Raw genomic sequence first — 57,176 nt, 5'->3', positions numbered from 1 at the left:
GGCGGCGGCCGTGCCGCATCGAGCGACGCCCCGGCCCCCGCGCGGCAGTGGCCGCTGCTCGCCGTGCTGGTCCTGGTCGGGCTCGGCCTGCTGGTGACCGCCTTCGACGCGTTCCGGGTCGGGCTGCTGCTGATCGGGGCCGGACTGCTGGGCGGTGCCGTGCTGCGCTGGGTCCTGCCCCGCGTCGGCATGCTCGCCGTCCGCTCCCGTTTCACGGACATCGTCACCTACGGGATCCTGGGCTGCGCGATCGTGCTGCTGGCGCTTGCGGCCCAGCCGAAGCCCTGGGTGGAGATCCCGTTCCTGGACGACGCGCTGCATTTCACGGTCCGCAACAGCTGACGAACGGCTGACGGCGTCCTTACCCCCGTACGGCTACGGTGACGGCGGCCCATCCTCTCCCCCGAGTAAGGACGGACCGCCGTCGGGAACAACACTCCTGCATGGTGAACGGCCTGTTCAACGGCTGTCCGTGCGCTGTGGCACGGAAGTGACCATTCCGCTACGGTGTCCGCGCTCTGCCACAGGGGTGCCCGCGCCCGGCGTGGGAACCGATCCACCCGCCGTCCTCGTCACTCTCCGCGAGGGGCGACGCGAGGATGCCGGGAGGTGTGGGATGGGCGCCTGGCAGCCGCTGCCGGACGATCTGCCGCCGGAAGTACGGCACTTCGTGGAGCAGTTGCGGCTCCTCAAGGACGGGACCGGCCTCAGCCTGGCCGCGCTGGGTGCGCGCACCGCGTACAGCAAGTCCTCCTGGCAGCGCTACCTCAACGCCGGCCAGCCGCCGCCGCGGCATGCGGTCGCCGCCCTGTGCCGGGTCGCGGGCCTGACCGGCGCGGACGCCGAACGGCACACCGTGCGCTGGGAGATGGCGGTCAAGGTCTGGCCCAGACCGGCCGCGGTGCCGGAGACGGGCGCCATGGACGGGGCCGCTCAGCTCCGGGCGAAGACCTGGACCTACGACACCCACGACGCCCGCGAGACCCATGAGGTCTACGAGGAAGTCCCCACCGTGCCCTGGTGGGACCGGCCGGAGGAACGGCCGCGTCCCGGGCCGGGCGGACGCCTCCTGCTGTATGCCGTCGTGCTGCTCGTCGCCCTGGTGCTCACCGCCGTCGTGGGCACTCTTGCCCTGGGGTGACAAACTAGGGATCTGGGGAGAAGTCGCCCAACAGCCGGGCCGGTGCGGGCAATCCGTGCAAGGGGGAAGAGGGGGAGTCGCGATGGCTCGTTGGAAGGCTCTGCCCGATGAACTCGACCCGCAGGTCAAGGAGTTCGCGGGGCAGCTGCGGCGGCTGGTCGACCGCAGCGGTCTGAGCGTCGCCGCGCTCGCCGACCGCACCGGCTACAGCAGGACGTCGTGGGAGCGCTACCTGGGCGGCCGGCTCCTGGCGCCCAAGGGGGCGGTGGTCGCCCTCGCCGAGGTCACCGGCAGCAACCCGGTCCATCTCACCACGATGTGGGAGCTCGCCGAGCGGGCCTGGAGCCGCGCGGAGTTGCGCCACGACAGGACCATGGAGGCCATCCGGATCGCCCAGGCCCGGGCGGTGCTGGGCGAGTCCGGTGCGACGGGGCCCGGAGCGGTGTCCGGCGGGGGCGCGCGAGCCGACGGAGCCCGGAGCACGCCGGGCGCCCGCACGGGCGGCAGCGCCACGGCGGCACCCGGGCTGGCCGCGCCCGGCGTCGCGGGTCCGGCAGGTGTGTCCCCGACGGTGGTGCCGCCGCAGCCGACGGCCTCCGACGCGGACGCGCGGGATGCGCGGGACGCGGCCCCCGTCTCCGACGCCGCCTCCGGTGCCGCGCCGGCCCCGGGATCCGGCCCCCGTCCACCGCAGACCGGTACGCCGAGTCGGTTCGGGGCGCGGGGGCGGCAGCTGACGATGTTCCTCGCGGGCATGGTCGCGGTGCTGGTGGTGATCGGCGCCGTCTTCCACTTCACCGGCGGCGACGACGGGCGCAAGGCCCCGGACGCGAGGAGGTCACCGTCGCCGTCCGTGAGCACAGGCGCCGCCCTGCCGCCCGGAGTGAAGTGCGACGGGGCCGGCTGCACCGGCAAGGACGCCGAGGCCATGGGGTGCAGCGGCGAGCTGGTGACCACGGCCCGCAGCGTCACCGTGGGAACGACCGTCGTCGAGGTGCGCTACAGCAAGACCTGCGGCGCCGCCTGGGGCCGTATCACCCAGGCCGCGCAGGGCGACCAGGTACAGGTGACGGCCGGCACGCGCACGGAGACCGACAAGGTCACCGAACCCGGCGACACGATCGCGTACACACCGATGGTGGCCGTGAAGGACGCCGCCCAGGCGAGGGCGTGCGTGACGCTGGCGTCGGGGCGGACGGGCTGCACGACGTGAACCGGCGGAGAGAAGAAAGGCGGCCGCCCGTCCGGGAGAGGAGAGACTGAGGCGGCCGCCGTGGGGTTGCCGGAAAACCGGACTCCCGTGGGGGGTGAGGTTCGCGTGCCCCGAACGGCGTATCCCATGCGTGCCGCGCGCCACTTCTTCGCGGCATCTTCACCATGCCGTCTGTGGGGTGGGCCACAGGGGGGCGGCAGTCCGGCATGCCGGATGCGCGATAGCCTGACCGTGGATCTCTCTTGACGCCAAGAGATCGATCATCCGTACCCCTGATCGATCATCGCGGCGGGCGTACGGCCACCGACCGGACGCGGGGATCCTGCACCCCGGGGCAGGGACGCCCCGACCGCCAGCTGTCATACGGAGAACGCCATGACCCGCACTCCCGTGAACGTCACCGTCACCGGCGCGGCCGGCCAGATCGGTTACGCCCTGCTCTTCCGCATCGCCTCCGGCCAGCTGCTCGGCGCGGACGTGCCGGTCAGGCTGCGCCTCCTGGAGATCACCCCGGCCCTGAAGGCCGCCGAGGGCACGGCCATGGAGCTGGACGACTGCGCGTTCCCGCTCCTCCAGGGCATCGACATCACGGACGACCCGAACGTCGCGTTCGACGGCACCAACGTCGCCCTTCTCGTCGGCGCCCGCCCGCGCACCAAGGGCATGGAGCGCGGCGACCTCCTCGAGGCCAACGGCGGCATCTTCAAGCCGCAGGGCAAGGCCATCAACGACCACGCCGCGGACGACATCAAGGTCCTGGTCGTCGGCAACCCGGCCAACACCAACGCGCTGATCGCCCAGGCCGCCGCGCCGGACGTACCGGCCGAGCGCTTCACCGCCATGACCCGCCTGGACCACAACCGCGCGCTGACCCAGCTCGCCAAGAAGACGGGCTCGACGGTCGCCGACATCAAGCGCCTGACCATCTGGGGCAACCACTCCGCCACCCAGTACCCGGACATCTTCCACGCCACCGTCGCCGGCAAGAACGCCGCCGAGGTCGTGAACGACGAGAAGTGGCTGGCCGAGGACTTCATCCCGACCGTCGCCAAGCGCGGCGCCGCCATCATCGAGGCCCGCGGCGCCTCGTCGGCCGCCTCCGCCGCCAACGCCGCCATCGACCACGTGTACACCTGGGTCAACGGCACGGCGGACGGCGACTGGACCTCCATGGGCATCCCGTCGGACGGCTCCTACGGCGTCCCGGAGGGCCTGATCTCCTCCTTCCCGGTCACCACCAAGGACGGCAAGTACGAGATCGTCCAGGGCCTGGACATCAACGAGTTCTCCCGCGCCCGCATCGACGCCTCCGTCAAGGAGCTCGAGGAGGAGCGCGAGGCGGTCCGCGGCCTCGGCCTCATCTGAGTCGCTCCGGGCCGATCCGAGTCGAGCGGCCGTCGTCGTAGGGCTCGCTTCGTCACGACCCCGCACGGGCCCCGTTCCGGTTTCGTCCGGAACGGGGCCCGTGGCCGTTTTCGCCGCTACCGTCGAATGGCGCGAATGACGTCGAAATCGGTACGGCGGTACGGCAGTACCCGGCGGGGTGGCTTCGGGGGGTTCACGATGAGCGGTTGGGACGGCCACAGCTCCGGTTCGGGACCGGCGCACGAGCCGAGCGAGGACAGAGGCCAGGCGGCCTGGGGAGGATCGGAGGGACGGTCTCCGGAGCCGCTGTGGGCGTCCGCCGAGACCCGGACGAGCACCCCGCTGCCGCCCCCTTGGAAAACACCGCCGCCCTCGCCGTACGTGCCGCCCGCGGCGGGCCCGTCGCCTTCGCCGTACGTGCCATCCGCGGCGCCTCCGTCGCCTCCGCCGTACGCGGCGCCCGCGCCGGCGCGGGGCCCCGCGGGCGGGGCTCACCGCGGGGGCCGCGTCCTGGCGGCGGTGGCCGCGGCGGCCGTGCTGGGGGCGGGAGCCGGCGCGGGGGTCTGGTACGTCCTGCTGCGGGACGGCTCCACCGGCTCGTCGGCCGGCCCGGCGACCGGCGTCACCGTCACCACCTCGCCCCCGGCGTCCTCCGCGCTCCCCTCTTCGCGGGACTCGGCGGACTCGGGGAACGGTACCCCGGCGACCGATCCCGGCCAGGATGCCCCGGCCTCGCCCCCGGCCGCCCCCGCGACCGCACCCGCCCCCGGCTACCGCCACGCCCAGGACCCCGTCGGCTACACGCTCGACGTCCCCGAGGGCTGGACCCGCAGGCAGAAGCAGGGCGAGAAGGCGCCGGTCGTCTACTACGACTCCCCGTCCGACGGCCGTCAGCTCCAGATCTTCGCGGTCACGGAGGACTCCCCGGCCACCTCCCTGGGCCTGGCCGAGAGCGACCCCGGCTACGGCTTCGCCCGGCAACCCGGCTACGAGGCCCTGGGCCGCGACTCGGGCCCCACCTGGGCCGAGCTGACCTACCGCTACGACGACGCGGACAAGGGCCCCCGCCAGGTCGTCGACCACCGCTTCCAGGCCGCCGACGGCACCCTCTACGCCATCCGCGTCAGCGGCCCCGCCACCCTCCCCACCGCCCGCATTCGCGCCCCGCTCACCGCCGCACTGAACTCCTTCTGCCCACCGGGCGGTTCGTGCGGCTAGGGGGCGTCTCGCCGATCAGGCCGGATCAGCCCGGCATGTTCGAGAGACACCCCCTAGGAGTCCCCGGCGGGGACGGCGACCGGCGGCGTCGCCGCTCTCAGCCGCTCCGGCGAAGACCGGCGGCGATGTCGCCGAGCGCCTGTGCGGCACGCCGCTGGAGTCCCGGCCCGAACGTGATCCGCGTGGCTCCGAGCTCGCCGAGTTCGGTGGGTGAGGGCCCCGTGCCGTCCAGCCGGGCCAGCATGTTCAGCGGGCCCTGGGTCCCCGCCCGCAGCAACGGCAGTACGTCAGCCGGGGCGAGGATCGGGTACACGCAGTCCGCGCCCGCCGCCGTGTACAACGCGGCCCGCTCGACGGCCCGTTCGGGGTCGCCGTCGCCGTGGGCGAAGACGTCGACGCGGGCGTTGACGAAGAGCCGGTCGGCCGCGACCGAGCGGACCTCGGCGAGGAAGTCGGCGTGCTCCTGCGGGTCCTTCAGGGTGCCCCCGCGCGAGTCCTCCAGGTTGCAGCCGACGGCCCCCGCCTCCAGCAGCCGCTCCACCAGCTCCTTCGGGGCGAGCCCGTACCCGTCCTCGATGTCCGCCGACACCGGCACGTCCACCGCCCGTGCGATCCGGGCCACCGCCGCGAACATCTCGTCGGCCGGGGTCTTCCCGTCCTCGTACCCGAGAGAGGCGGCGACCCCGTGGCTGGGCGTCGCGAGCGCCGGGAACCCCGCCTCGGCGAACACGCGGGCACTGGCCGCGTCCCACGGGCCGGGCAGGACCAGGGGATCGCCCGGGGCGCGCCCCTGGTGCAGCGCGCGGAATGCCTCGGCGCCGCTCACCACTTGGCGCTCCCGGCGGGGATCCGGCGGCTGACCATCAGGCGGTTCCAGGTGTTGATGACGCTGATCAGCGCGATCAGATGGGCCAGCCGGGGCTCGTCGAAGTGCTTGGCGGCCTGTTCGTGGACCGCGTCCGGCACGAAGCCGTCGGTGAGGACGGTGACCGCCTCGGTCAGGGCCAGCGCCGCCCGTTCCCGTTCGCTGAAGACGTCTCCGGCCTCTTCCCAGGCGTCCAGGAGGTCGAGCTGCCGCTCGCTCACGCCGTGCTTGCGGGCGAGGCCCAGATGCATGTCGAGGCAGAACGCGCAGTGGTTGAGCTGCGAGGCGCGCACCTGCACCAGCTCGGCCAGGGCGGGCTCGCCCAGGCCCCGCTTCGCGGCGGCGCCCGCCGATTGCAGGGCGCCGCGCACCGAGTCGTCCAGGTGGGTGGTCCGGGCCGTCACTTGTACTGCCCCGGCGTGTAGTGGCCGGGGACGGCACGGGTGCTCACGCCGAACCGGTTCCAGGCGTTGATCACCGCGATCGCGGCGATCAGCTGGGCGAGTTCCTCCTCGTCGAAGTGCTTGGCGGCCTTGTCGTACACCTCGTCCGGCACGAAGCCGTCGGTGAGGACCGTGACCGCGTCGGTCAGCTCCAGGGCCGCGAGCTCCCGCTCGGTGTAGAAGTGCCGGGACTCCTCCCAGGCGCCGAGCTGGATGATCCGCTCCACGCTCTCGCCGGCCGCGAGGGCGTCCTTGCTGTGCATGTCCAGGCAGAGCGCGCAGTGGTTGATCTGCGAGGCGCGGATCTTGACCAGCTCGCGCAGCCGCGGCTCCAGACCCTGCCCGGCGGCCGCGTCCAGCCGGATCATCGCCTTGTAGACCTCGGGGGCGTGCTGGGCCCAGCGCATCCGGGGGCTCTGCTCGGGGGCGTACTCGGCGTTCGTCCCGTTCGTCGTCTCAGGAGTGTTCCGCGTCGTGGTCATGCTTCGACTCTAGGCGCGAAGCAGCCCAGGAGTATGGTCCATTTCCATGGCGAGAACATGGGCCACTCTGGGCGTCGACCTGCATCTGGAACCGGCCGGACCGCGCGTGCGCCGAGGGCTGACCGACGCCCTGCGCGAGGCGGTCCGCTCCGGCCGTCTGGCCCCCGGCACCCGGCTGCCCTCCTCCCGCACCCTCGCCGCCGACCTGGGCATCGCCCGCAACACGGTCGCCGACGCCTACGCCGACCTGGTCGCCGAGGGCTGGCTCACCGCCCGCCAGGGCTCCGGCACCCGGGTCGCCGACCGGGCGGTGGCCGCCCCGCGCGCCGACGCGGCCCAGCCGCCCCGCGCACCCGGCCGCCCCGCCCTCGACCTCCGCCCCGGCACCCCCGACCTCGCCTCCTTCCCGCGCGCGGAGTGGCTCAAGGCAGCCCGCCGCGCCCTGACCGCGGCCCCGAACCACGCCCTCGGCTACGGCGACCCGCGCGGCCGGCCCGAACTGCGCACCGCCCTCGCCGGCTACCTCGCCCGGGTGCGCGGCGTACGCACCGACCCGGAGCACATCCTGGTGTGCTCGGGCTTCTCGCACGGCCTGAGGATCCTCGGCGAGGTGCTGCGGGCGCGCGGCACTGCCACGGTCGCCGTCGACTCGTACGGCCTGGACGTGCACTGGGACCTCCTGACCCGGGCGGGACTGCGCATCCGCCCCCTGCCCCTCGACGAACACGGCACCCTCATCGACGAGTTGCCGGACGTCGGCGCGGTCCTCCTCACCCCCTCCCATCAGTTCCCGATGGGCGTACCCCTGCATCCGGACCGGCGCACGGCCGTGACGGACTGGGCGCGGCGCACCGGCGGCCTGATCCTGGAGGACGACTACGACGGCGAGTTCCGCTACGACCGCCAGCCGGTGGGCGCGCTCCAGGGCCTGGACCCCGACCGGGTGGTCCATCTGGGCACGGCGAGCAAGTCCCTGGCCCCCGGTCTGCGCCTGGCCTGGATGGCGCTGCCGCCGTCCCTGACCGGCGAGGCCGCGGCGGCGAAGGGGTCCTCCGACACCTGCGGGGTGCTCGACCAGCTGACGCTGGCGGAGTTCATCGCCTCCGGCGCCTACGACCGTCACGTACGCTCCGCCCGGCTGCGCTTCCGGAGCCGCCGCGACGCACTGGTCGAGGCGCTCGCCACCCGCGCCCCCGACGTCCGCCCCACCGGTATCGCCGCCGGACTGCACGCCGTGCTGCTGCTGCCGCCCGGCGCCGAGCCGGCCGTGGTCCAGGCGGCGGCCTGGCAGGGGCTCGCCCTCCACGGCCTGTCCCGCTACCGGCACGAGCAGGCCGCCGTCAGCCCCGTGGACGCCCTGGTCGTCGGCTACGGCACCCCGCCGGACCACGCCTGGGCCGCCGCCCTGGACGCGCTGTGCCGGGTCCTGCCCTGAGAAGACGCACACAGGACGGCCCCGCACCACACGGCCTCCGTCGTGCGCGCCGTGCCGCTCAGCCCCGCTCGGCCGCTTCCGCCCCGGCCACTGCCGCCCCGTCCGCCGTCGCCCCGTCCGGTGCCGTCCCGGCCACCGCCGTCCCGTCCGTCGTGGTCGCCGCCGGTGCCTCCCCGAACCGCGCCAGTGCCAGCGCGCCGGCCACCGCCACCGCGAAGCCCAGCACCGCCAGCCAGCTCAGGCCCTCCCGCGTACGGTCGCCCAGCCACACCACGCCGATCGCGGCGGGGCCGATCGTCTCGCCGATGACCATGCCGGCGGTGGCCGTCGTCACCGAGCCGCGCTGGAGCGCCGAGGTGAGCAGCAGGAACGCTGCACCGCCGCCCAGCACGAGGGCGTACGAGGCGGGGTTGGTGAACAGTGCCGCGGGGCCCAGCGAGTCGATCAGCCGTACCGTCACCTCGACCACACCGAAGCCGAGGCCCGCGCCCAGGCCGAGCAGCAGGGCCCGGCCGCGCTCGGGGAGACGGCCGGCCACCCCGCCCAGGGCCAGCACGGCCAGCGCCGCAGCGAGCATCGACCACTTCAGTGCCGTGGAACCGTCCCGGCCGCCCTCCGTCCCCGAGGCCAGGCCCAGCATCGCCAGGCCGGCGCAGACCACGCCGACCGCGGCCCACTCCGTCCCGCTCAGCCGCACTCTCAGCAGCCGGGCCGCGGACACCGCCGTCACCGCGAGACTGGAGGCCAGGGCCGCGCCCACCGCGTAGATCGGCAGCGACCGCAGGGCCGCGATCTGCAACAGGAAGCCCAGGCCGTCCAGGGCCAGACCCGCCAGATACCGCCACTGCCGCAGCGCCCGCAGCAACAGCGCCGCGTCGGCGCCGCCGCCCTGCGCGCCGCCCGGCTCGGCGGCCGCCCGGGCGGCGACCGCCTGGAGCACCGTCGCCGTACCGAAACACACCGCCGCGCCGAGCGCGCACACCATTCCCAAGAGCACGACCCGACTGTAGGTGAGCGGCGGCGTTCCAGGGGCCCCTGAGCGGACGCTCACACCTGTCTCTAGGCTGTCCGTCGGAAATCCGGCCGGCCACACCCGGCCGGCAGCCGACGACAACGGGGGAGACGGACATGGCGGACACCCGGCGGCAACTCAGGTCGGGCGCGGTGGTCCTCGGCGGGATGGGACTGCTCGCCTCGGCGCTCACCGCCTGCTCCTCCGACCCGGACAAGCGCTGCGTCGACCGCGACAGCTACACCTTCTCCAAGGGTTACAAGGTCGTCTCCGACAAGAACTGCAAGTCTGCGAAGACCTCCGTCGACGGCGCCTGGTACTACGGCGGCAAGAAGAAGAGCGGCTGGGTGGACGGCGGCTCCTTCACCAAGCCCCACAAGAGCTCCGGCGGGTCCGGCGGCAGCCACGGCGGGGTCGACCGCGGCGGCTTCGGCAGCGGCCACGGCACGTCCGGCGGCTGAGCCGGGCATGGAACGCCGCACCGTCGAGCCCCGCCCCGGCTGGCAGCAGACCGTCGAGGCACAGGGCCTGATCTACCCGCTCACCCGCTACCCCGACGACTCCCTGCGCCCCTACTGGGACGAGAGCGCGTACTACGTCTTCTCGCTGCCCGAGGTGGAGGCGCTGGAGGAGACCGTCGAGGAACTGCACCGCATGTGCCTGGCCGCCGCGGACCACATCGTCACCGCGGGCCGCTTCGACGACCTCGGCATCACCGACCCCCGGGTCGCCCGGGCCGTCGCCGAGTCCTGGCACCGGCGCGCCGAACTCCCCTCCGTCTACGCCCGCTTCGACCTGCGCTACGACGGCACCGGCCCGGCCAAGCTCCTGGAGTACAACGCGGACACCCCCACCTCCCTGGTCGAGGCCGCCTCGCCCCAGTGGTTCTGGATGGAGGAGCGGTTCCCCGGCGCCGACCAGTGGAACTCCCTGCACGAACGCCTCGTCGCCGCCTGGAAGAAGCAGGCCCACCTGCTCCCGCCGGGCAGCCCGCTGCACTTCGCGCACTCCGCCGCCGACGAACTCGGCGAGGACCTGATGACGGTCGCCTATCTGAAGGAGACCGCCGAACAGGCCGGCCTCGACACGGACTGGATATCCATGGAGGAGATCGGCTGGGACCCGCTCTCCGGCCGGTTCGTCGACAACGGCCTCCGCTTCATCCGTAGCATCTTCAAGCTGTACCCCTGGGAGTGGCTCACCACCGACCGCTTCGCCGGCCACGTCCTGGACACCCTCGACAACGGCGGCGGCACCGGCTCCACCCTGTGGATCGAACCCGCCTGGAAGATGCTGCTGAGCAACAAGGCGCTGCTGGCGGTCCTCTGGGAGCTGTACCCCGGCCACCCCAACCTGCTTCCCGCGTATCTCGACGGCCCGCGCGAGCCGGCGGCGACCACCGGCTGGGTCGCCAAACCGCTGCTCGGCCGCGAGGGCGAGGGAGTGACGGTGCACGAGCCGGGGACCGAGCCCGTCGTACGCGACGAACCCTGCTGCTACCAGGCGCTCGCCCCGCTGCCCGCCTTCGACGGCAACCACGTCGTTCTCGGCGCCTGGGTCGTCGAGGACGAGTCCGCGGGCCTCGGCATCCGGGAGTCGGCCGGGCTGGTCACCGACGAGTACGCCCGCTTCCTGCCGCACGTGATCCTCTGACGGCCCTGCTCGGACCGGCCCGCATGGTGGACGTGGCAGAGCCCCCGGGCAGGTCACCCGGTAGGCTGAGGGGCGGGCCGTGACTGGCGCGTCTGGTCCTGGTGATGCCAGGACCCAAAGATGGGACCGACCATCGGGGAGCGGCCCGAGCAGCGAGTGTGCCGTGCGCCTGGGCCGTACCGTGAACGCCGAACGCCGAACGCCACGCCCGGAGGTCCCCGAGATGTCTGCGCCCCTCTCCCACGAGTCCACCGCCTTCCGCGCCGCCCTCGACGTGATCCGCGCCGTCGAGCCGCGCGTCGCCGACGCCATCGGCCAGGAGGTCGCCGACCAGCGCGAGATGCTCAAGCTGATCGCCTCCGAGAACTACGCCTCCCCGGCCACCCTCCTGGCGATGGGCAACTGGTTCAGCGACAAGTACGCCGAGGGCACCGTCGGCCGCCGCTTCTACGCCGGCTGCCGCAACGTCGACACCGTCGAGTCCCTGGCCGCCGAGCACGCGCGTGAACTCTTCGGCGCCCGCCACGCCTACGTCCAGCCCCACTCCGGCATCGACGCCAACCTGGTCGCCTTCTGGGCCGTCCTCGCCGACCGCGTCGAGGTCCCCTTCCTGGAGAAGGCCGGCGCCCGCCAGGTCAACGACCTGACCGAGGCCGACTGGGCCGAGCTGCGCCAGGCCTTCGGCAACCAGCGCATGCTCGGCATGTCCCTGGACGCCGGCGGCCACCTCACCCACGGCTTCCGCCCCAACATCTCCGGCAAGATGTTCGACCAGCGCTCCTACGGCACCGACCCGGCCACCGGCCTGATCGACTACGACGCGCTGCGCGCCCAGGCCCGCGAGTTCAAGCCGCTGATCATCGTCGCCGGCTACTCCGCGTACCCCCGTCTGGTGAACTTCCGGATCATGCGCGAGATCGCCGACGAGGTCGGCGCGACGCTCATGGTCGACATGGCCCACTTCGCGGGCCTGGTGGCGGGCAAGGTCCTGACCGGCGACTTCGACCCGGTCCCGCACGCCCAGATCGTGACGACCACCACGCACAAGTCCCTGCGCGGTCCGCGCGGCGGCATGGTCCTGTGCGACGACTCCCTCAAGGACCAGGTCGACCGGGGCTGCCCGATGGTCCTCGGCGGCCCCCTCCCGCACGTCATGGCCGCGAAGGCGGTCGCCCTGGCCGAGGCCCGGCAGCCCGCCTTCCAGGACTACGCCCAGCGCATCGTCGACAACTCCCGCGCCCTCGCCGAGGGCCTGACGCGCCGCGGCGCCACCCTTGTCACCGGCGGCACCGACAACCACCTCAACCTGATCGACGTCGCCACGTCCTACGGCCTCACCGGCCGCCAGGCCGAGGCCGCCCTCCTCGAGTCCGGCATCGTCACCAACCGCAACGCGATCCCGGCCGACCCCAACGGCGCCTGGTACACCTCCGGCATCCGCGTCGGCACGCCCGCGCTCACCACCCGCGGCCTCGGCACGGCGGAGATGGACGAGGTCGCCGGCCTGATCGACCGCGTCCTCACCAGCGCCGAGCCCGGCACCACCAAGTCCGGCGCCCCCTCCAAGGCCGCCCACGTCCTCGACCCGAAGATCGCCGACGAGATCTCCCACCGCGCCACCGACCTCGTGGCCGCCTTCCCGCTCTACCCGGAGATCGACCTGGGCTGACGCATCCGGGAGCTCACAGATCGATCAGCTCCTGACGCGGCTCCTCACGCGGCGGTCCGGCCCTGCGCCGGGCCGCCGCGCGGCGTGTCAGCAGCGTCCCGGCGACCCCGGCGGCGAGCCCGGCGGCCGCCCACCACACACGGTCCCGCTCCCCGCCCTCGCGCGCGGCGGCCGGCTTCTCGCCGAGCCCGAGGAAGCCGTCGCCGGCCAGCCGGTCGTAGACCCCGCGCGAGGCGCGGTGCCAGCGGATGTCGTCGTCCGGCAGGTCCGGCGCCGGGTCGGTGCGCACCCACGGGGTGCCGTCCTCGGCGACGAACAGCTGGTCCTGGCGCAGCATCGCCACGTCACCGCCGGGCGCGCGGCTCGTCTGCGGCCAGCCGCCGACCCCGGTCAGCCCCCACAGCACCGTGAACCGCACCGGCGGATACCGGCCCCGCGTCCAGGCATCCGGCACCCGCTCCGTGCCCGTGTACGCCGGGTCCAGCAGCCACCGCAGCCGGTCGAAGCCGGTCTCCCCGGAATGCCAGGCCTCGGTGCGCCCCTCGCCGGCCGTCACGACCACTGCCACGTCGGGTTCCTCGGGAGCCGCCCGGTCCGTCGCCCGCGCCCCTGAGCCGCCCGCCAGCACCACCGCCGCCGTGGCCACCGCCACACAGACCAGCCGCCGCATCGCGCCCCCTCACCCGCCCCTCGTCACACCCCCGGGGTCACCCGCCCCTTGTTACACCCCCGGGGACGGATCGCATCCCGTCTGTTTCCGGCCAGTTCCGGATCGGGGCCCCGGACCTGAGAGAATGATGAGCATGGCCACAGACCGACCTCGCGTGCTCTCCGGAATCCAGCCCACCGCAGGCTCGTTCCACCTCGGGAACTACCTCGGCGCCGTCCGCCAGTGGGTGGCCCTGCAAGAGACCCACGACGCGTTCTACATGGTCGTCGACCTGCACGCGATCACGGTCCCGCAGGATCCGGCCGAGCTGCGCGCCAACACCCGGCTCGCCGCCGCCCAGCTGCTGGCCGCGGGCCTCGACCCGGAGCGGTGCACGCTCTTCGTCCAGAGCCATGTCCCCGAGCACGCCCAGCTCGCCTGGGTCATGAACTGCCTCACCGGCTTCGGCGAGGCGTCCCGGATGACCCAGTTCAAGGACAAGTCCGCCCGGCACGGCGCCGAGCGCACCTCCGTCGGCCTGTTCACGTACCCGGTGCTCCAGGTCGCCGACATCCTGCTCTACCAGGCCAACGAGGTGCCCGTCGGCGAGGACCAGCGGCAGCACATCGAGCTCACCCGCGACCTCGCCGAGCGCTTCAACGGACGCTACGGCGAGACCTTCACCATCCCCTCGGCGTACATCCTGAAGGAGACGGCGAAGATCTACGACCTCCAGGACCCGACGATCAAGATGAGCAAGTCGGCGTCCACGCCGAAGGGCCTGGTCAACCTGCTCGACGAGCCGAAGGCCACCGCGAAGAAGGTCAAGAGCGCGGTCACCGACACCGACACCGTCGTCCGCTTCGACCCGGAGACCAAGCCCGGCGTCAGCAACCTCCTGACGATCTACTCGACGCTCACCGGCACGGGTGTCGCCGAACTGGAGGAGAAGTACGCGGGCAAGGGCTACGGTGCGCTCAAGACGGACCTCGCCGAGGTCGTGGTCGAGTTCGTGACGCCGTTCAAGGAGCAGACCCAGCAGTACCTGGACGACCCGGAGACGCTTGACTCGATCCTGGCCAAGGGCGCGGAGAAGGCGCGCACGGTCGCCGCGGAGACCCTCTCCCGGGCGTACGAGAGGGTGGGCTTCCTGCCCGCCAAGCACTGAGGCGCACCACCGCACACACGCCCCGAAGGGCAGAGCGCTGCACATCACTGTGCCTGCGCCTGCCTTCGGGACGGCCGTGGACGTACAGTCGATAGCCGGACGGCTGAGAACGAAACAGACAACTCACCCGACACGACGACAGGAGACGACGTGGGGACCGTAACGATCGGCGTGTCGATCGCGGTCCCGGAGCCCCACGGCAGCCTGCTCCAGCAGCGGCGCGCGGGCTTCGGCGACGCCGCGGCTCACGGCATCCCCACGCATGTCACCCTGCTCCCGCCGACCGAGGTGGACACCGCCGAGCTGGCGGCCGTCGAGGCCCATCTGACGGAGGTGGCCGCGGCCGGCCGGCCCTTCGCGATGCGGCTGTCCGGAACGGACACCTTCCGGCCGCTGTCGCCGGTGGTGTACGTCCGGGTCGTCGAGGGCGCCGAGGCGTGCACCCGGCTTCAGGAACGGGTCCGCGACGCCTCGGGACCGGTGGCACGCGAACTCCAGTTCCCGTACCACCCGCACGTCACGGTGGCGCACGGCATCGACGACGCGGCGATGGACCTCGCCCTCCGCGAACTCGCCGGCTACGAGGCCGAGTGGTGGTGCACCGGCTTCGCCCTGCACGAGCAGGGGCCGGACGGAGTCTGGCGCAAGCTGCGGGAGTTCGTCTTCGGCGGCTCCACGGTGGTGCCCCCGCAGGCGGCCCCGGTGGACAGCGGCACGCTGCCCGCGCGGTAGCAGGCGGCAGGCCGCACCGCCTCACAACGGCAGCCGCCGGTACAGCGCCCGCGGCAGATGGCGCAGCACCGCAGCCACCGGCCGGAGGATCCCCGGCACCCACACGGTCTCCGAACGCCGCCGCAGCCCCAGCTCGACGGCGGTGGCGACCTCCTCAGGCGTGCTCGCGAACGGGGGCACCGGCCGCCCGGCCGTCGCCGCCGACCGCACGAAGCCGGGGCGTACGGCCATGACGTGCACGCCCGTGCCGTACAGTGCGTCGCCCAGACCCTGCGTGAAGGTGTCCAGCGCGGCCTTGCTGGAGCCGTAGATGAAGTCCGTGCGGCGGGCCCGCTCGCCGGAGACCGAGGAGAGCACGACCAGCGAGCCGTGCCCCTGGTTCTGCAGCTCCCGCGCGGCCACCAGGCCCGAGGACACGGCTCCGGTGTAGTTGGTCTGCGCGACCCGCACCGCGTTGAGCGGCTCGCGTTCGTCGTAGGCCTGGTCGCCGAGGACGCCGAAGGCCAGCAGCACCATGTCGATGTCGCCCTCGGCGAACACCTTGCCCAGCGCCTCCTCGTGGGACGCCGGATCGAGCGCGTCGAAGGCGACGGTGCGCACGTCCGCGCCCAGGGAGCGCAGATGCCCGGCGGCCTCCTCCAGGGCGGGCGAGGGGCGGCCCGCCAGCCACACCGTGCGGGTGCGGCGCGCGATGAGCCGGCGCGCCACGGCCAGCGCGATCCCGGACGTGCCGCCGAGAACGAGCAGGGACCCGGGGAGCGGGGAGAGACGGAGCAGGGGGGTGGGACCGGAGGCATCCTTCACGGCAGACGACTGTATCGTCCGCTTATGGACGTTCTGTCGTAGAAACGCGGTGTTGACGGCAGCCCGGAGCGGGCACAAGTCGGGTCATGGACTGGCTGAAGAACCTCCCCGTCGTCGGCCCCTGGGTGGCGCGGCTGATGCTCACGCACGCCTGGCGGTCGTACGAGCGGCTGGACCGCGTGAAGTGGACACGGCTGGCCGCCGCCATGACGTTCGTCAGCTTCGTCGCGCTCTTCCCGCTGCTGACGCTGGCCGCCGCGCTCGGCGCCGCCACGCTCAACGCCAAGCAGCAGCGCACGCTGGAGAACAAGATCACCGAGCAGTTCCCCGGCCTGGGCGAGCAGCTGCACATCAGCTCCCTGGCGCAGAACGCGGGCACCGTCGGGGTCATCGCGGGCGCCCTGCTGCTGTTCACCGGTATGGGCTGGGTCGGTCAGATGCGCGACTGTCTGCGTGCGGTCTGGGAGCTGCCCGACGCGGAGGAGAACCCGATCCTGAACAAGCTGAAGGACGGGGGCATCCTCATCGGTCTCGGCGGCGCGGTGCTCGTCACCCTGGCCGTCTCCACGGTCGCCTCGGCCGCCGTCGGGTGGCTCACGCGCGAGATCGGCCTGAAAGAACACGGCTGGGGCAGCGTCGTGTTGCAGGTCGTCGCGTTCCTCGTCGCCGTCGCCGCCGACTTCCTGGTGCTGCTGTACGTCCTCACCCTGCTGCCCGGCGTCGAACCGCCGCGCCGCCGGCTGCTGGTCGCCGCGCTGCTCGGAGCGGTCGGCTTCGAACTGCTGAAGCTGCTGCTGAGCGGCTACATCCAGGGCGTGGCGACGAAGAGCATGTACGGCGCGTTCGGCGTCCCCGTCGCCCTGCTGCTGTGGATCAACTTCACCGCCAAGCTCGTGCTGTACTGCGCCGCCTGGACGGCGACACGCGTCGAGCCGGGTCCGGGCGGCGAGGGCGAGGGCGTGGGCGGCGACGGGGAGGGCGGGCCGGGGGACCGGCTCACGGGCGGGAACGGCGGCGCACCAGGTCCGGCAGCGGCCAGCGGCGGTTGACCAGATAGGCGCCGGCCGCGAGCAGCAGCACGACTCCGCCGGCGATGCCCAGGGCGATCCCCATGCCGCTGGAGCCGCTCCTGACCGAGGCGCTCGCCACCGGCTTTGCCGACGAGCCGCCGGCCTGACCGCCGCCCGCCTGACCGGCCGAGGCCGTCGGGTTCGGCTGGGCGCTCGCGGACACGGCGCTCTTCGGCGGCACCAGCTCGCCCACCGGCTGCACCTTGCCGACCGCCTGGAAGCCCCAGTCGAAGAGCTTGGCGGTCTCCCGGTAGACGTCGTTGTGCTCCTTCTTCTCCGGGTTCATCACCGTCACCAGCAGGACGTGGCCGCCGCGTTCCGCGACGCCGGTGAAGGTGGCGCCCGCGTTGGTGGTGTTGCCGTTCTTCACCCCCGCTATCCCCTGGTAGACGGAGAGGTCGTAGTCACCGCTCAGCAGCCGGTTGGTGTTCTGGATCTCGAAGGAGGTCCGGGTCTTCTTGCCCTTCTTGTCCTTCTTCGTCTCGCCGGGGAACTTGGCCCGCACCGTCGAGCAGTACTCACGGAAGTCCTTCTTCTGCAGCCCGGAGCGGGCGAACAGGGTCAGGTCGTACGCCGAGGAGACCTGGCCGGGGGCGTCGTAGCCGTCCGGGGACACCACATGGGTGTCGAGCGCCTGGAGCTCCTGGGCGTGCGCGTTCATGTCCGTCACGGTCTGCGCGACGCCCCCGTTCATCGCGGACAGCACGTGCACCGCGTCGTTGCCCGAGCGCAGGAAGACGCCCAGCCACAGGTCGTGAACCGTGTAGGTCTCGTTCTCCTTGATCCCGACCAGGCTGGAACCGGCGCCCATGCCGGCGAGGTCCTTCGCGGCGACCTTGTGTTCCTGCGTCCCGGGGAGCTTCGGCAGCAGGGTGTCGGCGAACAGCATCTTCAGGGTGCTGGCCGGGGGCAGCCGCCAGTGCGCGTTGTGCGCGGCGAGCACCTGGCCGGACTCGGCGTCGGCGACGATCCAGGAACGGGCCGTGAGGTCCTTGGGCAGGACCGGTACGCCACTGGCCAGGTCGACCTGTGTGCCGGCCTGGCCGAGGCGGGCACCGCCCACCGTGGACATGTTCGCCGGGGGAGTGGCCGACGGGCTCGTCTTCGGGGCCGGAGCGGCCAGGGCGGCGGGCGCGGTCAGCGACACGGACAACAGGGCTGCGGAAGCGACCAGAAAGGTTCGCTTGGCGGTCTTCTTGGGTGCGGGCACGATCGGAAACGTACCTGCCGTGACCGGCGACGCCCCATACCCCCTCCCACCCCGGGCAGGGAGCGAGGCATCCGGCAGCGATACTGGACGCATGAAGCTCAGCCGCCCCCTCTCCTGGTTCCTGCTCGCCTTCGGGGTGTGGAGCTGGATCATCTGGGTCACTTTCGTCAAGAATCTCGTCAAGGACAGCAGCGGGCTGGCGTTCGACCACGGGGATCCCACGGCGTACTTCTGGGTGCACCTGGCGCTGGCCGTCGTCTCCTTCGTATTGGGGACGGTCATCGGGGTCATCGGGTTGCGCGGACTGCGCGCACTGCGCCGGACGTCATAGCGTTCCGGACACGGAAGGGACGGGCGGCATGGTGGTCGTCTTCGTGCTCGGGGCGCTGCTCGCCCTGACGGCCGTCGTGGCGGCCAACTGGTATGTGTGGCGCCGCCTGTTCCGCGACACGACCGCCGGCCCGGGCCGGCCGCGGCGCGCGGGCGCGCTGCTGATCGCCGGGGGCTGGGCGCTGGCGGTGGCCGCCCTCGTGGCCGAGCGCGCCGGCGCCCCCTTCTGGCTCCAGCGCACCCTCGCCTGGCCGGGCTTCCTGTGGCTCGCCCTGTCGATCTACCTGCTGCTGGCCCTGCTGGCGGGCGAGGCCGTACGCCCCGCACTGCGTCGGCTCACGGCCCGCCGCTCCGGCGCGGTCCGGACGGGCAACGGGATCAGCCCCGGCGAGGGCGACGCGATCAGCCCCGACGAGGGCGACGCGCCCTCCGTCGAGGAGTCCGTCGGAGAACCCGCCACGGCACACGTCGCCAGTCCCGCCCCGCTGACCACCACCACCACCGGCGCCCCTGCCGTCTCCGCCGCCCTCACGTCCGCTCCCGCCCCCGCCTCCGTCCTCAGTCCCACCCGGCGCCTCTTCATCTCCCGCGTCCTGGCCGCCGCTGCCGCCACCGCTGCCGTGGGGACCGTGGGGTACGGGACGTACGGGGTGTTGCGGGGGCCCGGTGTGAAGCGGGTCACCGTGCCGCTCGGAAAGCTCCCGCGGGCGGCGGACGGTTTCCGGATCGCGGTGGTCAGCGACATCCACCTGGGGCCGATCCTCGGCCGGGGCTTCGCGCAGAAGGTGGTCGACACCGTCAACGCCACCCAGCCCGACCTCATCGCGGTGGTCGGCGACCTTGTGGACGGCAGCGTCAAGGACCTCGGACCGGCCGCGGCGCCGCTCGCACAGCTCAGGGCGCGGCACGGGGCGTACTTCGTGACCGGCAATCACGAGTACTTCTCCGGTGCGCGGCAGTGGGTCGAGGAGGTGCGGCGGCTCGGACTGCACCCCCTGGAGAACGCGCGCACCGAGCTGCCCGGCTTCGACCTGGCCGGCGTCAACGACGTACAGGGCGAGAGTCAGGGGCAGGGCCCCGACTTCGACCGTGCGCTCGGCGACCGGGACCCCCTGCGCGCGTGCGTGCTCCTGGCCCACCAGCCGGTGCAGATCCACGAGGCGGTCCGGCACGGGGTCGACCTCCAGCTGTCCGGTCACACCCACGGCGGTCAGCTCTGGCCGGGCAGCCTCCTCGCGGCCGCCGCCAACCCGACCGTCGCGGGCCTGGAGCGGTACGGCGACACCCAGTTGTACGTCAGCCGGGGAGCCGGGGCGTGGGGACCGCCGACGCGCGTGGGCGCCCCGTCCGACATCACCGTCATCCAGCTGGCCTCCCGGCAGGCGTGACAAGGGCGGCCGAAAACAGGGGTGAAAGGCGCATTTCCCTCAACCCGGGGGGCTGGCTGAGAAGTTCCTGTGAAACAAACTGAAAACACTTCTTCATAACGTCTTTTCATCCTCTCCAGAACCCTCTTCCCCGAGGTGAAACACCTGTGATTAGGTGACCGCGCCACTCAGGGGTGTGGCTTATGCACAGCGGCCCGCGGAGGGCCTGGGGAGGGCATCACCGATGCGATCGGTTCGCATGCGGATTCTGTTGGCGCTGCTGGTACTGGCCATCGTGGGCGTGAGCGGCTGGCAACTGCTTCCGGCGCAGGACGACAAGAACAAGACGATCACCGTCGGGACGACGGACGCCGTCACCTCGCTCGACCCGGCCGGCGCCTACGACGCCGGCTCCTGGGCCCTGTACAGCAACGTGTTCCAGTCCCTTCTGACCTTCGATCCGAACGGGGCCACCCCCGTGCCGGACGCCGCCAAGAACTGCGGCTTCGAGGGCGGCGGACTGCGCACCTACCGCTGCGAGCTGCGCCCGGGCCTGAAGTTCCCCAGCGGCCGGGCGATGACCGCCGAGGACGTGAAGTACTCCTTCGACCGGGTCAAGAAGATCAAGTCCGACGTCGGTCCCGCGCCGCTGTTCTCCACGCTCGGCTCGGTGGACGCCGCAGGAATGGTCGTCACCTTCCATCTGTCCACGCCGGACGCCACGTTCCCCTTCAAGGTCGCCACCGGAGCCGGCTCCATCGTCGACCACACCCGCTACCCGATGGACGCGCTGCGCACCGGCAGCCAGGTCGACGGCACCGGGCCGTACCGCCTGACGGGCTACACCAAGGACAAGAGCGCCGAGCTGAAGCCGAACGGCTCCTACGAGGGCGCCGTCGACGGCACCGGGTACCCCATCGACCTGCGCTACTACCCGCAGGCCAGTGCGCTCGACAAGGCCTGGCAGGACAAGCAGATCGAGGTCGCCACGCGCACGCTGCCGCCCAAGGTGCTCGCCGCGCTCAACCCGAGCGACCCCGACCAGCGCGTGTTGGAGTCCGACAGCTCCGAGACCCGCAACCTCTACCTCAACACGCGTTCCTCCTCGCCGCTGCACGACGTCCACGTCCGCCGTGCCATCGCCTGGCTGATCAACCGCGAGCAGCTGGCCGGCAGCGTGTACGACGGGACGGTGGACGCGCTGTACTCCCTCGTCCCGGCGGGCATCACCGGCCACACCACCTCGTTCTTCGACACCTATCCGGCCCAGGACGCCAAGAAGGCACGGAAGCTGCTCACCGAGGCCGGCGTGTCGATCCCGGTGCGCTTCACCTACGGCTACGGCGAGGGGCGTGGTGCGGGCGCCGAGGAGGCCATGGAGATCAAGCGGCAGCTCGAGGCGAGCGGCCTGTTCAAGGTCGACGTCAAGGGCTACGAGTGGACCGACTTCCAGAAGCGCTGGGCGGGCGGCAAACTCGACGCGTACGCGGTCGGCTGGGTCCCCGACTACCCGGACCCGGACACCTTCGCCGGCCCGCTTGTCGGCACCGGCTCCACCATGAACACCGGCTACAGCAGCAAGGCCGTCGACCGCCTCATCACGGACAGCCAGCAGTACGCCGACCGCAGCCGGGTCGCCGCCGACTTCCGCAACCTCCAGGCGGACGTGGCGCGGGACGTGCCGCTGATCCCGCTGTGGCAGCAGAAGGAGTACGTCGTCTCCACCGAGGACGTCGGCGGCGGCCAGTACCTCTCGGACGGCACGGGCGTGTTCCGGCTCTGGAAGCTGGGACGGCTCTGAGGCGGCTCCGAGACGGCTCGGAGGCGGCGGACGCCCGGTCGCACGGTGCGGCGGACGCGCCACGGTCGCACCGTCGCGTCCGCCGCTGATCACCCGCTCTTCGAGCCCCTGCCCACCGGGTCCGGCAGCATCTTCGTCATCCCCGGCAGGAAGTCCGTGAACAACTCGTGCACCTCCAGCACGAGCGGGCGCAGCACCCGGAAGCGGGCCAGCGTCACGCCGCGGGCGGTGAGGCGGGCGCCGCGCTCGGCCAGCCGGTAGCTGCGCTCGCGTCCCTCCGTGCGGTCGAACACCCAGTACAGGACGAGCCCCATCTGGGCGAGCCACATCAGCTCGGGGAGCACCTCGCGCAGTTCCGCCGGCACCTTGGTCCGCGCCCCGCGCAGCACCTCCTTGTGGACGCTGATGGCCTCGGCCCGCGCGTGCTCGGACTCGGGGGAGAAGGGGCTGAGCGGGCTGTCGGGATCGGCGGCGTTCTTGAAGAACTGCACCGCGAACTCGTGGTACGGCGTGGCGATGTCCAGCCATGCCTTCAGCACGCCGGCGAGCCGGGCCTCCAGGTCCGTCTCCCGGGCCAGGACCTCCCGGACCGCCTCCTGGTGCTCGGCGGCGATCCGGTCGTAGAAGCCCTGGATCAGGTGTTCCTTGCCCTCGAAGTAGTAGTACGCGTTGCCGACGGAGACCCCGGCCTCCCTGGCGATGGCCCGCATGGTCGTCTTGTCGTAGCCGTGTTCCTGGAACAGCCGCATCGCCGTCTCCAGGATGAGGGCGCGGGTCTGCTCGGACTTGCTGGTGGTCTTCTCGGGCACGAGGAAGAGCCTAGTCAGTGGCCCGGCGGGCGCCGGCCGACGGTGTCTCAGGGGCGGCGGCCCAGCTCCCGGCGCTTGGTGTAGTCCGTGAAGCCGAGGACGTTGCCCCAGGGGTCGGCGATCTCGACCGTCCAGCCGGTCACCACGGCGGACGGCTCGTCGAGCAGTGCGATCCCGGCCGCCGTCAGTTCCCTGGCCGCGACCCGGGCGTCGGGGACCTCCAGCCACACCCGCGGCGACGCCCAGGGCGGCGTGCGGTGCCCCAGTGCCTCCTCCTGCCGCAGCAGGATCCCCGGCGTCTCGCCGCCCACCTTCAGCAGCGCGATCCCCGCCTCGTCCAGCCGGAACGCCACCGCGAACCCGGCCCGCCCGTAGAACTCCACGGCCTCGCCGAGATCGCCCACGGACAGCAGCACGTTGTCGAACCCGAGAAGCTCGTACGACTCGTCATCTGACATGCGATCAGATTAGGTACGGACCCACCAGGCACCCCCGCCCCCACCCCGGCGGACCGACGCCGACGTCACCCGCCCGGCCCCAGGGGGTGTCCCTGGACGCCGAGGGCCCCGCTCCACGAGGAGCGGGGCCCACAGGCACGTACCGGAAGCGACCGGCGGCTCAGAAGCGGCGCGTGATCAGCGCCCGCTTGACCTCCGCGATCGCCTTCGTCACCTCGATGCCACGGGGGCACGCGTCGGTGCAGTTGAAGGTGGTGCGGCAGCGCCAGACGCCGTCCTTGTCGTTCAGGATCTCCAGCCGCTGCTCGCCCGCCTCGTCACGGCTGTCGAAGATGAAGCGGTGGGCGTTGACGATGGCCGCCGGGCCGAAGTACTGGCCGTCGTTCCAGAACACCGGGCAGGAGGAGGTGCAGGCCGCGCACAGGATGCACTTCGTGGTGTCGTCGAAGCGCGCCCGGTCCTCGGCCGACTGAAGACGCTCACGCGTCGGCTCGTTGGTGTCCTTCGTGACCAGGAAGGGCATCACGTCCCGGTACGCCTGGAAGAACGGATCCATGTCCACGACCAGGTCCTTCAGGACCGTCAGGCCCTTGATGGGCTCGACCGTGATCGGCTTCTCGGGGTTGATGTCCTTGATCAGCGTCTTGCAGGCCAGACGGTTCTTGCCGTTGATCCGCATGGCGTCCGAGCCGCAGATGCCGTGCGCGCAGGAGCGGCGGAACGTCAGCGTGCCGTCCAGATCCCACTTGATCTTGTGCAGGCCGTCGAGGACGCGCTCCTTGGGGTCGATCTCCAGCTGGAAGTCTTCCCAGGTCGCCTCCGCCGAGACCTCCGGGTTGAACCGGCGGACCCGGAAGGTGACGGTGATGTAGGGGGAGTCGGCGAATCCGGGCTCGGGCTTGCCGGCCGCTTCTTCCTTGTCCAGAACAGGTGTAGCCATCAGTACTTACGCTCCATCGGCTGGTAGCGGGTCTGGACGACCGGCTTGTAGTCGAGACGGATGGATTCGGTCCCGTCGGCGCCGACCTCGCGGTACGCCATGGTGTGGCGCATGAAGTTGACGTCGTCGCGGTTGGGGTAGTCCTCGCGGTAGTGACCGCCGCGGGACTCCTTGCGGGCCAGGGCGGAGACCGCCATGACCTCGGCCAGGTCCAGCAGGTTGCCCAGCTCGATGGCCTCCAGGAGGTCGGTGTTGAACCGCTTGCCCTTGTCCTGGATCGCCACGTTCTTGTAGCGCTCGCGCAGCTCGGCGATCTTCTCGACGGCCGTCTTGATCGTCTGCTCGGTGCGGAACACCATGACGTTGGCGTCCATGGTCTCCTGCAGCTCGCGGCGGAGGTTCGCCACCCGCTCGTTGCCCGTGGAGGTGCGCAGCCGCTCGATCTGCTCGACGACGAGGGACTCCGGGTTCTCCGGCAGCTCCACGAAGTCCGCGGTCCTGGCGTAGTCGGCGGCGGCGATGCCGGCCCGACGGCCGAAGACGTTGATGTCCAGCAGCGAGTTGGTGCCCAGGCGGTTGGCGCCGTGCACGGACACGCATGCGACCTCGCCGGCCGCGTACAGGCCGGGGACGACGGTGGTGTTGTCCGACAGGACCTCACCCTCGACGTTGGTCGGGATGCCGCCCATCGCGTAGTGCGCGGTCGGCTGGATCGGGATCGGGTCCGTGTAGGGCTCGATGCCGAGGTACGTCCGCGCGAACTCGGTGATGTCGGGCAGCTTGGCGTCCAGCTGCTCCGGCGGCAGGTGGGTCAGGTCGAGGTACACGTGGTCGCCCTCGGGACCGCAGCCGCGGCCCTCGCGGATCTCCGTGTAGATCGAACGGGACACGACGTCGCGGGACGCCAGGTCCTTCATGACGGGCGCGTACTTCTCCATGAAGCGCTCGCCGTCCTTGTTGCGCAGGATGCCGCCCTCACCGCGGGCACCCTCGGTGAGCAGGATGCCCATGCGCCAGATGCCGGTCGGGTGGAACTGGAAGAACTCCATGTCCTCCAGCGGCAGACCCCGGCGGTACACGGCCGCCTGGCCGTCACCGGTGAGGGTGTGCGCGTTCGACGTCACCTTGAAGAACTTGCCGCAGCCGCCGGAGGCGTAGATCACGGCCTTCGCCTGGAAGATGTGGATCTCGCCGGTCGCCAGCTCGTACGCCACCACACCGGCGGACTTCTTGACGCCGTCGACCTCGGTGATCAGCTGGTCCAGGACGTAGAACTCGTTGAAGAACTCCACGCCCTCCTTGACGCAGTTCTGGTACAGCGTCTGGAGGATCATGTGGCCGGTGCGGTCGGCCGCGTAGCAGGAGCGGCGGACGGGCGCCTCACCGTGGTTGCGGGAGTGACCGCCGAAGCGGCGCTGGTCGATGGTGCCGTTCGGGGTGCGGTTGAACGGCAGGCCCATCTTCTCCAGGTCGAGGACGGAGTCGATGGCCTCCTTCGCCAGGATCTCGGCGGCGTCCTGGTCGACCAGGTAGTCACCACCCTTGACCGTGTCGAAGGTGTGCCACTCCCAGTTGTCCTCCTCCACGTTGGCCAGCGCGGCGGCCATGCCGCCCTGCGCGGCGCCCGTGTGGGAGCGGGTGGGGTAGAGCTTGGTCAGGACCGCGGTGCGGCTGCGCTTGGTCGCCTCGATGGCGGCACGCATACCGGCGCCACCGGCGCCGACGATGACGGTGTCGTACTTGTGGATCTTCATCAGGATTTACCTCGGTCCCGGGGCCTAGCGGATGTTCGGGTCGAAGGTGAAGATCACCAGCGTGCCCAGCAGGATGGTCCACACCGTGGCGGTGTAGAGCAGCGCCTTCAGCCACAGCCGCGTGTTGGCGCGCTCCGCGTAGTCGTTGATGACCGTGCGCAGGCCGTTGCAGCCGTGCAGCATCGCCAGCCACAGCATCAGCAGGTCCCAGACCTGCCACCACGGGGAGGCCCAGCGGCCGGCGACGAAGGCGAAGCCGACCTTGGAGACGCCGCCGTCCAGGACGAGCTGGATCAGCAGGTGGCCGAGGACCAGCACGACCAGGACGACGCCGGACAGCCGCATGAACAGCCAGCCGTACATCTCGAAGTTGCCCCGGGTCGACTTCGGGGTCTTCTTGGTGCGCTTGCGCGGGGCCTCGATGACCGGCGCCGGGTTCTCGACGCTGTAGCCGGGGGCGCCCTCGACCGGGCCGATGCCGGAAGCGGTGGTTTCAGTGGTGGACATGCGCCTCAGCTCCCGAAGACGACTCGAGCGGCGTGGCCGAGGACGGGGTAGATCGCCCCGATCATCAGCAGGACCCAGAGGCCGACGACGCTCCAGAGCATCTGCTTCTGGTAGCGGGCGCCCTTGGCCCAGAAGTCGACGGCGATGACACGCAGGCCGTTGAGCGCGTGGAAGAGGATGGCGGCGACGAGGCCGTACTCCAGCACGGCGACGACCGGCGTCTTGTAGGTGGCCACGACCCTGTCGTAGGCCTCGGGAGACACGCGGACGAGCGCGGTGTCCAGCACGTGAACGAACAGGAAGAAGAAAATGAGGACGCCGGTGACTCGGTGAGCCACCCAGGACCACATTCCTTCCCGGCCGCGGTACAGCGTTCCAGCCGGCACGGAAGAACCCTCCGGGAGCGGGGACTAGGGCCGCGCCGGCTTCTCTGTCGGTCGGGCCCGGCCGGGTACGGTCCACCGGCCCCCAGCATGGTAGCGATGCGCTGCGGCGAGCTTTGCGGGGGGCCTGCCTCGTGTGATCAAACTGGCACTCAAAGGTGCACGGACGGGTTAGTGGGGGCGGCAACCGGAGAGGGCGGTGCTGCTATCTGCCGAGTGCGGGTGCGTTGGGCCGGGCGCTCCCCCACTCTCGGCTTCGCGCGAGCGGGGGGACCCCCATCGCGGCGGAGCCGCCGACAGGCACTGCCCCGCGCCCCTGAGGTGTCTCACCAGCCGTTCCCTCGCGAGGTGCCGGAGTTCCTCTGCCGCGGTGATCCGTTCGTCGTCCGGATCGTTCGTCAATCGTGATCGGATGGCCGCCAGTACACGGTCGAGTGTTTCGGCGGCGGGTACGCCGTCCAGGCAGATGACGAACGCGTGTCCGAATTTGGCCTCGTAGGCCGCGTACGCCGCGCTCAGGGCCGTGGAGGCGGCCGTGTACGTGGCTGCCGGCAGTGCGGGCAGCGGCTCTTCCTCCAGGGCCTCCGCCAGGTCCCGCGGGCCCAGGTCGTACGCAGCCTCGTCCGCCGCGGCCAGGAGGGCCGGGAGGTCGGGGTAGGGGCGGTGGGCGGTGATGCGGTGGGCCCAGCGCGGGCTGCGCAGGCAGGTCAGGAGGGTGTGGTGGGCCTCTTCGGGCGGGGCGGTGTTGAAGTGCTCCAGGTTCTGCGCGGGCAGCGTGGGTCCTCGGCGTGGGATGCGGCGGCGCCTGTGGGCGTGCCGTGTGTGTCGGCAGGGGATCTTGTGGGAGATGTGCCGTTACGTTATCGGGCGTGCTCATGATGTGTCCGGTCGATGCCCGGATTTCACTCGGACGGCAGAGTTTGAGAACGCTTCGTGGACGCTCCGCGAGCGGGCGGGCCGTAGGTTGGCTGTGTGAGTCAGCACAGGCGGCGCCGGGCTCCGGCGCGAAAGCTGCAGCACAGGTACGCGCTGGCCGGCGGGGCGTTCGCCTTGACGGTCGGGCTCGGTGTCGGGCTCGGTCTGTGGGCCTCCGGGGGTGACGAGACCCCGGCGGGTTCGGCGCGCACCGCGTCACAGGCGTCGTCCCCGCCCTCGGCCCCGGACGCCGGAGGCACCAGCCCCAGCCCGAGCCGCAGCTATCCGCTGTCCCAGGCGCCGCGCACCATCCCCGCCGTGCGGTCCCACACCGCGGCCCGCGGCCCCGGCTGGCGCCCGGCCCACGGTGAGCGGGTCGTGGTGAGCGATGCGTCCCTGGCCGACGAGGGGAAGCTGATCGCGGGCGAGCTGGGCCTGTCGTACGCCGGTGAGAAGAACGACGTGCGTTCCGGGGACGTACGGCTGGCGCTGAGCGGCGGCGAGGGCGGCAACCCGGAGTCGTACACCATGACCGTGCGCGGTGGCCGGGTCACCATCAGCGCTCCGGCCGACGCGGGCGTCTTCTACGGCACCCGCACCCTGAAGCAGGAGGTGCACGGCGGCGGCACGGCACCGGAGGGCGTCGTGAACGACGCGCCGGCCAAGCCGCGGCGCGGCTTCATGCTGGACATCGCGCGCAAGCCGTACACGGTCGGCTGGATCGAGGACCGCGTACGCGAGCTGGGCGACCTGAAGTACAACGAGCTCGGCCTGCACTTCTCCGACGACCAGGCCTTCCGGATCCAGTCCGACACCCACCCGGAGATCGTCTCGGCGAACCACCTCACGAAGGCGCAGGTCAAACAGATCGTCGACCTGGCCACGAGCCGGCACATCACCATCGTGCCGGAGATCGACTCGCCCGGTCACCTGGGCGCGGTGATCGCCGCCCACCCCGATCTCCAGCTGCGCAACGCGAGCGGCGTGCCGACCCGCGGCGCGATCGACATCTCCAAGGACGAGTCCGCGCAGATCGTCGACGACCTCCTGGACGAGTTCGCGGGCGTCTTCCCCGGCGGCTACTGGCACCTCGGCGGTGACGAGTACCAGGCGCTGACCGTGCGGGACCCTGCCGCCTCCTACCCGCAGCTGGCCGCCGCCGCGCGCAAGGCCTACGGCCCCGGCGGTACCGTCGCCGACCTGGCCACCGGCTGGCTGAACGACCGCGCCGCCACCGTCCGCAACCACGACCGCACCCCGCGCGCCTGGAACGACGGCTTCTTCCGGAACACCTCGGTGCAGCCCGCCAAGGACATCGAGGTCGCCTACTGGACCGGCAAGGAGATCGGCGCCCGGCCGCCGGCCGAGTACCTCGCCGCCGGCCGCAAGGTGATCAACTACAACGACGAGTTCCTCTACTACGTCCTCGGCCAGCCGCAGACCTTCGTCTACCCGACCGGGCAGCGGATCTACGAACTGTGGACCCCGCGGGTGCTGCGCGGCACCCAAGCGGTTCCCGCCCGCTACGACGCCCAGATCCTCGGCGGCATCTTCGCCGTCTGGGGCGACCGCCCGAACGCCCAGACACAGGACCAGGTGGCAGCCGGCATCCGCATGCCGCTGCGGGCGACCGTCCAGAAGCTGTGGGACCCGGGGAAGCCGGAGCTGTCCTGGACGGACTTCAAGGCGCTGGCGGGCCGGCTCGGCTGAGCGTCGCGGCTGCGGTCGCCGCTTGGCCGAAATCTTTTCTTCCGCAGCTCCCTCGACTGAGCGTGACGGCCGTGTGACACTACCGGGCGGTCGCACGCAGTAAGGGGAAGGGTGGGTTCCGTGGCCGGAAAGGGCCTGGGGCGCCGCTCTGGCGAGGGAGGGGCGTGGATGAGCCTGGTGGAACTGATCGCGCAGGCCGACGAGCGCGGACTGGCCGCCAGCGGGCTGGCTTGTCTGGACCGGTGCGTACCGCTGCTCGGCGGGGACGACGAGGTGCTGCGGCCGCTGTGGGGCACCCTCGCGGAGGGCCGCGACGGCGACTGGGCCGACCGGCTGGAACAGGCGCGCGGCGCGCTCGACGCGGCCTGCCCGGAGGGGCCGGACGAGGACGAGGCCGCGCTGCTGGCCCGCCGCATGCTCGCCGCCGCGCCGGCCGGCCGGACCGCCGGAGAGGTACGGCTGTGGGCCGACGCCTGCTCGGTCGCCTCCCTCCAGATCCACCGGCTGCTGGACCCGGCCGAGGACCCCGCCTCCGTCGACTCCCGCCGCGAGGGCCGCACGGACGGCATGTCCCCACTGGTCGCCGCCGAACTCCGGCGCCAGATCACCGTCCTCGAACTCCTCGCCGGACGCGGGCCCGCAGGGCTGCGCCAGGCCCTGGAGGTCTCCACCGAAGGGCGTCGTGTCCTGCGGGCGGTGGTCTCACGCCGTGCCCGCGGCCGGGTGTGAACCGCTGACGGGTCCGACAGGTCCCTCGCTCTGTGAGCGTCGTGAGGGTGCGGTGCGGGGGGTCTGCGGGGGTCGTGCGCCGGTTGCCGGAAACGAGCGGATCCGGGTGACGGAAACCGTGCCGCCCTCGCTCTTCCCTATGTGACAGCGCAGCATGTGACGACTCAGCAGCAGACCAGGCCGCACGCCGCCACCAGACCGGTGCGGTGGGCGGCGGACACCGTGGCGGCGATGCGCGAGGGCGCCCGGCTGCGCCTGGACTACTCGGCGCGGAGCCTGTGGCGGGTCGACCGGGTGATCGACGAGCTCCGCCGTGAGGGCACGCCGTACCCCGCCGTGGAGAGCGTGCTGCGCGGTTTCGGGGCGTACGCCGGTGAGGTGATCGTCCGCGAGGCCGGGGCCGAGTGGTGGGCCTCCGGCGGCGAGCACTGGATCCGCACCGTGGACGGGCGGCTGTGGGACCCGATCGACGAGTCGCGTCGGTGCTTCGCGGGCCACGGGTCCCTGCGGCTGCTCTGCCTGGACGCCATGGCGGGGCGCGGCGGCCCGCGCGACTGACGAACCGGCCCGGGGCCGGTTGACCGACCGGCCGGGGCCCCGAGTGGTGCGGGACCCCGACCGGTCCGCGGTGGCGGTTCCGTCAGCCGTCCGCGCGGCGGGCCGTCGAACATCAACGACCCGCTCCCTGTGACACTTCTGTGCGGACCGACGCTGATGACCATGGGCCGTGCGCACGGCGGTCGTGTGGCGCGACGCGGGTTCGGCAGAGCCCGTGCCGCACTGGGTGCGAACGAGGTCAGTGTTGGGCCAGGGAGGGGAACCCCGCCGCGCAAGGGCGCACGACGGGGAGCTGGGCGCGGCCGTGGCGCGTGCCCAGGAGGGCGACGAGAGCGCCTTCGCGGTGGCGTACCGGATGGTGCAGCCCGGTCTGCTCGGCTATCTCCGCGGGATCGTCGGCGACGACGCCGAGGACGTGGCGTCCGAGGCGTGGCTGGAGATCGCCAGGGATTTGGGCCGGTTCAAGGGGGACGGGGCCGGCTTCCGGGGATGGACGGCGACGATCGCCCGGCACCGCGCCCTGGACCATCTGCGACGCGTGCGTGTACGGCCCCGGTCGACGGCGCTGGAGCAGGACGTGCTGGAACTGCCCGGGCCCCAGAACACGTACGAGCAGGCGTTGGAGTCCCTCTCCACCGAGCGCGCCCTCGAACTGGTCCGTTCCCTGCCGCGCGACCAGGCGGAGGCGGTGCTGCTGCGGGTCGTCGCCGGCCTCGACGGTCCCTCGGCGGCCCGGGTCCTCGGCAAGCGCCCCGGCGCGGTGCGCACGTCCGCGCACCGGGGACTGAGACGGCTGGCCGCCCTGATCGGTGCGCCGGCTGCGACGAAGGGGGATCCCTCGGCGCCGGGGGAGCCGGAGTGAACGGCGCGCCACGGCCGACGACACACGAGCCGGAAGCACAGAGGAGACCGGGCGGGAACGGCAGAGGCGGCGTGGTCAGGGGTGGCGGCAGGCCGGGCTGACCCTGTGTCACTTCCGTGCACCGTGCCGCCGAGGCAACGGCCGGGGCCGCCACCCCCCACAGGAGAGGCCCCGGCCGTCGCGCGGCACGGGCCGCGCGGCGGCCCGTACTCCCTACAGCGCCGTGAGTGCGTTTTCTGTCACACCGCACACCCGATCAGTTAGTTGCGCGTTGTACCGTCATGGACGAGAGGCGGTTTCAGGCCGTAACGTGCCTTTCGCGCCGGGCGCGGAAGATGCATGATCACCGCACACAACGTCGGCCGCGATGCCGCAACGATCCTGCTCGATCTACTGAGGAACCACGGGGTGCTGGGGGACGACGCGGAGCTGACCGCCGCGGTGCTTGCGGCACAGGACGGGGACGAGACCGCGTTCCGGACTGTGTACCGTGCCGTGCACCCGCGGCTGCTCGGATACGTACGCACACTGGTCGGCGACCCCGACGCCGAGGACGTGGCGTCCGAGGCCTGGTTGCAGATCGCCCGGGACCTGGAGCGCTTCAGCGGAGACGCGGACCGCTTCCGCGGCTGGGCCGCCCGGATCGCTCGCAACCGCGCACTGGACCACATACGCATGCGCGGCCGCCGCCCGGCGATAGGCGGTGACGAAACGGAACTGACCGGCAAGGCGGCCGAGTCGGACACCGCGGGGGAGGCCATGGAGTCCCTCGCCACCGACCGCACCCTCTCGCTCATCGCCCGGCTGCCCCAGGACCAGGCCGAGGCCGTCGTGTTGCGCGTGGTCGTGGGCCTGGACGCCAAGACCGCCGCCGAGACGCTCGGCAAGCGCCCGGGCGCCGTACGCACCGCCGCGCACCGCGGCCTGAAGCGCCTCGCCGAGCTGCTCGGCGACGATCCGGAATCCGTCGGCGCGCTCGACGCGCTGCCGCCCCCACGAGAACCGCGCGGCCCCGCGGTGACGTCCGCCGGTGTGACGCATATACGCGCCCGGACGCAGAAGGACATGTGATGGCCGACGAGCAGTACCACTGGCTGGACCCCGACACGGCGGAGCGTCTACTGCGCGGGGAGCCTCTGGACACCGTCGACGAGACCGTCCGTGACCAGGCCGAACGACTCGCCGCGGCACTGTACGCACTGGCCGCCGAACCGCAGGCCGAGCCGTCGTCCGCGGACGACGCCGAACTTCCCGGCGAGGCCGCCGCGCTCGCCGCCTTCCGCAAGGCGCGCGCCGAACAGGCCGACGCCGGAGCCGTCCGTATCGATCGCGTCGATGCGCACGCGCACACCCCGGCAGACGGTGGTCGTTTCCGGCGAACCGGGCATGCCGGGCGTAACCGGCAGGCCGGGCGCCGGAGTTGGGGCCGCCCCCTGCGCCTCGCCGTGTCCGCCGCGCTGGCCGCGGGAGCGGTCGGCGGGGTCGCGGCGGCCACGACCGGTGTGCTGCCGACCCCGTTCGGCGGCGGCGCGCCCACCCCCGCCGCGTCCGTCTCGGACCGGGCGACGCATGACAGTTCGCCGGCCTCGTCCTCGCCGGACGGCTCCCCCGGCGGCGTCCCGGGAGCCGCGCAGGGCGGTGGGCCGGGCGCCTCGACGCCCGGAGGCTCACCGGCCGGCCCGTCCGGTGCCGACGCCGGGAACACCGGCCGTGACGGCGACAGCAGCCCCGGAACCGGCGCAACCGCCGGGCCGGGCGGCGGGCAGGGCGCCGACTCGGGCAGCCGCTGGAGCCGTCTGGCCTCCGCCTGCCGCGACCTGCGCGACGGCAAGAGCCTGGACGCCGACCGCAAGCACGTCCTGGAGGGAGCGGCCGGCGGCTCCTCGCACGTGTGGACGTACTGCAAGGGCGTCCTCGAGACCGCCGACGGCCGCGGCTCCGCCCAGGGAGGCGGCAGCGGCCAGGACGACAACGATGGCGGTGACGGGAAGGGCCACACAGGCGGTAAGGGCGGCACCGGCGGTACCGGCGGTACCGGCGGCACGGACAGTGGGAGTGGCCAGGACGGCCGAGGCGGGCAGGGCGGCAAGGGCAACAAGGGCGGTGAAGACGACGGCGGTCACATAGGCGCCGGCCGACCCGCGACCGACGCCGCCGACTTCGCGCCCCTGCGCCCGCCGCTCCCGGCGGAGCAGTCGCCGACCGCGTCCCCGACCCCGGCTCCGACCGCGTCCCCTGCGGCATCCACCTCTCCGGCAGCGACGACCGCACGCCACTGACCTGCGCTTTCGTACGCCCTGAAATTTTTTCTCCGCGGGGTGTGACGTTTTCGGCGGCCGCAGCGCAGTACTAAGTGAGCCGACTGGTCATCGGCCGTCGCACGGAGCCGGGGTTCCCCCCGTACCCACGGCTCGTGCATGTGGCGCGGGCGGGACACGTTCCCCCGGTCCCGCCCGCGCCCCGCCTCACTCCTCGCGCTCTCCGCACGCCCGTCGACGTATGGTCGGCCTCTCCGGCGTCACCAGTGCACGACGACCTTGTCCCCCACCCTCACCTGTGCGAACAGCTGCGCGATGGCCGCCTCGTCCCGTACGTTGACGCAGCCGTGCGAGCCACCGGCGTAACCCCGGGCCGCGAAGTCGTAGGAGTAGTGCACGGCTTGGCCGCCACTGAAGAACATCGCGTACGGCATGGGGGAGTGGTAGAGCGTCGACACATGGTGGCGTGACTTCCAGTAGACCGTGAACACACCTTCCCGGGTGGGTGTGTACTGGGTGCCGAACCGCACCGACACCGTCGAGAGAGTCCGTCCGCCGACCATCCAGCGCAGCGTCCGGCTGGTCTTGTCGATGCACAGCACCCGGCCGGTCAGACAGCGCGGGTCCGGCGCGCCGGCCGGCTGACCGCCCATCAGGTACAGCTCCCACTTGCCCGGCTCGTGCGACATGGCGAGCAGTCGCTGCCAGGTGACGGTGTCGGTCCGTCCCGTCGTCGGCAGGCCCCGCTTGCCCTGGAAGCCCTTGACCGCCTGCTCCGTCAGATCGTCGTACGTCCCCGTCGGGCCGTCGAACAGCCAGGCGACCTGACGCAGGCGGGCCTGGAGCTCGCGGACGCCGCTGCCGCTGTCACCGCGGGACCACAGGACGGGCGCGGGCGCGCTCGGCGCCCGGCCGGGCGTGCTGCCCGGGGCCGTGCCCGGTGTGGTTCCGGCTCCGCGGGCCGTCCCCGGAGTCGCGCCGCCCGGTCTGTCGTCGGTGGAGGCGCGGTCGCCGGGCGGGCTGGTGGTGGGGATCTCGATGTGCACCGGCCCGCGGTGTCCGCCACCGTCCCCTCCCGCGCCGGTTCCCGATCCGGAGCCCGCGCCGGGGGCCTGCACCGTGCATGCGCACACCGCGGCCAGCGCCACGGCCGCCGCCACGGCGACGCCCGATCTCCTGATGTCTCCGATGCGCATACCGCCCCCCGTCGTGGCTGTCGAGTCGCCGTGGTCCGGAAGTACACCGGATGTCTCCCCACGGGTGACCGACCGTGAACCAGGGGGCACGCTGGAAGGCGGAGCCCGTCCCCGAAAGCGTGATGGGAGGCGTGGCGAACAGCGGGCCGCTCGGCGGGCCGCACGGTGTGGCGAACAGCGGGCCGAACAGGTCTGTGAGCAAGGTCCCAGCGTGGGGCACTCCACCCGGCGCACGGCCGCGGCTACAGTCCGTGGCGAGGATCGGGATACCGGCGAGTAACTGGCGAGTAACAAGAACGCGGAGGCACACACCATGGCGCGCGAGTCGGAGTCCGGGCTGCCCATCGAGCCGGTCTACGGGCCGGACGCCCTGGAGGGCTGGGACCCGGCGGCGAAGCTGGGTGAGCCGGGGTCGTTCCCGTTCACGCGTGGCGTGTACCCGACGATGTACACGGGCCGGCCGTGGACGATGCGCCAGTACGCCGGCTTCGGTACGGCGGCGGAGTCCAACGCCCGGTACAAGGAGCTCATCGCGCACGGCACGATGGGTCTGTCGGTCGCCTTCGACCTGCCCACCCAGATGGGCCACGACTCCGACGCGCCGATCGCGCACGGCGAGGTCGGCAAGGTCGGCGTCGCCATCGACTCGGTCGACGACATGCGGGTGCTGTTCGGCGGGATCCCGCTGGACAAGGTCTCCACGTCGATGACGATCAACGCCCCCGCCGCGCTGCTGCTCCTGCTCTACCAACTGGTCGCCGAGGAGCAGGGCGTGCCGGCGGACAAGCTGACCGGCACGATCCAGAACGACGTGCTCAAGGAGTACATCGCGCGCGGGACGTACATCTTCCCGCCCAAGCCGTCGCTCCGGCTGATCGCGGACATCTTCAAGTACTGCAAGGCCGAGATCCCGAAGTGGAACACCATCTCGATCTCCGGCTACCACATGGCCGAGGCGGGCGCCTCGCCCGCGCAGGAGATCGCCTTCACGCTCGCCGACGGCATCGAGTACGTGCGCACGGCCGTCGCGGCCGGCATGGACGTGGACGACTTCGCGCCCCGTCTCTCCTTCTTCTTCGTGGCCCGTACGACGATCCTGGAGGAGGTCGCCAAGTTCCGGGCGGCCCGCCGGATCTGGGCGCGGGTGATGAAGGAGGAGTTCGGCGCGAAGAACCCCAAGTCGCTGATGCTGCGGTTCCACACGCAGACGGCCGGGGTGCAGCTGACGGCCCAGCAGCCGGAGGTGAACCTGGTCCGGGTCGCCGTCCAGGGCCTGGCGGCGGTGCTCGGCGGCACCCAGTCGCTGCACACCAACTCCTTCGACGAGGCGATCGCACTCCCCACGGACAAGTCCGCCCGCCTGGCCCTGCGCACCCAGCAGGTCCTCGCCTACGAGACGGACGTGACCGCGACGGTGGACCCCTTCGCCGGGTCGTACGTCATCGAGAAGATGACCGACGAGGTCGAGTCCGCCGCCCTGGAGCTGATGCAGAAGGTGGAGGACCTCGGCGGCGCGGTCAACGCCATCGAGCACGGCTTCCAGAAGAACGAGATCGAGCGCAACGCCTACCGCATCGCCCAGGAGACGGACAGCGGCGAGCGGGTCGTGGTGGGCGTCAACCGCTTCCAGCTCGACGAGGAGGAGCCCTACGAGCCCCTGCGCGTGGACCCGGCCATCGAGGCCCAGCAGGCCGAGCGCCTCGCCAAGCTGCGCGCCGAGCGCGACCAGGCGGCGGTCGACACGGCCCTGTCCGCCCTGAAGAAGGCCGCCGAGGGCGAGGACAACGTCCTGTATCCCATGAAGGACGCCCTGCGCGCCCGGGCGACGGTGGGCGAGGTCTGCAACGCGCTGCGGGAGGTCTGGGGGAACTACGTGCCCTCGGACGCGTTCTGAGCGAGGGGGCCGGGCCACCCGTCTCGCCCCCCGAAATCCCCACCAGGAGTGTCGCACCCCCGTGGGACACTCCTGCCATGTTCGGCGTCATCGATCTCCCCACCTACCTGGCAGGACTCGTCCTGATCGTCCTGCTGCCAGGACCCAACTCGCTCTACGTGCTGTCCGTGGCCGCCCGGCGCGGCATCCGGGCGGGGTACACCGCCGCCGCGGGCGTCTGGTGCGGTGACACCGTGCTGATGACGCTGTCGGCCGCCGGGGTCGCCTCCCTGCTCAAGGCGAACGCGGTGCTGTTCGGGATCGTGAAGTACGCCGGTGCCGGGTATCTGACATGGCTCGCGATCGGCATGCTGCGGGCCGCCTGGGGGATGTGGCGGACCCGGCGCGAACGGGCCGCGGCGGAGGACGTCCCGGCCGAGGCCGGTCCCGCCCATGAGCGCCCCTACCGCCGTGCCCTCGTCATCAGCCTGTTCAACCCGAAGGCGATCCTGTTCTTCATCGCCTTCTTCGTGCAGTTCGTCGACCCCGGCTACGCCTACCCGGCCCTGTCCTTCGTGATCCTCGGCACCTTCGCCCAGCTGGCCAGCTTCCTCTACCTCAGCGCCCTGATCTTCAGCGGCACCAAGCTGGCGGCCGCCTTCCGCCGCCGCAAGCGCCTGTCGGCGTGGGCGACCTCGGCGGCGGGCGCGCTGTTCTTCGGCTTCGCGGTGAAGCTCTCGCTGGCGAGCGCGTAGGGCACCCGCAGGTCAACCGCGGCCCACGAGGAACAGGGCGTGCGGTCCCTCCCGGACGAGCGCCGGGAGGGCTACGACATCGAGGCCCGCTACGGGACCGGCTGAGCCGCCGCTCCGGAGCCCCGGTCGGTCGTCAGCGGCCCGCCGCGCGCCCCAGCGACCGTGCCCGGCGGGCCACGCGCCGCACCGTCGCGTTGCGCCGGATGAAGGCCAGCTGCGCCGGGACACCGCCGGGCAGGGCCAGCGAGGTGAGGCGGCGGCGCTTGAAGTAGCGCCGGGTGTGCGGGTCCAGACGGGTGGCGAGGTACCGCTCGGCGGCCGGGCGCAGACCCGGGTGGATCTTCGGCTGCATCGCGAAGGAGACCGCCCTGACCAGCTCGGTCAGCGCGTCGACGGCCATGCCCGGGCGCTGCCCGGTGACCGCCGCCCGGTCGTCCAGGTCGGGCAGGAGCGCGTCGACGATCGTCACCGGTATCCGGTTGCTGTTCTCGTACGGCGTCAGGCGCTCCAGGAGCGTGCCGGTGCCGGTGCGGGCGACCGGCAGCCCGTACAGCGCGGAGGCGGTGAGCAGCGCGGTGGAGAAGCAGCCGACGACCAGCGCCGGACGCATCCGCTGGTACAGCACCTCGGCGAGCACGGGCGTGTCGAGCACGGTCAGCTCGGCGCCCAGTCTCTCCGCCTCCCGCTCCAGCGCCCGCGACCAGCCGGCCGGCGCCGAGGGGTGCGGCTTGAAGACGACGCGGGTGTGGCCGAGCGCGACCGCGCCCCGCAGCATCCGCACATGCAGCGTCTCCTCCTCCTCGGCGGTGAGGATGTCCAGCGCGGACAGGTACTGGCCGAGCAGCAGCGCGGGTTCGTCCCCGGTCTCCGGCAACTCCTCGGCGATGTCCGACAGTTCGGCCAGCACCTTGACGAAGGCGTCCGTCGGCACGATCTCCGCCTCGACGCCGAACTCGGTGAGCAGCACCGGCTTCAGGCCCGGCACCAGGTCCAGGTGCAGCACGCGGTCGACGCGGGTGCCGACCAGCGGGTCGATCTTGTTGCGGGTGGGGCCGTAGCTCATCAGGCCGTCGGCGTAGACGGTGACGGGCGCGCCGGTGAAGATCTGGCAGAAGCCGAGGGCCGGATTGACCTGGATGGACTCGACGACCAGCTCGACGTCGTCGTCGCCCAGGTTCCACAGCAGCCGCAGGTGCCGCTCCCACAGCGGGACGTCGTCCAGGCGCGGGCTCCAGCCGCCCGGGTGGAACGGCGCGATGGTCTCGTTCCACGACACCACGTCGTCGAACCTCTCCCGCAGCTGCTCGAAGCCGGGCAGTTCGTCCAGCGCCGGGGTGGTCTCGGGCGTCGCGGCGTTGTTGCAGACCAGCAGCATGCGGCGGTCGGCGGGGCCGAAGCGGTCGGAGTCGAGGGCGGCGGCGAGCGTGGCCGTGCCGTACAGCGTGGAGGCCAGGAAGATCTGCGTGGTCATGCGGAGGCCCCCGTCGAGGCCGGGGCCGAGGCCGAGGCCGGGCGGCGGCGCAACCGGCGCAGCCGGGTGGCCCGCTGGACGTCCATGGAGTCCAGCGCCTCGTCGAGAACGTCCTGCGGCATGCGCCGCAGGGCGGCCGCGCTCAGCGACTTCAGCTTCCGTGCCACCGCCGGTTCGAACCTTTCGATGGAACCCAGATGATGGGAGATGATCGCGCAGTACGTGCGCACCGCCTTGGGCAGCAGCCGGTCCGCGTCCCGGTCCTTCGCCGTGTCCTGGACGACCTGGTCGAAGGCGCGGATGAAGTCCAGTTGGCGCACGTCGCCGATCTGGGTGAGGGAGGAGGCCACCCCGCGCCGGTAGTGCACCCCGAGCAGACCCACCACGGCGAAGGACTCGGCCTCCCGGTGCAGCCGCCATATCCACGGCCGGTCCTCGGCCGTGCGCAGCCCGTCGGTGAAGTGCAGCAGGCCCTTCTCGACCAGGCGCCGGTGGTAGATGCCCGCCCAGGCGTAGGGGTAGTCGACCGAGGTGGAGCGGTCGGCGGGCAGGATCGCCGAGCGCGGGTCCAGCACCACCCCGCGCCGGCCGTGCGGAACCCGGTGGATCGTGCGCGCCCGGCCGGTGCACTGCACATGGTCGGAGCGCACGAAGTCGCAGCCCAGTTCCTCGATCGCGGCGAGGAGCCGCTGGTAGTAGCCGGGGGCCAGCCAGTCGTCGCCGTCCAGGAACGTCAGGTACTCCCCGCGCGCCCTGTCGATTCCGGTGTTGCGCGCGGTCGCCAGTCCTCCGTTCCGCTCGTGCCGGACGTGTACAGCGCCCGGCAGTTCACGCTCGGCATGCGCGAGAATGTCCGGTGTCTCGTCGCTTGAACAGTCGTCGACCAGCACGAATTCGAAGTCGTCGCGCGCGTTCGCACGAAGACTTCTCAAGGTGTCGGGCGCGTATTTCTGCACGTTGTAGAACGGCACGATGACGGAGAGCTTGACCACGCATGTGACGTTAGGTGCCGGGCCCCGCCTGCGTCTTTACCTTCAGTTTGACCATGGATGAACGACGCGTGGCGAAGCCGTGAACCACGGCTTTTTCGTTGCGTTTCCCGGGCCGATTCGCCGTTCGGCGGTGTGCTGTTAACCGTTTGTTGCGTTCGGGTTGGGCCGAACCTAGAAATGCCTTCCTACGGTCTTCGGCGTGCCAGCAAGTGCAATGAAGGTCCGGCGAGTCGCCGTTCTCGCGGATTCCGACACCCGGTGGAAATGGGGCGCGCTCACCGCGAAGCGCCTTGTCTCCGCCGAGTCCGGCGCGTCGGACATCCACCTGGACGGCTACCTCCTGCGGGGCCGAGCCACCCCCACCGCCCGCCAGCTGACGGAGGTCGGCGTCCGCGCGGACTCGCTGCGCGAGGTGACCGCCGTCGAGTTCCTGCACGCGATGGACACCGCGGGCGAGGACGCCGGCGGCGCGAGGCCGTACGACGTGCTGGTACTCGCGCTCGTCGGCGGCGGGGTGCAGGCGATGCTGCACGGGCTGAGGCGGGTGTGGCAGGGGAGCGAGCGGCGTCCCGTGGTCGTCACCGGGTACGTCGGCGTGGTCTACGAGAAGCTCGCCGACGGTCTGCTGCTGCGTCACGGCGCCGACCTCGTGCTCGCCAACTCCCGCCAGGACGCGGACCGTTTCCGCGCCGTCTACGAAGGGGTGGGCGCCGACGCCTCGGCGGTCACCGAGGTGGCGCTGCCGTTCCTGGGCGGCGCCACCTACCAGGGCGAGAACAAGCCGTACACCGTGGTGTTCGCCGCCCAGCCCTCCGTCCCGGAGCGCCGCGAGGAGCGCACGTACCTGCTGGACCGGCTGGTCCGCCACGCCCGTCTGCACCCCGACCGCGAGGTGCTGCTCAAGCTGCGCTCCAAGCCCGGCGAGCACACCACCCACATCGAGGAACTGCCGTACCAGAAGCTGGCGCAGAAGACCGGCCTGCCGCCCAACCTGCGCCTCGTCTACGGCCACATGGGCGAGGTCCTGGACCGCACCGACCTGCTGGTCACGGTCAGCTCCACGGCCGCCCTGGAGGCCCTGCACCGACGCATCCCCACGGTGATCCTCACCGACCTGGGCGTGCGCGAGGTGCTCGGCAACCACCACTTCGTCGGCTCCGGCTGCCTCGCCTCCTGGGACCAGCTGGACGCGGGCCACCGCCCGGTGCCCGACGAGGAGTGGGTGGCCCGCCAGGGCGTCGCGACCGGGGGCCCTTCCTCCTCCGGAGGAGGCTCCTACGCCACCGCCTTCGACACGGCCCGCGCCCGCGTCACCGAGCTGCTGGCGGCGCCCGGCGGACTGCCGCCCCTGACCCCCTACTACACGCCCGCCACCGCGCCCGGCTATCTGCCGGGCATCCTCGCCCGCCACCACCTCGGCCCCGACGGCACCCCGCTGCCGGGCGCCCCGGCCGGCGACAAGGAGCCCGGAGCCGTCCGGCAGATCGTCCGCCGCGCCGCCCGCGGCGCCTACCGCCACGGCGTGCAGCGCGTCGCCCCGGTGATCCGGCGGATGGGCGAGCTGTGACCCTTCAAGGAGAAGAGCCCATGTCCGAGACAGCAGTCGGGGTGCGCCGCGTACTCGCGGTGATCCCCGCGCGCGGCGGCTCCAAGGGAGTGCCCGCCAAGAACCTGGCCCCCGTCGGCGGCGTCCCGCTGGTCGCCCGGGCGGTCCGCGAGTGCCTGGCCGCCCGGCTCGTCACGGACGTGGTCGTCTCCACAGACGACCGGGCCATCGCGGCCGCGGCGCGCGAGGCGGGTGCCGAGGTGGTGCTGCGCCCGGCCGCCATCGCCGGCGACACCGCCACCTCCGAGGCGGCCGTCCTGCACGCGATGGACGTCCACGAGGCCCTGCACGGCGCCTCCGTCGACATCGTCCTGCTGGTGCAGTGCACCAGCCCCTTCCTGGTCCGCGAGGACGTCGACGGCGTCGCCGGCGCGGTCGCGGAACAGGGCGCGGACACCGCCCTCACCGTCGCTCCCTTCCACGGCTTCGTCTGGCGCCACTCCGACGCGGCGGGCGAGGGCGGCTTCGGGGTCAACCACGACAAGTCCTTCCGCCCCCGCCGCCAGGACCGCCCCCAGGACTTCCTGGAGACCGGCGCCGCCTACGCCATGGACGCGGCGGGCTTCCGCGCACACAGGCACCGCTTCTTCGGCCGTACGGAACTCGTCCGCACCGACCCCGCCCGGGTGCTGGAGATAGACGACCCGCACGACCTCGCACGGGCCCGCGCCCTCGCACCCCTCTTCGACGGGGACCGCCCTGGCGCCCTCCCGACCGCCGACGACATCGACGCGGTCGTACTGGACTTCGACGGCACCCAGACCGACGACCGGGTGCTGATCGACTCCGACGGACGGGAGTTCGTCTCCGTGCACCGCGGCGACGGACTCGGCATCGCGGCCCTGCGCAAGAGCGGCCTGAAGATGCTGGTCCTGTCCACGGAACAGAACCCTGTGGTCGCCGCCCGCGCCCGGAAGCTCAAGCTCCCGGTGCTGCACGGCATCGACCGCAAGGACCTCGCACTGAAGCAGTGGTGCGAGGAGCAGGGCATCGCGCCGGAGCGCGTGCTCTACGTCGGCAACGACGTCAACGACCTGCCGTGCTTCGCCCTCGTCGGCTGGCCCGTGGCGGTCGCGAACGCCCACGACGTCGTACGCGGCGCCGCACGCGCGGTCACCACCGTCCCGGGCGGTGACGGCGCGATCCGAGAGATCGCCGGCTGGATCCTCGGCCCCGGTCTCGACTCCCTCCCCAAGTAAGGACATCCCCTGATGAGCACCAACTCCCGTCTGCGTACGTTCGGTTCGCGCGAGGTCGGCCCCGGCCGTCCCGTCTACATCTGCGGCGAGATCGGCATCAACCACAACGGTGAGCTGGAGAACGCCTTCAAGCTGATCGACGCGGCCGCCGCGGCCGGCTGCGACGCCGTGAAGTTCCAGAAGCGCACGCCCGAGATCTGCACCCCCCGCGACCAGTGGGACATCGAGCGCGACACCCCCTGGGGCCGGATGACCTACATCGACTACCGCCACCGCGTGGAGTTCGGCGAGGACGAGTACCGCCAGATCGACGCGTACTGCAAGGAGAAGGGGATCGACTGGTTCGCCTCCCCGTGGGACACCGAGGCCGTCGCCTTCCTGGAGAAGTTCGACCTGCCCGCCCACAAGGTGGCTTCGGCCTCCCTGACGGACGACGAGCTGCTGCGCGAACTCCGCGCCACGGGCCGGACCGTCATCCTCTCCACCGGCATGTCCACCCCGAAGCAGATCCGCCACGCGGTGGAGGTGCTCGGCAGCGACAACATCCTGATGTGCCACGCCACCTCGACCTACCCGGCGAAGGCCGAGGAGCTCAACCTCCGCGTGATCAACACGCTGGAGAAGGAGTACCCGAACGTCCCGATCGGCTACTCCGGCCACGAGACGGGCCTGCAGACCACGCTGGCGGCGGTCGCCCTCGGCGCGGCCTTCGTCGAGCGCCACATCACCCTGGACCGCGCCATGTGGGGCTCCGACCAGGCGGCCTCCGTGGAGCCGCAGGGTCTGGAGCGCCTGGTCCGCGACATCCGCGTGATCGAGGCGTCCCTGGGCGACGGCGTGAAGAAGGTCTACGACTCCGAGCTCGCCCCGATGAAGAAGCTGCGCCGTGTCGCCGGTGTCGTCGCGGAGGCGGAGATCGCCGCTGCGGCAGGCGAGCCGGTAGCGGTCTGAGTGTCCTGATCGCCTTACTGGTTCCTTCACGACGGGACGGTCGTACGCCGATGAGCCCCCGCACCCTCGCCTTCGTCGAGAGCCCGGTCCAGTTGCTGAACCTACTGGAGTGGGCGCACCACCACGGCCTGCGCGGCCCGGCACCGGAAGGCGGGGAGCTCACCGTCGTCGTGCTGTCCCCGACCGACCCCATGACCCGGGGGCAGCTGCGCCGCATGGCCGACCTGGCCCGGGACGAGGGGTACCGGGTGCGCTGGGAGGAGGCGCGGGGCGGCACGACCGCGCCCTTCCACACGATCGGCGGCCTGGCGGGCCCGCTCCGCCGGGCCGACCGGGTCGTCATGGGAGACCCGTTCTCCCGCTACGTCCAGCTGCTGCTGACGATCACCCGGGCCCGCGATCTGGTGGTGGTGGACGACGGCACGGCGACCATGGAGTTCGTCGCCCAGCTGGCCCGGGGCGAACGCCTGGTCCGCTGGCACCGCAAGGGTGGCCGGCGCGGACCGAGGGACCTGCTGTTCGCGCCGGTGTCCTCCTCCGCCCGGCGCCGCCTCACCCCGCGGGAAGGCCGCAGGGTGGAGGTCTTCTCGTCCATGCCGGTGACGGAGACCCCGGACGGCGTCACGGTCACCGCGAACGACTTCGCCTGGACCCGGGCCCGCTTCGGCCCGCCGCGCATCACCAAGGGCGCGGATCTGGTCGGCACGTCCCTGGTCGAGACGGGTGTGGTCGACGTCGGCCACTACCTGGAGGCGGTCCGCGCCCTGGCCAGGGTCCACGGCGCCACCCGCTACTTCGCCCACCGCCGCGAGAGCACGGAGAAGCTGCACAGGCTGGCGGGGGAAACGGGACTGGAGATCGTCCGCCCCGACCTGCCCCTGGAGCTGATAGCCCGCCGCGGCCCCATCGGCCGTACGATCCTCAGCTTCCCGTCGACGGTCGTGCACACCCTCCCGCTCGCCCTGGCGGGCACGGGGGTGAGGGTGGCGGTCTGCGACATCGACCCCGCCTGGCTGACGGAGACGGCGTCCCCGCGAGCGCAGGGGTTCCTGTCCGGGGTCACGGGGACGGCACGGGACGTGCACCGCCTGGCGGCGGTGGGCCTGGCCCAGGGCGCCACCGCCTGACCGTCCCGATCGATCAGACCAGCACGTCCTTGTAGTAGAAGCTGGCCTGCTTGGGCGCGGAGGCGTCCGCGCCCGAGGCGAAGCCCATGTGCAGCCGGACGGCCGCCATGTTCGACGTGTCGGGGATCTGGACGGCCAGGCCCTCGGGCTCACGGTAGGAGAGGCTGGAGCCGGCCTTGGTCAGCTGGCGGTCCACCTTCGTTCCGGTGTTCCAGTCCACGCAGGTGATGTACGTGTTGCCGGTCCCTTCGACGCTGCCGCTGGTGCCGTACGCGGTGCCGTCGATCGTGTACAGGTACTGGCCGTACGTCGTGTAGCCCTGGAAGGTGACCCCGGTCAGGTCGGAGACCTGGGTGATCGTGGTCAGCGGTGAGCCGCCGGACTTGAAGGTGGCGAGGTCGTACAGGGCGTACTTCCAGGTGCCGTTGAGGTTGTAGCGGTGGGCTATGCGGCTGTTGGCCGGGTCGATGGCCACGGTGGTGTTCGTGGAACCGGCGACGGGGGTGTACTTCGTGAGCGCCGCGGAGGCGGTCGTGAGGACGGCGCCGTTGGCGAACTTGAACCGGGCGATCTTCGTGCCGTAACGATTTCCGGAACTGTCCGGGTTCTTCGTCATGTCGACGTCGCACTCGGTCCACAGGTACGCGCCGTTGCCCGAGGGCTCGACGGCGATGGAGACGCCGTGCCCGAAGCCCTTCAGGTACATGCACCCGATCTCGTTGCCGCCCCAGTCGAGCCGGGTGATGCACAGGTCGCCCTGCGCGGCGCGCGCGGCGCCGTCGTAGAACTGCGTCTCTCCGGGCAGCTCGCGACCGCCCTGCACCAACTGCGCCGTGTACAGGTGCTTGTTGGTGTTGTCGAAGGCGAAGGACTGCAGCACCCGGGTCTCCTGCAGGTCGATCTCCCGCAGGAACATGGTGGAGGCGGCGGTCAGGTCGAAGTGCTTGGAGGAGGTGACCGCGGCGGCGCTCGCCGAGGAGGACGTCAGCATCACCGAGCCGAACGCGCCGACGCCGACGAGGCCGCCACCCCACTTCAGGAGCTGCCGTCGGCTCGGTGTGCGCATCTCGGGGTTCATGGCGGGGCTGCCCCTCCGGAAGATCCAGTGAAATCGGGGGATTGAAGCACCCCGTTGATCTCCGGCGCCAGACCCGACGCCCGTGACTTTGCCAGGGGTTGACACTCCGAATTAAAAGTGACGAAGGTCACAGCGAAGTTGAGTGGCAGTTGGATTGTTGCGTTCCGCTTGCCCGGTTTCTCCGAGCTACCCGCGCGGACCGGGCGGCCATTACTGTCCCGCTGCCCCTGACTACTTGGTCGCTGCCTCTTGGTCGCTGCCGCGGCCCGATCACTGTCCGGTGGCACAGCCAGCTTTTGACGCGCAGGCCGGTGGCGCCGGTGGGGCAGTTGGGTGGGGAGTCACTCCGTGAGGTTCCAGGGTGTGGTGCGCGCGCGCACCGTGACGGCGACCGCGATAGGCGCGCTGGCGTTGGCCATGCTGTCCGGCCCGGTGCCGGCAGTCGCGGCGGCGCTCGTGGCCCCGTCGCCCAGGCACACGCAGACGGTGCACGCGCAGGACGCCGCTCCCGTGGCGAAGGACCAGGCGGACCCGACCCCGGTCAAGCCCGCGAAGGTGGTGTGGCCGAAGGCCGCGCACGCCGTCGTGGACCTCTCCGGCCGCACGGCGGGCGAGGCCCGGGCGATCACACCTTCCGGCACGGTCGTCGACGACGGCAGTGCGGCCGGCCAGGACGCCGCGGTCGCCGTCGCTCCGGCACCGGTCAAGGCGCGGGACTGGGCCGACGCGACCGCGCTGTCCCCCGCGCCGGCCGCCGTGGACGTGCATGTGCTGGACAAGTCCACGGTCGCCCGGGCGGGCGGCGTCGGCCTGGGTGTGCAGCTGACCCGTACCGACAAGGTCGCCAACTCCGGCAAGGTCCAGGTCTCTCTGGACTACTCCGGCTTCAAGCACGCCTACGGCGGCAACTTCGGTGCGCGGCTGCGGCTGATGAAGGTGCCCGCGTGCGCCGTCGAGTCCCCGCGGCCCAAGGACTGCGTGCTCGGCAAGCCGCAGTTCGTGGCGGCGAAGAACGACCCGGCCAAGGGCACGCTCACCGCGACCGTGCCGGTCGGCGGCGACGCCTCCGGCACCTGGCAGAACACCCTGAGCCCCACGACGAGCACCCCGCTGATGCTCTCCGCCCAGTCCACGGACACGGCGAGCACCTACGTGGTGGCCGCCGGCTCCTCCTCGGACGCCGGCGACTACCGGGCCACGCCGCTGAGCCCCTCCGGGTCGTGGAACGTGTCGCAGGGCTCGGGCGCGTTCACGTACGACCTGCCGATCCAGGTGCCCACGCCGCCGACGGGCACCGCCCCCAGCCTGGCGCTCACGTACAACTCCCAGTCGGTGGACGCCCTGACCTCCGCCGAGAACACCCAGGCGGGACAGGAGGGCCTCGGCTGGGACATGAGCGCCGGCTTCATCGAGCGCCGCTACCGCCCCTGTGCCTCCGACGGCATTCCCACCGTCGGCGACCTGTGCTGGGACTCTCCGAACACGGCTCAGGAGCCGGACGGCGCGATCTACACGATCAACCTCAACGGCCACAGCTCGACGCTGGTGCAGGACGGCACCGGCACGGGTTCCTATCACCTCCAGGACGACCCGGGCTGGCGGGTGCAGCACCTGACCGGCGGACACGGCGCCGACGACGAGTACTGGGTGATCTCCGCCCAGGACGGCACCCGCTACTACTTCGGCTGGGGCCGCAGCGAGCGCGACAAGGTGCAGAACGGCACCGACGTCTACACCCACTCCGTGCTCACCGTGCCCGTCGCGGGCAACGACGCGGGCGAGCCCTGCCACGACCAGTTCCCCGAGCCCTGCCAGCAGGCCTGGCGCTGGAACCTGGACTGGGTCGTCGACAAGAACGAGGTGGAGAACACCTACTTCTACGAGAAGCAGTCCAACCGCTACCGCTCCTGGATCAACACGGACAAGGCCCGTGACTACGACGCGGCCTCCTACCTGGTGCGCGTCGAGTACGGCTGGGCTTCCCAGATACCCGGTGCCCAGCTGCCCGCCAAGGTCGAACTCACCCACGTGGGCCGCTGCGTGGAGCGGATGACCGACGACCCGCTGGCCCACGACCCCGGCGCCTGCCCGTCGATTTGGACCCAGCCGTCCTCGTACCCGGACGTGCCGACGGACCTGATGTGCAACACGGGTGACGACTGCAGGTCGATCACCGGGCAGACGGCGTCGCCGACGTTCTTCTCCACCGACATGCTGTGGGACATCAAGACCTACGTGCGCGGCACGGACACCAACACGGTGGAGTCGCAGATGACGTGGGATCCGGCGATGCAGTACCAGATGAAGTACGGGTTGCCGAACCCGGACGGCACCATCGGCAACCAGCTGTGGCTGGACTACGTGCAGCGCAAGGGCTACGGCGACGGCCCCGACATCACCCTGCCCACGATCAACTTCAACGGCGAGTGGCTCGACAACCAGATCGGCGACTCGATCCTGAACTTCCGCCGGGTCGACCAGGTGCACGGCGACCTCGGCTCGTTCGTCGACGTCAGCTACGGCTTCGCCAACGCCTGCGACTCCGGCAACCTGCCCAGCGAGTCCGACAACGACATGGACTGCTTCAAGCAGAGCTGGGTGCCGGAGGGCGACACCACCACGCACTCGGGCTGGTTCAAGAAGTACCTGGTCAAGCAGGTCCAGGTGGACCCGGGCGTGGGCAAGGGCGCAGGCGACGACGGCGACCCGGTCATGACCACCACCTACGACTACAACGGCAAGCCCGCCTGGGCGTACCCCAACGACCCGCTGACCCCGGACGACAAGGAATCCTGGACCGACTGGCGCGGCTACCAGCAGGTCGAGATCCACTCCGGCACCAAGACCAACGCCGCCTCCACGTACTACTGGCTCTACCGCGGCATGGACGGCGACCGCACGTCGAAGACCGACTCCTCGCAGACGCGCAGCGTCAGCGTCACCGACGGCCAGGGCACCTCGTACACCGACAGCGCCTGGCTGAACGGCAAGGTGATCGAGAGCAGCCAGCGCGACGGCGCCGGCCAGTCGCACCAGCGCGTCTTCCACGACTACTGGGTGTACGTCACCGCCACCTACGCGGGACTGCCGGACGCGCGCTTCGTCCGCGACCAGAAGACCACCACCGACGAGCTGATCTCGGGCGGTGCCTGGCGTGAGCGGGTCGTCAAGGACGAGTACGACTCGACCGACCCGGTCAGCTCCAAGTACGGTCTGCCGCTGCGCACCAACGACTGGGGCGAGGTCGACGTCGACGACAACCGCTGCACCACCTACGGGCGGGCGTACAACACCGACTACTTCCCCGACTCCCAGGTCCAGCGCTGGATGGTGCTGCCGGACGAGACCCGGCACTACGCCGCGGACTGCGCTTCGCGCTCCTCGGCCAACCAGGACGGCTACGAGGCGAAGCTGTACGACAACGCCACGGACGTGGCGAGCGACAAGCCCGTCGACGGCAACGTGACCAAGGTCCTGGAGTACGCGGACGCCTCCACCCCGCGCGAGACGGACTACACCTACGACGGGGCCGGCCGGGTCAAGAGCACCACGGACGGCAAGGGCAAGACCACCACCACGGCGTACAACTCGCCCAACGCGTCCTGGCCCACCGACGGCGTCACCGTCACCAGCCCCGACCCGGACGACGGCGGCCCGCTGACCGCCCAGACGACGACGACCTGGTACTCGCGGCTGTGGGGCAACCCGTACAAGATCGTCGACCCGAACGGCAACACCACGCGGATCGTCGACGACTCCGTCGGCCGTGTCTCCCAGATCTTCAAGCCCACGGAGATCGCCAACTACCCCGATGGCAACGCGTCGATGTCGTTCGACTACACGACCCCGACGTGGACCAACCCCGAGGGCGTGCCGACGCTGGCCAACGGCCCGTCGCTGACCACTACGAAGGTCTTCCAGGGCGGCTCGCTGTACGTGCCGGCCTACACCTATGTCGACGGCCTGGGCCGGGTGCGCGAGCAGCAGACGCCCGCCACCTCCGGCGGCGCGACCGTCGTCTCCACCCGTTACGACACCTCGGGCAACGTCACCGGCACCTCCGCCGCCTTCCACACGGACCAGGCCGCCGGATCCGGGATGGTGCTGCCGACCGTGGACACGATCCCCTCCTACACGGACCTGCTGATCGACTACGCGGGCCGCACCTACAAGTCGCAGATCCTGGTGAACGGAGACCCGCAGCTCCAGGGCCAGACGATCACCAACTACAACGGCGACTACACCACCACCATGCCGCCGACCGGCGAGCGCACGAACACCTACTACGACGTCTTCGGGCAGGTCACCGAGGTCGTCGAGTTCGGCCCCTCGACCTACCACACCAAGTACGAGTACACCCGCTCCGGAGACCTGTCGAAGATCACCGACGCCAAGGGCAACGTGACGACGTACGGCTACGACTGGCTCGGCGACCGCAAGACCACCACCGATCCCGACACGGGCACCAGCTCGAACACGTACGACCAGAACGGCAACGTGGACACCACCACCGACGGCAACGGCACCGTCCTGACCTACGGCTACGACAACCTCCAGCGGCCGACCACCATCAAGCAGGGCAGCACGCTGCTGGCCGAGGCCAAGTACGACACCGTGTCCGGCGGCAAGGGCCAGCCCGCCTCCGCGACGTCCTACGACGGCGCGGGCAACGCCTTCACGCGCGCCGTCGCCGGCTACGACGCCGACGGCCGCCCCACGGGCACCACGGTGACCGTCCCGAACGCGGGCGACGCGGCGGGCCTCGGCGGCACGTACACCATCGGCTACCACTACAACGCGGCCGACGCCCTGACCGCCGTCGACTACCCGGCCGTCGGCGGACTGCCCGCCGAGACGGTCACGACCAACTTCGACGGCCTCGGCCGGGTCCAGCGGCTCAGCAGCCCGCTGGCGACCTACGTGAGCGCCACCGACTACGACGACGTGGGCCGACTCGCCGGCCGCAGCTACGGCAGCACGAGCGACACGACGAACACCCCCTACACGGCCCGCCGCTCCTACGCCTACGAGGACGCCGACGGCACCGGCTGGCTCCAGAACATCACCACGACACAAACCCACGCCGGCACGACCAGCACGGTCCAGAACGACACCTACGCCCGGGACGCCGGCGGTCAGATCACCAAGACCACCGACAACCTGACGCGGCAGAACGAGTGCTTCACGTACGACGAGCTGAACCGGCTCACCCAGGCGTGGACCACCGCGATGGCCAGCTGCGAGAGCCCGACCGTACCCGACCTGACCAGCGCGAACGATCCGTACCAGCTGGCATACACCTACGACGGCATCGGCAACCTCCAGAAGGAGACCCGCACCACCGCGAGCGGCTCGACCGTGCGCGACTACGTCTACCCGGGCTACTCCGCCGACCAGCAGACGTACACCCCCGGCGCCGCCCACCCGCACGCGGTGACCAGCATCAACACGCCCAACGGAACGGACAACTACACCTACGACGACGCCGGCCAGCTCAAGTCCCGCACCGTCGGCGGGGTGCAGACCGACCTCACCTGGTCGTCGCTGCACCGTGTGACCTCGGTGAAGACCGGCTCGAACACGACGGACTACGTGTACGACTCCGACGGCAACGTGCTGCTGCGCAAGTCGCCCACCGAGTCGGTGCTCTACCTGGACGGCCAGGAGGTGCGCAAGACCGGTCCGTCGGTGCTCGCCACGCGCTACTACACGGCCGGCGACACGACGGTCGCGATGCGCACGGCCGACGGCTCGGGCGGCAGCGTCCTCACCTGGCTGCTGAGCGACGCGCAGTCCTCCACCCAGCTGGTGATCGCCGCGGTGGGCGGCACGGTGACACGGCGACGCTACCTGCCGTTCGGCGCCCCGCGCTCCTCCGCCGACGCACTGCCGTCCACCACGGACCGCGGCTTCGTCGGCCAGCCGGAGGACGACTCCACAGGCCTGTCCTTGCTGGGGGCACGCATGTACGACCCGGCGCTGGGACGCTTCCTGTCACCCGACCCGCTGAACAAGCCGTTCTCGCCGCAGGAGCTGAACGCGTACAGCTACTCCGTCAACAACCCGGTCAACTACAGCGACCCTTCGGGCCTGGAGATCGGCTCGAAGCCGAACTCGTGCCAGTACGACATCAAGTACTGCGACCAGAAGACCTGGGACGAGGTCGGCTACGACCCGACGACCGGCACCTCGGACTACCACAGGGGCTGTGCCGTCGGCGACTGCTCCATCCGCGGCCAGCACCACAAGGTCAAGGCCGCGGTTACGCCCAAGGTCTACAACTGGCTCAGGAAGGATCTGGGCTACCTGGGCACCCCGTACCTGCGCAGCTTCGAATTCAAGGGGTGGCTCGACGGGGCCGATGACGTGCAGAAGACGGCGATCGAGCAGTTCTACGGCTGCATCAAGGGCGGGTTCTCGTCGACCCAGTGCATGAAGAGCGCGAAGGGGACGCTCAAGAAGAGTCAGGATGAGGCGAAGGAGGAGGAGTCAGGGGGCAGCTGGTGGGACAAGGCCAAGAACTGGGGCAAGGACTTCGTCACAGAGCATGCCGGCGACATCATCGGCGTGGTCGGCGGTGTAGTTTGCGGCGCCATGGTGGCGAGCGGAGTGGCCGCGGGGGTGGGAATACTCTGCGGGGTCGCCGTCGCCGCGCTCGGTGGCGCGGTCAACTACGCGCTGTCCGACGAGAAACACAAGACTGTCGGTGGCTACCTTGAGGCAGCCGGCACTGCCGGAGCGTTCGGACTCATAGGCGCAGGGGCCGGCGGAGTCGCAACCAAGATCGGCATAAAGATAGCCAGGGCGAGAGCCATGGCTGCCCTCGTAGGCTGATACGGAACGAGCACCCGGCTTCCGGGCGGGAACTACGCCCGCCCGGAAGCCGGGTTCCCAAGGTAACGATGGAAGGAGCGGCACAGTTGATTCTTCACAAACGGTCATTCCCGGCCGCCGGCGGCTCCCTTCCCGCCACACCGCAGCCCCGCATCAAGGTGCTCGCAGCCCGGTATCCGGTGCTCACCGGCCTCATCGCCGCGGTCTACTTCGGTGGCCTGGCCGGACTTGCCCTCTCCACCGTTACCGTCGGCGTCGTGCTCTGGGGCCTGGCGATGGGGATCGTGTTCGGCCTGTGCAGCGTGGTCGCACGCAAACGCCTGCCACGGAACGTTCCCGAAGAACCCGCGGACTGGGCGGTTACCGCACCCCCGCCAGGACGCCGATGGCCGACCGGACTCGTCGTCGCACTCTGGCCGGTGACCTGGCTGGCCGCGACGGTGTTCTTCTGGCTGGCGGGACACCTCAGGCCCGCTCCCATCGGCTGGTTCACCAGCGCGGTCTTCGCCACCGTGGCGATGGCGATCGCCACCTTCATCGGCTATCGCAAGGCCCGGACTTCGCGCCCGACCCGAAGCCCTTCCGCCCCGCCCGACCAGGAGCACGGCGGGGGGCCGTCCTAGCGGCGGCTCGGTGGCGTATGCGGTGGTTGTGCAAGCCGCGACGACGCGTTCGCGCGGTAGTTCACCCCCGCGCCTCACCTCAGTGCCAGCGCTCCCACCGACGTCATCACCGCGCACGCGGCCAGGACCGCAACGGTGCCCATCAGGCGGGCCACCGGCACCCGTACCCCGCACCACACGCACCGTTCCCCGCACTGCCTGCACTGGTTCCTGACCGTGTGCTCGTCGACGCAGCTCAGTCACCGCGCCTGTATGACGGGCCGTGTGACGGACCGGCGGGACGCACCACGTTACGATCCGTGCGCCGCAGAGAAGTTAGACGAGACGGGGGATCGGTGAACGGCACGGGCGAGGGAGCCTTCCAGCCGTTGGCGGAGGACGACCCGCGGCAGATCGCCAGATACCGCCTGGCCGCCCGGCTCGGCGCCGGCGGCATGGGCAAGGTCTACTTCTTCCACACGCCGGGCGGACGCCCCGTCGCCATCAAGGTGATCCGGCCCGAGTTCGCCGAGGACCCCGAGTTCCGGCGGCGGTTCGCGCAGGAGGTGCGCGCCGCCGAGCGGGTGCAGGGCCTGTACACGGCCCCGGTCATCGACAGCGACACCGACGGCCCGCACCCCTGGCTGGCCACGGCCTACGTCTCCGGCCCCACGCTCGCCGCCGCGGTCGCCGAGCACGGGCCGCGGCCCCATCGGCCGTACGATCCTCAGCTTCCCGTCGATGGTCGTGCACACCCTCCCGCTCGCCCTGGCGGGCACGGGGTGAAGGTGGCGGTCTGCGACATCGACCCCGCCTGGCTGACGGAGACGGCGTCCCCGCGAGCGCAGGGGTTCCTGTCCGGGGTCACGGGGACGGCACGGGACGTGCACCGCCTGGCGGCGGTGGGACTGGTCTAGACGCGCGGCGCCTCTTCCACTTTCAGGGCGTCGATGAAGGGGGCGAAGGCTGTGGAGGGGAAGGTGAGGGTGGCCCTGGTGGGGGCCTTCGTGTCGCGGATGGCGACGTGGGTGGGGGAATTGGCGATCTCAACGCACTCGTTGCCGTCTCCGGGGCCGGAGTAAGAGGACTTACGCCAGTTGTCGGGGGTGGTCATCGGGTACCTCACAGCTCTTTCGACAATCTGTGAATGAAGTCGCGCGAGCGCTCGGGCTCGAGCGACACGGCCTCCACCTTACGGAAGAGCCTTCGGAAAGCGCTGAGTTGAGCTTCGGCATCGATGAAGACGGTGCCATGGGGAGCATCGCGCACCACTGTGTCCAACTTGGGCACGGGACCGCTCACGTAAGTCATCGTGCTCGTGGCCAGCCCGAAGCCGTCCAGGTCAAAAGGGATGACGCGCAGGGTGACGTGACCCGATTCGGAGAGTTCGAGGAGGCGGCCGAGCTGGGCGCTTGAGGTGGCACGGTCACCAACCCTGATGCGTAGCGCCGCCTCGTGGACAACTGCCTCGTACGGGACGGCGATCTCCTGCTGGCGCCGCATTCGGTGACGGACGCGCAGGTCGATCTCGTCTTCGGTGAGTTCGGTGATCCTGTCGGAGAACACTGCACGGGTGTAGTCCTCTGTCTGGAGCAGGCCCGGTACGTACAGGATGGCCACGTGGCGCAGAAACCGGGCGTGGTGCTCCAGTTCGGACAGGTCCAGGAAAGACGTAGGCAGCAGACCCCGGTACTCCTCCCACCATCCACGTGTTCGGTCGGCGGCCATTACCGCCAAGGCGTCGATGAACTCCCCGTCCGTACAGGCGTAGTGGGACGCGAGGCGGCGCAATCGCTTCTCGCTCACCCCCGCGATGCCGGACTCGATCTGGCTGACGACTGGAGCAGTGACCCCCAGGAGGGTCGCTGCCTCCCGGGCGGTGAGGCCGGCCGCGTCGCGGAGCCTGCGCAGCTCGGTCGCCAGCCGCAACTGACGTGCTGTCGGCTCGCTCCTCAGTGCCATCCGTCGATCCTCTCAACGCGCTTGTGAGCACGCCCCGTTCGGGTGTCACGATACGCGATCGGCTTGCGAGATTTAAACAATTAGCCCTACCGTCGGTGACGCAACGCACACGCAGCGGAAGCGCACCGCGCCCCGTCGTGCCATGACGGCTGCGGCAAGGCCACCGCGCGCGGAAACCCCCTTCACCGACCGGAGTTGATGCCGCATGCCCGGAAGCGAGTCGATCGAGTCCTGGGACTACACCCTCTACATCCCCAACGACCTCAGAGCGGTCACGGTCTGCCGCCGCACCCTGCGCCTGATCCTCACCATGCATGGACTGATCGGCCTGGTGGACACCGCGGAGCTGCTGGCGACGGAGCTGGTCTCCAATGCCGTACGCCACACGAAGGGGCCGGCCGCTCTCAGGGTCCGCCGTGCCCCGGAGGGGGTGGTGTGGATCGGAGCGTGGGATACGGACCCGGCCCCGCCGGACCCGCCACGACCGCTGGAGCAGGTCGGCGAGGCGGAGGAGGAGGGGAGGGGCCTCGGCTTGGTGACGGCCTGCGCGGACTACTGGGGCTGGCGCCCGTCGGCCCGCTTCGGAGATCAGGGGAAGTACGTGTGGTGCGAACTTGTCGCGGCGTAGCTCGTTGATCACGTCGTACGGAAAGGAGAGCTGATGGTCGGCTCGTCGCACGAGGCGCTGCACCGCATCTTTCAGAAGGAACCCGAGCTGCTGACCAAGGCGTTACAGCGCGTGCTGAACGTGCCGTTTCCCAAGCCCCGGGAGATCGCCGCGCTGAACGTGGACCTCACGGAGATCGAGCCGGTCGAGCGCCGCGTGGACACGCTGCTGCGGGCGGAGACGGACGAGGGGACGTATCTGCTCGTGGTCGAGTCCCAGGGCAAGGTGGACGAACGCAAGCGGGGCAGTTGGCCCTACTACCTGTCGTTCCTGTACGAGAAGTACCGCTGCGAGCCGGTACTGATCGTCATCACCCAGAGCAGCGCCACGGCACGGTGGGCGTCGCGCCCCATCCAGCTCGGCTTCCCGGGCTGGTACTCACTGACGGTACGACCACTCGTGCTCGGCCCGGACAACGTGCCGTTGATCGCGGACGAGTGGCAGGCCAGGCAGGACCCACCCCTTGCGGTGCTCTCGGCCATGACACACGGGCGGGGCCCGCAGGTCGCCGCCATACTGGAGTCCCTGGTGGCCGGCCTGGAGGAGCTCGACCCCGACAGCGCCGCAGCCTTCGTACAGTTCGTCGACTCATGCCTGACCGACCCTCAGGCGAAACAGATCTGGAGGGACCTGATGACGGCGACCCAGTACTTCTTCCGGCACCAGGTGGCCGAGCGGGTGCGCGAGGAAGGTCGAGAGGAAGGGCGAGAGGAAGGGCGTCAGGAAGGGCGAGAGGAAGGGCGTCAGGAAGGGCTTGAGGTAGGGCTTGAGGCAGGGCGTCAGAGACTTCGCGAGCTGATCCACCGCATTTTGGAGTCGCGCGGCATCCCCATGACGGACGCTGTCCGTGAGCGTGTGGGCGCGTGCCCGGACCTCGATCAGCTGGAGACGTGGGCGCAGCGGGCGGTGCACGTGGCGGATGCGGCTGAGTTGTTCTCCGAGGAGTGAGCGCGGATTCCAGCGACGTGAAAAGGGCGAGGACGCCGACCGATGACGAGGTTCTCGACTTCTGGCACAGGCAACAGCACCTCAAGGCTGATCGCCAACTGGTCTTCGCCGTTCTCAGGTGGCGCGGCATCCCGGTCACCAACCTTGTCCGGTCGCGCGTGAACCTCTGCGGGAGTCGTGAACGGCTCGAACTGTGGATGCGGAGGGCCGTGCATGCCAAGGACGCTGCGGAGGTGTTCGCCGAGGAGTGACTGACTGGCCGGGTGGGCGTCACGGTCCGTGACATGTGTCGTATCGCCCGGACGGTCCAGACCGGAGGAGAGCCTGGTTCGGCCCTGTTCTCCCTAGGGCCGCCTGGTCAGCGGGCGCGCGGTGGGCCGTTCGGCGGCCGTCCGGGGGATGTCC

General features: G+C 71.3%; 52 protein-coding genes, 2 pseudogenes and 1 riboswitch (1 of these 55 only partly in view). Of the genes and pseudogenes, 34 read left to right on the top strand and 20 right to left on the bottom strand.

Features of this window, described 5'->3' with window-relative positions; all coding sequences use genetic code 11:
• The 5 genes from IE318_RS01435 to IE318_RS01415 form a co-directional block, all read left to right on the top strand.
• Positions 1–342 carry the 3' portion of a DUF3017 domain-containing protein gene (locus tag IE318_RS01435; RefSeq protein ID WP_189895657.1) on the top strand. 150 nt of this gene lie to the left of the window's left edge, so 342 of the gene's 492 nt are visible here — the last part of the coding sequence; its start codon lies off the left edge, out of view; the stop codon is at positions 340–342.
• Between the two features lie 274 nt (positions 343–616).
• On the top strand, positions 617–1,141 hold the full coding sequence (locus IE318_RS01430; protein WP_189895656.1) for a helix-turn-helix domain-containing protein: 525 nt from the start codon (positions 617–619) through the stop codon (positions 1,139–1,141).
• An 82-nt stretch (positions 1,142–1,223) separates the two neighbouring features.
• On the top strand, positions 1,224–2,354 hold the full coding sequence (locus IE318_RS01425) for a helix-turn-helix domain-containing protein (RefSeq protein WP_189895655.1): 1,131 nt from the start codon (positions 1,224–1,226) through the stop codon (positions 2,352–2,354).
• 375 nt (positions 2,355–2,729) lie between these two features.
• A complete protein-coding gene (locus IE318_RS01420; protein WP_030165425.1) occupies positions 2,730–3,719 on the top strand; it encodes a malate dehydrogenase in 990 nt (329 codons plus the stop codon).
• Between the two features lie 519 nt (positions 3,720–4,238).
• Positions 4,239–4,937, top strand: coding sequence for a serine/threonine kinase C-terminal domain-containing protein (locus IE318_RS01415; RefSeq protein ID WP_229903270.1), 699 nt, complete (start codon positions 4,239–4,241; stop codon positions 4,935–4,937).
• Positions 4,938–5,034: 97 nt separating this feature from the next.
• Here the strand turns inward: IE318_RS01415 and IE318_RS01410 are convergent, their stop codons facing one another.
• Genes IE318_RS01410 through IE318_RS01400 form a run of 3 tightly spaced genes read right to left on the bottom strand, consistent with a single transcriptional unit; the run spans position 5,035 to position 6,727 of the window.
• Positions 5,035–5,763, bottom strand: coding sequence for an isocitrate lyase/PEP mutase family protein (locus IE318_RS01410; protein ID WP_189895653.1), 729 nt, complete (start codon positions 5,761–5,763; stop codon positions 5,035–5,037).
• Positions 5,760–6,206 carry a carboxymuconolactone decarboxylase family protein gene (locus IE318_RS01405; RefSeq protein ID WP_189895652.1) on the bottom strand — a complete coding sequence of 149 codons (447 nt, stop codon included), beginning with the start codon at positions 6,204–6,206 and terminating at the stop codon, positions 5,760–5,762. The genes IE318_RS01410 and IE318_RS01405 overlap by 4 nt, the downstream gene beginning before the upstream one ends.
• Positions 6,203–6,727 carry a carboxymuconolactone decarboxylase family protein gene (locus IE318_RS01400; RefSeq protein WP_189895651.1) on the bottom strand — a complete coding sequence of 175 codons (525 nt, stop codon included), beginning with the start codon at positions 6,725–6,727 and terminating at the stop codon, positions 6,203–6,205. Before IE318_RS01400 ends, IE318_RS01405 begins: the two co-directional genes overlap by 4 nt.
• 46 nt (positions 6,728–6,773) lie before the next feature.
• On the opposite strand from IE318_RS01400, the gene pdxR reads away from it, so the two are divergent.
• Positions 6,774–8,162 (top strand): MocR-like pyridoxine biosynthesis transcription factor PdxR, encoded by a 1,389-nt coding sequence (pdxR, locus tag IE318_RS01395; RefSeq protein ID WP_189895650.1) that lies wholly within the window; start codon positions 6,774–6,776, stop codon positions 8,160–8,162.
• A gap of 58 nt (positions 8,163–8,220) precedes the next feature.
• Here the strand turns inward: pdxR and IE318_RS01390 are convergent, their stop codons facing one another.
• The gene (locus IE318_RS01390) at positions 8,221–9,147 is read right to left on the bottom strand and encodes a hypothetical protein (protein ID WP_229903295.1); all 927 of its coding nucleotides are present in this window, start codon (positions 9,145–9,147) and stop codon (positions 8,221–8,223) included.
• A gap of 143 nt (positions 9,148–9,290) precedes the next feature.
• Between IE318_RS01390 and IE318_RS01385 the strand changes: the two genes are divergently transcribed.
• From IE318_RS01385 to IE318_RS01375, 3 genes are all read left to right on the top strand, one after another.
• Entirely contained in the window at positions 9,291–9,635 is a 345-nt protein-coding gene (locus tag IE318_RS01385) for a hypothetical protein (RefSeq protein ID WP_189895648.1), read from the top strand.
• 7 nt (positions 9,636–9,642) lie between these two features.
• On the top strand, positions 9,643–10,827 hold the full coding sequence (locus tag IE318_RS01380) for a glutathionylspermidine synthase family protein (protein ID WP_189895647.1): 1,185 nt from the start codon (positions 9,643–9,645) through the stop codon (positions 10,825–10,827).
• 69 nt (positions 10,828–10,896) lie between these two features.
• Positions 10,897–11,009: riboswitch (ZMP/ZTP riboswitch) on the top strand.
• Between the two features lie 41 nt (positions 11,010–11,050).
• The gene (locus IE318_RS01375; protein ID WP_030165454.1) at positions 11,051–12,496 is read left to right on the top strand and encodes a glycine hydroxymethyltransferase; all 1,446 of its coding nucleotides are present in this window, start codon (positions 11,051–11,053) and stop codon (positions 12,494–12,496) included.
• Between the two features lie 13 nt (positions 12,497–12,509).
• Here IE318_RS01375 and IE318_RS01370 read toward each other — a convergent pair whose 3' ends face one another.
• Positions 12,510–13,166: a hypothetical protein gene (locus IE318_RS01370; protein ID WP_229903269.1), complete on the bottom strand. Its 657-nt coding sequence runs from the start codon at positions 13,164–13,166 to the stop codon at positions 12,510–12,512.
• A 133-nt stretch (positions 13,167–13,299) separates the two neighbouring features.
• Here IE318_RS01370 and trpS point away from each other — a divergent pair, with 133 nt between their 5' ends.
• Both trpS and IE318_RS01360 read left to right on the top strand, forming a co-directional pair.
• On the top strand, positions 13,300–14,313 hold the full coding sequence (trpS, locus tag IE318_RS01365) for a tryptophan--tRNA ligase (RefSeq protein ID WP_030165460.1): 1,014 nt from the start codon (positions 13,300–13,302) through the stop codon (positions 14,311–14,313).
• Positions 14,314–14,463: 150 nt separating this feature from the next.
• Positions 14,464–15,045, top strand: a complete 582-nt coding sequence (locus tag IE318_RS01360) for a 2'-5' RNA ligase family protein (protein ID WP_030165464.1) — start codon at positions 14,464–14,466, stop codon at positions 15,043–15,045.
• Between the two features lie 21 nt (positions 15,046–15,066).
• On the opposite strand, the gene dprE2 is transcribed toward IE318_RS01360, so the two are convergent.
• Complete coding sequence (dprE2, locus tag IE318_RS01355) at positions 15,067–15,849, bottom strand: decaprenylphospho-beta-D-erythro-pentofuranosid-2-ulose 2-reductase (RefSeq protein ID WP_373311034.1); 783 nt, start codon at positions 15,847–15,849, stop codon at positions 15,067–15,069.
• Between the two features lie 86 nt (positions 15,850–15,935).
• Here dprE2 and IE318_RS01350 point away from each other — a divergent pair, with 86 nt between their 5' ends.
• Positions 15,936–16,898, top strand: a complete 963-nt coding sequence (locus IE318_RS01350; RefSeq protein ID WP_189895646.1) for a YhjD/YihY/BrkB family envelope integrity protein — start codon at positions 15,936–15,938, stop codon at positions 16,896–16,898.
• On the opposite strand, the gene IE318_RS01345 is transcribed toward IE318_RS01350, so the two are convergent.
• Positions 16,846–18,129 carry a D-alanyl-D-alanine carboxypeptidase family protein gene (locus tag IE318_RS01345; RefSeq protein WP_373311033.1) on the bottom strand — a complete coding sequence of 428 codons (1,284 nt, stop codon included), beginning with the start codon at positions 18,127–18,129 and terminating at the stop codon, positions 16,846–16,848. The two genes, IE318_RS01350 and IE318_RS01345, sit on opposite strands and share 53 nt — an antisense overlap.
• 19 nt (positions 18,130–18,148) lie before the next feature.
• On the opposite strand from IE318_RS01345, the gene IE318_RS01340 reads away from it, so the two are divergent.
• The 3 genes from IE318_RS01340 to IE318_RS01330 all read left to right on the top strand — a co-directional run bounded on the left by IE318_RS01340 (position 18,149) and on the right by IE318_RS01330 (position 21,627).
• Positions 18,149–18,460 (top strand): SCO4848 family membrane protein, encoded by a 312-nt coding sequence (locus tag IE318_RS01340; RefSeq protein WP_506005408.1) that lies wholly within the window; start codon positions 18,149–18,151, stop codon positions 18,458–18,460.
• A 28-nt stretch (positions 18,461–18,488) separates the two neighbouring features.
• Positions 18,489–19,847 (top strand): metallophosphoesterase, encoded by a 1,359-nt coding sequence (locus IE318_RS01335; RefSeq protein WP_189895644.1) that lies wholly within the window; start codon positions 18,489–18,491, stop codon positions 19,845–19,847.
• 238 nt (positions 19,848–20,085) lie between these two features.
• Positions 20,086–21,627 (top strand): ABC transporter substrate-binding protein, encoded by a 1,542-nt coding sequence (locus IE318_RS01330; RefSeq protein WP_229903268.1) that lies wholly within the window; start codon positions 20,086–20,088, stop codon positions 21,625–21,627.
• Between the two features lie 89 nt (positions 21,628–21,716).
• Here the strand turns inward: IE318_RS01330 and IE318_RS01325 are convergent, their stop codons facing one another.
• The 7 genes from IE318_RS01325 to IE318_RS01295 form a co-directional block, all read right to left on the bottom strand.
• Positions 21,717–22,436, bottom strand: coding sequence for a TetR/AcrR family transcriptional regulator (locus IE318_RS01325; protein WP_189895642.1), 720 nt, complete (start codon positions 22,434–22,436; stop codon positions 21,717–21,719).
• A 47-nt stretch (positions 22,437–22,483) separates the two neighbouring features.
• A complete protein-coding gene (locus IE318_RS01320; RefSeq protein ID WP_189895641.1) occupies positions 22,484–22,894 on the bottom strand; it encodes a VOC family protein in 411 nt (136 codons plus the stop codon).
• Between the two features lie 160 nt (positions 22,895–23,054).
• Positions 23,055–23,834, bottom strand: coding sequence for a succinate dehydrogenase iron-sulfur subunit (locus IE318_RS01315; RefSeq protein ID WP_030165490.1), 780 nt, complete (start codon positions 23,832–23,834; stop codon positions 23,055–23,057).
• The gene (sdhA, locus tag IE318_RS01310; RefSeq protein ID WP_189895640.1) at positions 23,834–25,588 is read right to left on the bottom strand and encodes a succinate dehydrogenase flavoprotein subunit; all 1,755 of its coding nucleotides are present in this window, start codon (positions 25,586–25,588) and stop codon (positions 23,834–23,836) included. Before sdhA ends, IE318_RS01315 begins: the two co-directional genes overlap by 1 nt.
• Before the next feature lie 24 nt (positions 25,589–25,612).
• The gene (locus tag IE318_RS01305; protein WP_189895639.1) at positions 25,613–26,095 is read right to left on the bottom strand and encodes a succinate dehydrogenase hydrophobic membrane anchor subunit; all 483 of its coding nucleotides are present in this window, start codon (positions 26,093–26,095) and stop codon (positions 25,613–25,615) included.
• Positions 26,096–26,100: 5 nt separating this feature from the next.
• Entirely contained in the window at positions 26,101–26,481 is a 381-nt protein-coding gene (sdhC, locus tag IE318_RS01300; RefSeq protein WP_078916939.1) for a succinate dehydrogenase, cytochrome b556 subunit, read from the bottom strand.
• 168 nt (positions 26,482–26,649) lie between these two features.
• Positions 26,650–27,237, bottom strand: coding sequence for a 2-oxo-4-hydroxy-4-carboxy-5-ureidoimidazoline decarboxylase (locus IE318_RS01295; RefSeq protein WP_189895770.1), 588 nt, complete (start codon positions 27,235–27,237; stop codon positions 26,650–26,652).
• Between the two features lie 252 nt (positions 27,238–27,489).
• On the opposite strand from IE318_RS01295, the gene IE318_RS01290 reads away from it, so the two are divergent.
• The 6 genes from IE318_RS01290 to IE318_RS01265 all read left to right on the top strand — a co-directional run bounded on the left by IE318_RS01290 (position 27,490) and on the right by IE318_RS01265 (position 33,531).
• Positions 27,490–29,103, top strand: a complete 1,614-nt coding sequence (locus IE318_RS01290) for a beta-N-acetylhexosaminidase (protein WP_229903293.1) — start codon at positions 27,490–27,492, stop codon at positions 29,101–29,103.
• Positions 29,104–29,271: 168 nt separating this feature from the next.
• Positions 29,272–29,832: a hypothetical protein gene (locus IE318_RS01285; RefSeq protein ID WP_189895637.1), complete on the top strand. Its 561-nt coding sequence runs from the start codon at positions 29,272–29,274 to the stop codon at positions 29,830–29,832.
• Between the two features lie 156 nt (positions 29,833–29,988).
• The gene (locus IE318_RS01280; protein WP_030165506.1) at positions 29,989–30,390 is read left to right on the top strand and encodes a hypothetical protein; all 402 of its coding nucleotides are present in this window, start codon (positions 29,989–29,991) and stop codon (positions 30,388–30,390) included.
• A gap of 244 nt (positions 30,391–30,634) precedes the next feature.
• Positions 30,635–31,252 carry an RNA polymerase sigma factor gene (locus IE318_RS01275; protein ID WP_189895636.1) on the top strand — a complete coding sequence of 206 codons (618 nt, stop codon included), beginning with the start codon at positions 30,635–30,637 and terminating at the stop codon, positions 31,250–31,252.
• Between the two features lie 408 nt (positions 31,253–31,660).
• A complete protein-coding gene (locus IE318_RS01270) occupies positions 31,661–32,323 on the top strand; it encodes an RNA polymerase sigma factor (RefSeq protein ID WP_189895769.1) in 663 nt (220 codons plus the stop codon).
• Positions 32,323–33,531 (top strand): extensin, encoded by a 1,209-nt coding sequence (locus tag IE318_RS01265; RefSeq protein WP_189895635.1) that lies wholly within the window; start codon positions 32,323–32,325, stop codon positions 33,529–33,531. The genes IE318_RS01270 and IE318_RS01265 overlap by 1 nt, the downstream gene beginning before the upstream one ends.
• Positions 33,532–33,770: 239 nt before the next feature.
• Here IE318_RS01265 and IE318_RS01260 read toward each other — a convergent pair whose 3' ends face one another.
• Positions 33,771–34,706, bottom strand: a complete 936-nt coding sequence (locus IE318_RS01260; RefSeq protein ID WP_189895634.1) for a L,D-transpeptidase family protein — start codon at positions 34,704–34,706, stop codon at positions 33,771–33,773.
• A gap of 313 nt (positions 34,707–35,019) precedes the next feature.
• Here IE318_RS01260 and IE318_RS01255 point away from each other — a divergent pair, with 313 nt between their 5' ends.
• Together IE318_RS01255 and leuE are read left to right on the top strand one after the other, a co-directional pair.
• Positions 35,020–36,600: an acyl-CoA mutase large subunit family protein gene (locus IE318_RS01255; RefSeq protein WP_030165515.1), complete on the top strand. Its 1,581-nt coding sequence runs from the start codon at positions 35,020–35,022 to the stop codon at positions 36,598–36,600.
• A gap of 77 nt (positions 36,601–36,677) precedes the next feature.
• Positions 36,678–37,334: a leucine efflux protein LeuE gene (gene leuE / locus IE318_RS01250; RefSeq protein ID WP_189895633.1), complete on the top strand. Its 657-nt coding sequence runs from the start codon at positions 36,678–36,680 to the stop codon at positions 37,332–37,334.
• Between the two features lie 133 nt (positions 37,335–37,467).
• On the opposite strand, the gene IE318_RS01245 is transcribed toward leuE, so the two are convergent.
• Together IE318_RS01245 and IE318_RS01240 are read right to left on the bottom strand one after the other, a co-directional pair.
• On the bottom strand, positions 37,468–38,805 hold the full coding sequence (locus IE318_RS01245; protein ID WP_189895632.1) for an alpha-2,8-polysialyltransferase family protein: 1,338 nt from the start codon (positions 38,803–38,805) through the stop codon (positions 37,468–37,470).
• Positions 38,802–39,797: a glycosyltransferase family 2 protein gene (locus tag IE318_RS01240; RefSeq protein WP_189895631.1), complete on the bottom strand. Its 996-nt coding sequence runs from the start codon at positions 39,795–39,797 to the stop codon at positions 38,802–38,804. The genes IE318_RS01245 and IE318_RS01240 overlap by 4 nt, the downstream gene beginning before the upstream one ends.
• Before the next feature lie 199 nt (positions 39,798–39,996).
• Between IE318_RS01240 and IE318_RS01235 the strand changes: the two genes are divergently transcribed.
• Genes IE318_RS01235 through IE318_RS01220 form a run of 4 tightly spaced genes read left to right on the top strand, consistent with a single transcriptional unit; the run spans position 39,997 to position 44,680 of the window.
• Entirely contained in the window at positions 39,997–41,364 is a 1,368-nt protein-coding gene (locus IE318_RS01235) for a DUF6716 putative glycosyltransferase (RefSeq protein WP_189895630.1), read from the top strand.
• 20 nt (positions 41,365–41,384) lie between these two features.
• Positions 41,385–42,602, top strand: a complete 1,218-nt coding sequence (locus IE318_RS01230; RefSeq protein WP_189895629.1) for an N-acylneuraminate cytidylyltransferase — start codon at positions 41,385–41,387, stop codon at positions 42,600–42,602.
• A gap of 12 nt (positions 42,603–42,614) precedes the next feature.
• A complete protein-coding gene (locus IE318_RS01225; protein ID WP_030165533.1) occupies positions 42,615–43,553 on the top strand; it encodes an N-acetylneuraminate synthase family protein in 939 nt (312 codons plus the stop codon).
• 50 nt (positions 43,554–43,603) lie between these two features.
• A complete protein-coding gene (locus tag IE318_RS01220) occupies positions 43,604–44,680 on the top strand; it encodes a hypothetical protein (protein ID WP_189895628.1) in 1,077 nt (358 codons plus the stop codon).
• Between the two features lie 13 nt (positions 44,681–44,693).
• On the opposite strand, the gene IE318_RS01215 is transcribed toward IE318_RS01220, so the two are convergent.
• Entirely contained in the window at positions 44,694–45,758 is a 1,065-nt protein-coding gene (locus IE318_RS01215; protein WP_189895627.1) for a phage baseplate protein, read from the bottom strand.
• A gap of 348 nt (positions 45,759–46,106) precedes the next feature.
• On the opposite strand from IE318_RS01215, the gene IE318_RS01210 reads away from it, so the two are divergent.
• The 4 genes and pseudogenes from IE318_RS01210 to IE318_RS01195 form a co-directional block, all read left to right on the top strand.
• Positions 46,107–52,592, top strand: a complete 6,486-nt coding sequence (locus IE318_RS01210) for an RHS repeat-associated core domain-containing protein (protein ID WP_229903267.1) — start codon at positions 46,107–46,109, stop codon at positions 52,590–52,592.
• An 86-nt stretch (positions 52,593–52,678) separates the two neighbouring features.
• On the top strand, positions 52,679–53,215 hold the full coding sequence (locus IE318_RS01205) for a hypothetical protein (protein ID WP_189895626.1): 537 nt from the start codon (positions 52,679–52,681) through the stop codon (positions 53,213–53,215).
• Positions 53,216–53,550: 335 nt separating this feature from the next.
• Positions 53,551–53,904: pseudogene (locus IE318_RS01200) on the top strand (protein kinase family protein); the annotation flags it as partial.
• Positions 53,897–54,111, top strand: a pseudogene (locus IE318_RS01195) (hypothetical protein); the annotation flags it as partial. The pseudogenes IE318_RS01200 and IE318_RS01195, both read left to right, overlap by 8 nt.
• Here the strand turns inward: IE318_RS01195 and IE318_RS01190 are convergent.
• Both IE318_RS01190 and IE318_RS01185 read right to left on the bottom strand, forming a co-directional pair.
• Complete coding sequence (locus IE318_RS01190; protein ID WP_189895767.1) at positions 54,108–54,308, bottom strand: DUF397 domain-containing protein; 201 nt, start codon at positions 54,306–54,308, stop codon at positions 54,108–54,110. The pseudogene IE318_RS01195 and the gene IE318_RS01190 overlap by 4 nt on opposite strands.
• A gap of 8 nt (positions 54,309–54,316) precedes the next feature.
• A complete protein-coding gene (locus tag IE318_RS01185) occupies positions 54,317–55,156 on the bottom strand; it encodes a helix-turn-helix domain-containing protein (RefSeq protein ID WP_189895625.1) in 840 nt (279 codons plus the stop codon).
• A 205-nt stretch (positions 55,157–55,361) separates the two neighbouring features.
• Here IE318_RS01185 and IE318_RS01180 point away from each other — a divergent pair, with 205 nt between their 5' ends.
• Genes IE318_RS01180 through IE318_RS01170 form a run of 3 tightly spaced genes read left to right on the top strand, consistent with a single transcriptional unit; the run spans position 55,362 to position 57,022 of the window.
• A complete protein-coding gene (locus tag IE318_RS01180; protein WP_189895624.1) occupies positions 55,362–55,784 on the top strand; it encodes an ATP-binding protein in 423 nt (140 codons plus the stop codon).
• Positions 55,785–55,817: 33 nt separating this feature from the next.
• Positions 55,818–56,771: a Yae1 family protein gene (locus IE318_RS01175; RefSeq protein WP_189895623.1), complete on the top strand. Its 954-nt coding sequence runs from the start codon at positions 55,818–55,820 to the stop codon at positions 56,769–56,771.
• Positions 56,768–57,022, top strand: coding sequence for a hypothetical protein (locus IE318_RS01170; RefSeq protein WP_189895622.1), 255 nt, complete (start codon positions 56,768–56,770; stop codon positions 57,020–57,022). Before IE318_RS01175 ends, IE318_RS01170 begins: the two co-directional genes overlap by 4 nt.
• Positions 57,023–57,176: the final 154 nt, after the last annotated feature.

This window comes from Streptomyces spiralis, assembly GCF_014654675.1.
Lineage (GTDB): Bacteria > Actinomycetota > Actinomycetes > Streptomycetales > Streptomycetaceae > Streptomyces > Streptomyces spiralis.
Note: the sequence above shows the minus strand (reverse complement) of the source record. Positions and strands in the feature narration are given on the sequence as shown.

Coding starts and splice junctions, on each gene's coding strand:
- IE318_RS01430 (WP_189895656.1), top strand. CDS start 617: ATGGGCGCCTGGCAGCCGCTGCCGGACGATCTGCCGCCGGAAGTACGG.
- IE318_RS01425 (WP_189895655.1), top strand. CDS start 1,224: ATGGCTCGTTGGAAGGCTCTGCCCGATGAACTCGACCCGCAGGTCAAG.
- IE318_RS01420 (WP_030165425.1), top strand. CDS start 2,730: ATGACCCGCACTCCCGTGAACGTCACCGTCACCGGCGCGGCCGGCCAG.
- IE318_RS01400 (WP_189895651.1), bottom strand. CDS start 6,727: ATGACCACGACGCGGAACACTCCTGAGACGACGAACGGGACGAACGCC.
- pdxR (WP_189895650.1), top strand. CDS start 6,774: ATGGCGAGAACATGGGCCACTCTGGGCGTCGACCTGCATCTGGAACCG.
- IE318_RS01390 (WP_229903295.1), bottom strand. CDS start 9,147: ATGGTGTGCGCGCTCGGCGCGGCGGTGTGTTTCGGTACGGCGACGGTG.
- IE318_RS01385 (WP_189895648.1), top strand. CDS start 9,291: ATGGCGGACACCCGGCGGCAACTCAGGTCGGGCGCGGTGGTCCTCGGC.
- IE318_RS01380 (WP_189895647.1), top strand. CDS start 9,643: ATGGAACGCCGCACCGTCGAGCCCCGCCCCGGCTGGCAGCAGACCGTC.
- IE318_RS01375 (WP_030165454.1), top strand. CDS start 11,051: ATGTCTGCGCCCCTCTCCCACGAGTCCACCGCCTTCCGCGCCGCCCTC.
- IE318_RS01370 (WP_229903269.1), bottom strand. CDS start 13,166: ATGCGGCGGCTGGTCTGTGTGGCGGTGGCCACGGCGGCGGTGGTGCTG.
- trpS (WP_030165460.1), top strand. CDS start 13,300: ATGGCCACAGACCGACCTCGCGTGCTCTCCGGAATCCAGCCCACCGCA.
- IE318_RS01350 (WP_189895646.1), top strand. CDS start 15,936: ATGGACTGGCTGAAGAACCTCCCCGTCGTCGGCCCCTGGGTGGCGCGG.
- IE318_RS01335 (WP_189895644.1), top strand. CDS start 18,489: ATGGTGGTCGTCTTCGTGCTCGGGGCGCTGCTCGCCCTGACGGCCGTC.
- IE318_RS01330 (WP_229903268.1), top strand. CDS start 20,086: ATGCGGATTCTGTTGGCGCTGCTGGTACTGGCCATCGTGGGCGTGAGC.
- IE318_RS01320 (WP_189895641.1), bottom strand. CDS start 22,894: ATGTCAGATGACGAGTCGTACGAGCTTCTCGGGTTCGACAACGTGCTG.
- IE318_RS01315 (WP_030165490.1), bottom strand. CDS start 23,834: ATGGCTACACCTGTTCTGGACAAGGAAGAAGCGGCCGGCAAGCCCGAG.
- sdhA (WP_189895640.1), bottom strand. CDS start 25,588: ATGAAGATCCACAAGTACGACACCGTCATCGTCGGCGCCGGTGGCGCC.
- IE318_RS01305 (WP_189895639.1), bottom strand. CDS start 26,095: ATGTCCACCACTGAAACCACCGCTTCCGGCATCGGCCCGGTCGAGGGC.
- IE318_RS01285 (WP_189895637.1), top strand. CDS start 29,272: ATGAGCCTGGTGGAACTGATCGCGCAGGCCGACGAGCGCGGACTGGCC.
- IE318_RS01265 (WP_189895635.1), top strand. CDS start 32,323: ATGGCCGACGAGCAGTACCACTGGCTGGACCCCGACACGGCGGAGCGT.
- IE318_RS01260 (WP_189895634.1), bottom strand. CDS start 34,706: ATGCGCATCGGAGACATCAGGAGATCGGGCGTCGCCGTGGCGGCGGCC.
- IE318_RS01255 (WP_030165515.1), top strand. CDS start 35,020: ATGGCGCGCGAGTCGGAGTCCGGGCTGCCCATCGAGCCGGTCTACGGG.
- leuE (WP_189895633.1), top strand. CDS start 36,678: ATGTTCGGCGTCATCGATCTCCCCACCTACCTGGCAGGACTCGTCCTG.
- IE318_RS01245 (WP_189895632.1), bottom strand. CDS start 38,805: ATGACCACGCAGATCTTCCTGGCCTCCACGCTGTACGGCACGGCCACG.
- IE318_RS01230 (WP_189895629.1), top strand. CDS start 41,385: ATGTCCGAGACAGCAGTCGGGGTGCGCCGCGTACTCGCGGTGATCCCC.
- IE318_RS01225 (WP_030165533.1), top strand. CDS start 42,615: ATGAGCACCAACTCCCGTCTGCGTACGTTCGGTTCGCGCGAGGTCGGC.
- IE318_RS01220 (WP_189895628.1), top strand. CDS start 43,604: ATGAGCCCCCGCACCCTCGCCTTCGTCGAGAGCCCGGTCCAGTTGCTG.
- IE318_RS01215 (WP_189895627.1), bottom strand. CDS start 45,758: ATGAACCCCGAGATGCGCACACCGAGCCGACGGCAGCTCCTGAAGTGG.
- IE318_RS01190 (WP_189895767.1), bottom strand. CDS start 54,308: ATGACCACCCCCGACAACTGGCGTAAGTCCTCTTACTCCGGCCCCGGA.
- IE318_RS01185 (WP_189895625.1), bottom strand. CDS start 55,156: ATGGCACTGAGGAGCGAGCCGACAGCACGTCAGTTGCGGCTGGCGACC.
- IE318_RS01180 (WP_189895624.1), top strand. CDS start 55,362: ATGCCCGGAAGCGAGTCGATCGAGTCCTGGGACTACACCCTCTACATC.
- IE318_RS01175 (WP_189895623.1), top strand. CDS start 55,818: ATGGTCGGCTCGTCGCACGAGGCGCTGCACCGCATCTTTCAGAAGGAA.